Annotated in this window: 40 protein-coding genes; 22 read left to right on the plus strand and 18 right to left on the minus strand. The window is 70.7% G+C overall.

Annotated elements, in window-relative coordinates; all coding sequences use genetic code 11:
- The first annotated feature begins 244 nt into the window (after positions 1-244).
- Together CW359_RS39820 and CW359_RS39825 are read left to right on the plus strand one after the other, a co-directional pair.
- Positions 245-436 carry a hypothetical protein gene (locus tag CW359_RS39820; RefSeq protein WP_105975128.1) on the plus strand — a complete coding sequence of 64 codons (192 nt, stop codon included), beginning with the start codon at positions 245-247 and terminating at the stop codon, positions 434-436.
- Positions 437-605: 169 nt separating this feature from the next.
- Positions 606-3,056 (plus strand): cutinase family protein, encoded by a 2,451-nt coding sequence (locus CW359_RS39825; RefSeq protein WP_105975129.1) that lies wholly within the window; start codon positions 606-608, stop codon positions 3,054-3,056.
- 77 nt (positions 3,057-3,133) lie between these two features.
- Here CW359_RS39825 and CW359_RS39830 read toward each other — a convergent pair whose 3' ends face one another.
- Both CW359_RS39830 and CW359_RS39835 read right to left on the minus strand, forming a co-directional pair.
- Positions 3,134-4,279 carry a helix-turn-helix domain-containing protein gene (locus CW359_RS39830; protein WP_105975130.1) on the minus strand — a complete coding sequence of 382 codons (1,146 nt, stop codon included), beginning with the start codon at positions 4,277-4,279 and terminating at the stop codon, positions 3,134-3,136.
- Positions 4,280-4,392: 113 nt separating this feature from the next.
- Positions 4,393-6,036, minus strand: coding sequence for a DNA repair helicase XPB (locus CW359_RS39835; RefSeq protein ID WP_105975162.1), 1,644 nt, complete (start codon positions 6,034-6,036; stop codon positions 4,393-4,395).
- 206 nt (positions 6,037-6,242) lie between these two features.
- Between CW359_RS39835 and fxsA the strand changes: the two genes are divergently transcribed.
- The 6 genes from fxsA (at position 6,243) to CW359_RS39865 (ending at position 15,043) form a co-directional block, all read left to right on the plus strand.
- Positions 6,243-6,428 (plus strand): FxSxx-COOH cyclophane-containing RiPP peptide, encoded by a 186-nt coding sequence (gene fxsA, locus CW359_RS39840; RefSeq protein WP_157968731.1) that lies wholly within the window; start codon positions 6,243-6,245, stop codon positions 6,426-6,428.
- Between the two features lie 127 nt (positions 6,429-6,555).
- A complete protein-coding gene (gene fsxC, locus CW359_RS39845; RefSeq protein WP_105975132.1) occupies positions 6,556-7,890 on the plus strand; it encodes an FxsC protein in 1,335 nt (444 codons plus the stop codon).
- Between the two features lie 12 nt (positions 7,891-7,902).
- The gene (gene fxsT, locus CW359_RS39850) at positions 7,903-11,955 is read left to right on the plus strand and encodes an FxSxx-COOH system tetratricopeptide repeat protein (protein ID WP_105975133.1); all 4,053 of its coding nucleotides are present in this window, start codon (positions 7,903-7,905) and stop codon (positions 11,953-11,955) included.
- A 91-nt stretch (positions 11,956-12,046) separates the two neighbouring features.
- Complete coding sequence (locus CW359_RS39855; protein WP_105975134.1) at positions 12,047-13,261, plus strand: FxsB family cyclophane-forming radical SAM/SPASM peptide maturase; 1,215 nt, start codon at positions 12,047-12,049, stop codon at positions 13,259-13,261.
- A gap of 114 nt (positions 13,262-13,375) precedes the next feature.
- Positions 13,376-14,428 (plus strand): aKG-HExxH-type peptide beta-hydroxylase, encoded by a 1,053-nt coding sequence (locus CW359_RS39860; protein ID WP_157968732.1) that lies wholly within the window; start codon positions 13,376-13,378, stop codon positions 14,426-14,428.
- A 63-nt stretch (positions 14,429-14,491) separates the two neighbouring features.
- On the plus strand, positions 14,492-15,043 hold the full coding sequence (locus CW359_RS39865) for a hypothetical protein (RefSeq protein WP_232838808.1): 552 nt from the start codon (positions 14,492-14,494) through the stop codon (positions 15,041-15,043).
- 15 nt (positions 15,044-15,058) lie between these two features.
- On the opposite strand, the gene CW359_RS39870 is transcribed toward CW359_RS39865, so the two are convergent.
- The 3 genes from CW359_RS39870 to CW359_RS39875 form a co-directional block, all read right to left on the minus strand.
- A complete protein-coding gene (locus CW359_RS39870; protein WP_105975136.1) occupies positions 15,059-15,292 on the minus strand; it encodes a hypothetical protein in 234 nt (77 codons plus the stop codon).
- Positions 15,293-15,432: 140 nt separating this feature from the next.
- The gene (locus tag CW359_RS47235) at positions 15,433-15,561 is read right to left on the minus strand and encodes a hypothetical protein (protein WP_269805623.1); all 129 of its coding nucleotides are present in this window, start codon (positions 15,559-15,561) and stop codon (positions 15,433-15,435) included.
- Between the two features lie 161 nt (positions 15,562-15,722).
- Complete coding sequence (locus CW359_RS39875; protein WP_105975137.1) at positions 15,723-18,272, minus strand: helicase-associated domain-containing protein; 2,550 nt, start codon at positions 18,270-18,272, stop codon at positions 15,723-15,725.
- Positions 18,273-18,535: 263 nt separating this feature from the next.
- Here CW359_RS39875 and CW359_RS39880 point away from each other — a divergent pair, with 263 nt between their 5' ends.
- Both CW359_RS39880 and CW359_RS39885 read left to right on the plus strand, forming a co-directional pair.
- The gene (locus CW359_RS39880; protein WP_105975138.1) at positions 18,536-19,558 is read left to right on the plus strand and encodes a hypothetical protein; all 1,023 of its coding nucleotides are present in this window, start codon (positions 18,536-18,538) and stop codon (positions 19,556-19,558) included.
- Positions 19,559-19,584: 26 nt separating this feature from the next.
- Positions 19,585-20,217 carry an HAD family hydrolase gene (locus CW359_RS39885; RefSeq protein ID WP_408647573.1) on the plus strand — a complete coding sequence of 211 codons (633 nt, stop codon included), beginning with the start codon at positions 19,585-19,587 and terminating at the stop codon, positions 20,215-20,217.
- 9 nt (positions 20,218-20,226) lie between these two features.
- Here the strand turns inward: CW359_RS39885 and CW359_RS39890 are convergent, their stop codons facing one another.
- Positions 20,227-20,484 carry a hypothetical protein gene (locus tag CW359_RS39890; protein WP_105975140.1) on the minus strand — a complete coding sequence of 86 codons (258 nt, stop codon included), beginning with the start codon at positions 20,482-20,484 and terminating at the stop codon, positions 20,227-20,229.
- Positions 20,485-20,661: 177 nt separating this feature from the next.
- On the opposite strand from CW359_RS39890, the gene CW359_RS47240 reads away from it, so the two are divergent.
- On the plus strand, positions 20,662-21,045 hold the full coding sequence (locus CW359_RS47240) for a cold-shock protein (RefSeq protein ID WP_006380984.1): 384 nt from the start codon (positions 20,662-20,664) through the stop codon (positions 21,043-21,045).
- A 34-nt stretch (positions 21,046-21,079) separates the two neighbouring features.
- Here CW359_RS47240 and CW359_RS39900 read toward each other — a convergent pair whose 3' ends face one another.
- The 4 genes from CW359_RS39900 to CW359_RS39915 form a co-directional block, all read right to left on the minus strand.
- Entirely contained in the window at positions 21,080-21,940 is an 861-nt protein-coding gene (locus CW359_RS39900) for a 1,4-dihydroxy-6-naphtoate synthase (protein ID WP_105975141.1), read from the minus strand.
- The gene (locus CW359_RS39905; RefSeq protein WP_105975142.1) at positions 21,921-22,634 is read right to left on the minus strand and encodes a futalosine hydrolase; all 714 of its coding nucleotides are present in this window, start codon (positions 22,632-22,634) and stop codon (positions 21,921-21,923) included. Before CW359_RS39905 ends, CW359_RS39900 begins: the two co-directional genes overlap by 20 nt.
- Positions 22,604-23,083 (minus strand): DUF2771 domain-containing protein, encoded by a 480-nt coding sequence (locus tag CW359_RS39910; RefSeq protein ID WP_105975143.1) that lies wholly within the window; start codon positions 23,081-23,083, stop codon positions 22,604-22,606. The genes CW359_RS39905 and CW359_RS39910 overlap by 31 nt, the downstream gene beginning before the upstream one ends.
- A gap of 95 nt (positions 23,084-23,178) precedes the next feature.
- Positions 23,179-24,603 carry an MFS transporter gene (locus CW359_RS39915; protein ID WP_198655560.1) on the minus strand — a complete coding sequence of 475 codons (1,425 nt, stop codon included), beginning with the start codon at positions 24,601-24,603 and terminating at the stop codon, positions 23,179-23,181.
- Between the two features lie 450 nt (positions 24,604-25,053).
- Here CW359_RS39915 and CW359_RS39920 point away from each other — a divergent pair, with 450 nt between their 5' ends.
- Entirely contained in the window at positions 25,054-26,013 is a 960-nt protein-coding gene (locus CW359_RS39920) for a DUF3027 domain-containing protein (RefSeq protein WP_105975145.1), read from the plus strand.
- A gap of 26 nt (positions 26,014-26,039) precedes the next feature.
- Here the strand turns inward: CW359_RS39920 and CW359_RS39925 are convergent, their stop codons facing one another.
- Positions 26,040-26,456, minus strand: coding sequence for a hypothetical protein (locus tag CW359_RS39925; RefSeq protein ID WP_105975146.1), 417 nt, complete (start codon positions 26,454-26,456; stop codon positions 26,040-26,042).
- 126 nt (positions 26,457-26,582) lie between these two features.
- Positions 26,583-27,470 (minus strand): prohibitin family protein, encoded by an 888-nt coding sequence (locus CW359_RS39930; protein WP_105975147.1) that lies wholly within the window; start codon positions 27,468-27,470, stop codon positions 26,583-26,585.
- 232 nt (positions 27,471-27,702) lie between these two features.
- On the opposite strand from CW359_RS39930, the gene CW359_RS39935 reads away from it, so the two are divergent.
- Positions 27,703-30,876: a sacsin N-terminal ATP-binding-like domain-containing protein gene (locus CW359_RS39935; protein WP_105975148.1), complete on the plus strand. Its 3,174-nt coding sequence runs from the start codon at positions 27,703-27,705 to the stop codon at positions 30,874-30,876.
- A 215-nt stretch (positions 30,877-31,091) separates the two neighbouring features.
- A complete protein-coding gene (locus tag CW359_RS39940; RefSeq protein WP_105975149.1) occupies positions 31,092-31,886 on the plus strand; it encodes a hypothetical protein in 795 nt (264 codons plus the stop codon).
- Positions 31,887-31,977: 91 nt separating this feature from the next.
- On the opposite strand, the gene CW359_RS39945 is transcribed toward CW359_RS39940, so the two are convergent.
- The 3 genes from CW359_RS39945 to CW359_RS39955 all read right to left on the minus strand — a co-directional run bounded on the left by CW359_RS39945 (position 31,978) and on the right by CW359_RS39955 (position 36,366).
- Complete coding sequence (locus CW359_RS39945; RefSeq protein ID WP_105975150.1) at positions 31,978-32,208, minus strand: DUF7683 domain-containing protein; 231 nt, start codon at positions 32,206-32,208, stop codon at positions 31,978-31,980.
- 280 nt (positions 32,209-32,488) lie between these two features.
- Entirely contained in the window at positions 32,489-32,851 is a 363-nt protein-coding gene (locus CW359_RS47725; protein ID WP_408647574.1) for a DUF6086 family protein, read from the minus strand.
- Positions 32,848-36,366: an ALF repeat-containing protein gene (locus CW359_RS39955; protein WP_105975152.1), complete on the minus strand. Its 3,519-nt coding sequence runs from the start codon at positions 36,364-36,366 to the stop codon at positions 32,848-32,850. Before CW359_RS39955 ends, CW359_RS47725 begins: the two co-directional genes overlap by 4 nt.
- Before the next feature lie 661 nt (positions 36,367-37,027).
- On the opposite strand from CW359_RS39955, the gene CW359_RS46950 reads away from it, so the two are divergent.
- The 4 genes from CW359_RS46950 to CW359_RS39975 all read left to right on the plus strand — a co-directional run bounded on the left by CW359_RS46950 (position 37,028) and on the right by CW359_RS39975 (position 41,172).
- Positions 37,028-37,495 carry a hypothetical protein gene (locus CW359_RS46950; RefSeq protein ID WP_232838809.1) on the plus strand — a complete coding sequence of 156 codons (468 nt, stop codon included), beginning with the start codon at positions 37,028-37,030 and terminating at the stop codon, positions 37,493-37,495.
- A 69-nt stretch (positions 37,496-37,564) separates the two neighbouring features.
- Positions 37,565-39,139: an FG-GAP-like repeat-containing protein gene (locus tag CW359_RS39965; RefSeq protein ID WP_105975153.1), complete on the plus strand. Its 1,575-nt coding sequence runs from the start codon at positions 37,565-37,567 to the stop codon at positions 39,137-39,139.
- A 143-nt stretch (positions 39,140-39,282) separates the two neighbouring features.
- Complete coding sequence (locus CW359_RS39970; RefSeq protein ID WP_105975154.1) at positions 39,283-40,134, plus strand: hypothetical protein; 852 nt, start codon at positions 39,283-39,285, stop codon at positions 40,132-40,134.
- 117 nt (positions 40,135-40,251) lie between these two features.
- The gene (locus CW359_RS39975; RefSeq protein ID WP_105975155.1) at positions 40,252-41,172 is read left to right on the plus strand and encodes a hypothetical protein; all 921 of its coding nucleotides are present in this window, start codon (positions 40,252-40,254) and stop codon (positions 41,170-41,172) included.
- 19 nt (positions 41,173-41,191) lie between these two features.
- Here the strand turns inward: CW359_RS39975 and CW359_RS39980 are convergent, their stop codons facing one another.
- Positions 41,192-43,615: an HAD-IC family P-type ATPase gene (locus CW359_RS39980; protein WP_105975156.1), complete on the minus strand. Its 2,424-nt coding sequence runs from the start codon at positions 43,613-43,615 to the stop codon at positions 41,192-41,194.
- Between the two features lie 238 nt (positions 43,616-43,853).
- Positions 43,854-44,114, minus strand: coding sequence for a DUF2530 domain-containing protein (locus CW359_RS39985; protein WP_105975157.1), 261 nt, complete (start codon positions 44,112-44,114; stop codon positions 43,854-43,856).
- 171 nt (positions 44,115-44,285) lie between these two features.
- On the opposite strand from CW359_RS39985, the gene CW359_RS39990 reads away from it, so the two are divergent.
- Positions 44,286-45,698 (plus strand): NCS2 family permease, encoded by a 1,413-nt coding sequence (locus tag CW359_RS39990; protein ID WP_105975158.1) that lies wholly within the window; start codon positions 44,286-44,288, stop codon positions 45,696-45,698.
- 7 nt (positions 45,699-45,705) lie between these two features.
- Here CW359_RS39990 and CW359_RS39995 read toward each other — a convergent pair whose 3' ends face one another.
- The gene (locus tag CW359_RS39995; RefSeq protein ID WP_105975159.1) at positions 45,706-45,888 is read right to left on the minus strand and encodes a ribbon-helix-helix protein, CopG family; all 183 of its coding nucleotides are present in this window, start codon (positions 45,886-45,888) and stop codon (positions 45,706-45,708) included.
- A gap of 154 nt (positions 45,889-46,042) precedes the next feature.
- On the opposite strand from CW359_RS39995, the gene CW359_RS40000 reads away from it, so the two are divergent.
- The 3 genes from CW359_RS40000 (at position 46,043) to thpR (ending at position 48,675) form a co-directional block, all read left to right on the plus strand.
- Positions 46,043-46,480: a MarR family winged helix-turn-helix transcriptional regulator gene (locus CW359_RS40000; protein ID WP_105975160.1), complete on the plus strand. Its 438-nt coding sequence runs from the start codon at positions 46,043-46,045 to the stop codon at positions 46,478-46,480.
- A gap of 120 nt (positions 46,481-46,600) precedes the next feature.
- On the plus strand, positions 46,601-48,025 hold the full coding sequence (locus tag CW359_RS40005) for an MFS transporter (RefSeq protein ID WP_105975161.1): 1,425 nt from the start codon (positions 46,601-46,603) through the stop codon (positions 48,023-48,025).
- Positions 48,026-48,063: 38 nt separating this feature from the next.
- A complete protein-coding gene (thpR, locus tag CW359_RS40010; RefSeq protein ID WP_198655561.1) occupies positions 48,064-48,675 on the plus strand; it encodes an RNA 2',3'-cyclic phosphodiesterase in 612 nt (203 codons plus the stop codon).
- Positions 48,676-48,820 lie beyond the last annotated feature (145 nt).

Genomic DNA, 48,820 nt, shown 5'->3' on the forward strand with positions numbered 1-48,820 from the left:
CCGCACCGGCCGTCCCATCCGAGGCGGAACCAGCAGCGGCTCGATCACTGCCCATGCCTGATCAGTCAGCTCATGACGACGCACCACGAACAGACCAACGCGCCAACCACTTTGCGGACACGACCTAGGGGGTGGGCTCCACCTCCCTGTGGGGGAGACGTCCCCCCGGAGTCGTACGGGGTGATGACCCCGGTTCGCCCCGCAGGGTGATGGAAACGCGGGCCCCGGGCGCCACCCTGGATACATGAGCGCAGCAACCCTCACCCCCGCGTCCCTGTCCGCCCGCCGCCCCGGCGCCACCGCCGTGCAAGCCGGCCACAGCCACCGCCTCGGCGACGCCCTCCGCGCCGTCCGGGTGTTCACCGGCGCCGCCCTGAGCGTCGTACTCCTCGGCGAGTACGGAGAGGAGGCGGGCGTGCGCCGCAGCCGCAGGTGAGCTTCCGTCCTGCCTGCTTCCCTTCCGGTCGTCTCGTTGTCGACGGATTGTCCGCGGATTCTCTATCCCCTGTGGAGAAGGGCCCGACGGGACGTTGCATGGACTGCGGCGCCGCTGCCCCGCGCGTCGTACGACTGCGACTCCCGTACCGAAGGGACCCCTCCTCACCATGTCTGTCAGACGGGTCGTGCGGCTGCTGACCGCCGCGCTGGCCCTCACCCTGCTGCCGCTCGTCGCGGCCTCCCCGGCCCAGGCGGCCAGTTTCAGTCCCGTGGATGCCCAGCCGTGGGACCAGGGACTCCCCCTTTTCTGCTCGGACAACCTGGTCATCGGGGCCCGAGGATCGGGTGAGAACTCCCCCGAGAACCCGCCGCTGCCCGGCCTCGAACACATGGGCGACCGTGTGGGTGCCTACCTCCGCGAGGCCCAGATCGCCGGCCTCAGCGGATCGTCGACCGAGTACTACCCGCTGCCCTACCCTGCCGCGGACGTCAGCTTCGACAACATGGTGACGAGTTCGACCTGGGTCGACTCGCGCAACACCGGGACCAGGCAGATGGTCCAGGTCGTACGCAAGTGGGCGAGCATGTGCCCCTCCTCGCGCATCGGTCTCGTCGGCTACTCCCAGGGCGCCAACGTGGTGCACGACGCGATCGACAACCTCTCCGCCGACGAGCGAAGCCACATCGGCGCCGTACTGATGCTGGCCGACCCGCACAGCCCCGCGGGCCGGGCCTCCTACGCGCTGCACGTGGACTACCGCACCGGCGAGGCCGGCAAGAACACCGAGGGCGGCCTCCTCGAACCACGCCTCCTGCCGTCCGACATCGCCGGGCGCAGCCTCGACTTCTGCGTCGTCGGGGACATGGTCTGCGACCCGCGGCAGAGCGAGAGCGACGCACTGGGCGCCGAGATCCACACCAGCTACCAGTCCTGCTGCGGCAACATCGACTACCGCCGGAGCCTCGGTACCTGGTTCGCCAAGCAGATGGAGGGCATCAGCGGCCCGCCGCCCACTCCCACCTGGAACCCCGGCCGCGACTGCGGAATGACGGTGGTCGCGCCCAACGACGCCGCCGCCCGGGCCGTCGACTGGGCGTGCCGCGAGGTCAGTATCGGTACCTGGTACAGCTGGGGCGGGGGACACGGCCCGGCGCCGGGAGCGTCCTACGGATTCGTGGACACCGGCGATCCCGAACGCAGCAAGAACGATCCGTACCGGAAGGGGTTCGACTGCTCGGGCTTCGTCCGCTACGCCTGGGCGAAGGCCGTCGGGTACGACGTCATGGGGCAGCGCACCGCCGCCCAGGAGTTCCAGCTGCCGGCCACCAACCGCTTCTCCGCCGCCCAGGGCATCGCGCCGCTGCAAGCCGGCGACCTGGTCTTCTTCGGCTCGCCCATCCACCACGTGGCCATGTACCTGGGCGACGGGAAGATCGTCGAGGCGCGTGAGTCGGACACCCACATCATGGTGTCGCAGTTCTCCAGCCACAATGGTTACACCGGCGCCATCCGCCTCGCCGCCTCCGGCGGGACCGGCGCGGGCGGCGACCACAGCACCTGGGGCGACCATGTGAACGTACGCGCCTCCGCCGGGCAGTCCGCCCCCGTCGTGGTGACCCTCGACGGCCCCACGGCCATCAAGGTCCAGTGCCAGCAGCACGGCGAGTCGGTGACCGCCGAGGGCTACACCAACGACGCCTGGTCGTATCTGCCCGACTACGGCGGCTGGGTCAGCAACATCTACGTCCAGGGCGCGGCCTGGCTCGACGGCGTACCCGCCTGCGACGGCTCGGGGGGCGGCGGGTCCGGACGGTTCCAGACCTGGGCCACCGGAGTCAACGTACGTCCCCTGCCCTCCCGTACGGGGACACCCGTGGCCACCTTCTCGGCACCCATGTCGGTGGCGATCCAGTGCCAGAAGCGGGCCGAGTCCGTGACCGCCGAGGGCTACACCAACGACGTCTGGTCGTATCTGCCCGACTACGGCGGCTGGGTCAGCAACATCTACGTCCAGGGCGCCGACTGGCTCGTGGGCGTGCCCGCGTGCGACGGGAACACGGGCGCGGGCAGCGGCGGGTTCTCCACCTGGGGCACGGACGTCAACACCCGTCAGCGGCCCTCCGTCTCGGCGCCGCTGGGGCCGGTCTTCGCCACCCCCACCAGGGTGACGGTCTCCTGCCAGCAGCACGCCGAGTCCGTGACCGCTGAGGGCGTCACCAACGACGCCTGGTCGTACCTGCCCGACCAGAAAGCCTGGATCAGCAACATCTTCCTCCAGGGTCCCGCCTGGCTCGACGGCGTTCCGCCGTGCGGCCCCGGCAGCGCCCCGGTCGCCGATCCCGGCTTCAGCACGTGGGGTTCCGGTGTCCAGGTGCACGCCGACTCCTCGACGTCCACCGCGACGGTGCACACCTTCAGCGGGCCGACCAACGTGCGTATCCGCTGCCAGACACGCGGTGAGTCGGTGACGGCCGAGGGACTCACGAACAGCGCGTGGTCCTACCTGCCGGACTTCGGCGGCTGGGTCAACAACATCTACCTCCAGGGCCCCGCCTGGCTCGACGGCGTACCGTCCTGCGGCACCAGCAGCCCCGGCAACCCGCCCAACCTCGACTGAGGCCGTCGGGTCGGTCGAGGTGATGAGTCACCGGGCGCGCCCCGCCTGTACGGGGCGCGCCGTTCGGTGGCGGAGTCTCAGCGCTGTGCCCGTGCCCCGGCGTCCGCGCAGGGCGCCGGATACGAACTCCGCTCGACCTCGTAGGGCAGACACGTCCCGGGCGTGGGCGCGTAGTCCAGCAGATGACCGCGCACGCGGCGGATGTACGGCAGCAGGCGGGCCGGTACGCCGTTCTCCTGCTGTACGACGAACGTGGCCGTGCGGTAGGAGGCGGCCAGGTTCATCACCGGGTCACCGGCGACGCCCTCCAGCTGCGGAGCCAGCGAACACAGCATCCGGCCGAGGGCCAGGATCGACTCCTCGGGGTCGAACGGCGGCACCGGGACCCGGCCCTGCTGGTCCGGGGGCAGGTAGTACCGCAGGACCCGTGGCGTCCACCGCGCGATCCCGTACTCCTGCGCGGCCGGATCGGCCAGATCGGGGTCGAAGCCGCTCTCGGCGGCGAGGATGGCCGCGACCAGGGCGGGCGTGATCTGCGGCACCGGGCACATCGTGCCCGCGCGGACGATGGCGGGCCGGAAGCGGTCCGGTATCCCGGCGCGGGGATTCAGCCACCTCGCCTCGTCGGCCCGGTCCGAGAGGGGCGTCGCGGCGGTCGAGGAGGACCGGGAGGACGGGGAGGTGTCGTGTGACGCGTTCACCTCCGAGGCGCAACAGCCGAACAGGATCAGCCCCAGGACCGTGACACGCCACCACCACGCACCCCCGCGCCGCGCCGGCCGCCGCACGGCCTCGGGCAACGGGAACAGGGGCGGCGCGGGTACGGACGGAACCACAGGCGCGTCCGGCACGGCTGACACAACCGGCCCGGCTTCCCGGGAGACGGGCTCGGCGCTCGCCGCGATCGGCCCTGGGCGCTCCCCGACCGGAGTGCCCTCGCCCTCACCCTCGCCCGTGTCCAGCCGGATCCTCGTACGGACGCGGCGGGCCTCCCACTCCGTGACGTCGCCCCCGCAGGCCCGCACGTACGCCTCCAGCACGGCGGCGCTGGGCAGCCGCTTGCCGGACGCGCAGGCGGCGAGCGTGGAGGAGGCGAAATGGGTGTGCGCGGCCAACTGCTGGTAGGAGGGGGACCCCGCCTGCCGCCGCAACAGACGGAGGTCGTGGGCGAACCGCTCCAGGACCCCTCTCGTCGGATCGATGCTGCTCTCGCGCCGTCCCACGTCTCCCCCATGACACCGTGCGGGTACTCCGTCACCTGGTCACGGCGACGCCAGCCGATTGTGCATGTACGTGCGAATTCGCGCCACTGTCGACGTCGACAGTGGCAGTGGCCTCAGCCCCCGGCCAGCAGCTCGTCCGCGTCCATGATCCGGTAGGCGTACCCCTGCTCCGCCAGGAACCGCTGCCGATGGGCCGCGAAGTCCTGGTCGATGGTGTCGCGCGCGACGACCGAGTAGAAGTGCGCCTTGTGGCCGTCGGCCTTGGGGCGCAGGACCCGGCCCAGCCGCTGGGCCTCCTCCTGCCGTGACCCGAAGGTGCCCGAGACCTGGATGGCGACCGTCGCCTCCGGCAGGTCGATCGAGAAGTTCGCGACCTTGGACACCACCAGCACGCTGATCTCGCCCTGCCTGAACGCCTCGAAGAGCTTCTCGCGCTGCGAGTTCGGGGTCTCGCCCTTGATGACGGGCGCGTTCAAGTGCTCGCCCAGTTCGTCCAGTTGGTCGATGTACTGGCCGATGACGAGGATCTGCTGCCCGGCGAATCGGCGCACGATCGCCTCCGTGACCTTGCGCTTGGTCGCGGTGGTCGCACAGAAGCGGTACTTCTCCTCCGTCTCGGCGGTGGCGTACGCGAGCCGCTCCGATTCGGTCAGGTTCACCCGCACCTCGACGCAGTCCGCGGGCGCGATGTAGCCCTGCGCCTCGATCTCCTTCCAGGGCGCGTCGAAACGCTTCGGCCCGATGAGGGAGAAGACGTCCGACTCGCGCCCGTCCTCCCGGACCAGGGTCGCGGTGAGGCCGAGCCGCCGCCGGGCCTGCAGGTCGGCCGTGAACTTGAAGACGGGCGCGGGCAGCAGGTGCACCTCGTCGTACACGATGAGCCCCCAGTCGCGGGAGTCGAACAGCTCCAGGTGCGGGTAGACGCCCTTCCGCCTGGTCGTGAGCACCTGGTACGTCGCGATGGTGACCGGGCGGATCTCCTTGCGCGTACCGCTGTACTCCCCGATCTCCTCCTCGGTCAGCGACGTCCGCTTCACCAGCTCGTGCTTCCACTGCCGGGCCGAGACCGTGTTCGTGACGAGGATCAGCGTCGTGGCCTTCGCCTGGGCCATCGCCCCGGCTCCGACCAGCGTCTTCCCCGCACCGCAGGGCAGGACCACCACGCCACTCCCGCCGTGCCAGAAGCCCTCCACGGCCTGCTGCTGGTACGGGCGCAGCGCCCAGCCGTCCTCCGCCAGCTCGATCGGATGCGCCTCGCCGTCCACGTACCCGGCGAGGTCCTCGGCCGGCCAGCCCAGCTTGAGCAGCACCTGCTTGATCTGGCCGCGTTCGGAGGGGTGCACGGCGACCGTGTCGGGGTCCAGACGGGCGCCGACGAGCGGGGTGACCCGCTTCGAGCGGAGGATCTCTTCGAGGATCGGGCGGTCGGTGGTCGTCAGGACCAGACCGTGGGCCGGGTGCTTGGAGAGGGTGAGGCGGCCGTAGCGGTCCATCGTCTCGGCGATGTCGACGAGCAGCGCGTGCGGCACGGGATAGCGGCTGTACTTCACGAGCGCGTCGACGACCTGCTCGGCGTCGTGCCCCGCCGCCCGCGCGTTCCACAGCCCCAGCGGGGTCACCCGGTAGGTGTGGATGTGCTCCGGCGCCCGCTCCAGCTCCGCGAACGGCGCGATGGCCCGACGGCACTCGCCCGCCTGCTCGTGGTCGACCTCCAGGAGCAGGGTCTTGTCCGACTGGACGATGAGTGGACCATTCACGTACGTACACATCCCTTCCGTACGGTCAAACGTCCAGTGTGCCCCATCGTGCGGGTGACCCCCGAGCCCCCGCCGGTTACGAAAGGCTGTGCGGGGGTCACGGAGTGGGTTGTTGTTCTGGATCAGGCGTCCGAGTCCCTATACGCTGCGACAGGTTTCGCGTGCCACGGACCTCGACAGCGCACGCGTATGTGTGAAGGATGCCGATGGATGCCAGCGCCGCCCGTATCGACTCGTGTCTGCTCGATGTCACGGAGCTGAGCATGGAGGCGCTGGACGAACTGGTCGAGAAGCTGCCCGGTAACGCGCTCGGTGCGTTGCTGCGGCGGGTGGTCGACGAGGCGGTCAATCCGGTCGGGGTGCCGTATGCGGCGTTCGACTCCTCGATCTGATATTCGAGATCGGGTTGGGCAGCTTGGGGCGGCATCCCTCTGGGTATGACCCGGACGTGTTCCGGCGTCAGGCGGCATGCCGCCAGGTCAGCCCGTCGGGTCAGCCCGGGAGGTATCGGGGGGCGCTTTGGTTCAGGAGCCGTACTTCTTCCTCAGCTATGCGCGGAAGGACGATCGCGACGAGTTCGTGAAGCGGTTCTACGACGACCTCGCGCTGGAGTTACGCGACATAGGCGCCGATCCGGCCGCGCAGCCGCCGTTCCGGGACGTCGAGCGGCTGGGCCTCGGCTCGGACTGGGCCCGGGTCCTCGGCGGCGCCGTCGGGCACTGCCGGGCGTTCGTCGCGCTGTACTCCCCCTCCTATCTGAGCAGCGAGTACTGCGGCAAGGAGTGGACGGCGTTCCGCGAGCGGCTGGACAAGTACCGGCAGGAGACCGAGATCGACGTCCCCGCCCTCGTGCCGGTGCTGTGGGTGCCCATGGAGGGCGAGCTGCCCGACGGGATCGGCCGGTACCAGTACAACGAGGCCGGGATGGGGCAGGAGTACGCCACCCACGGGCTGATGCACATCCTGCGTACCGATCCGACCGGGCCCGTGTACCGCAGGGTCGTCGAGCGGGTGGCCGCGCGGGTCCGGGTGGCCGCCGACCGGTTTCGGCTGCCGCTCACGCCCGGCCTCGACCTCACCGAGGTGCGCGGGCTGTTCCCGGCGGCCGAGCAGCCCCGTACCGCCGAACCCGGCACCGGACACGTCCAGGTCTTCCTCGCCGCCGGGGTCGCCGACCCGCTGCCGGAGGGGCGGCGGCGTACGGAGTACTACGGGCGCTCGCCGCGCGAGTGGACGCCGTACCACCCGCCGAAGTACCCCACGGTCGCCCACCGGGCGCAGAAGGTGATCGTGGAGGAGGGGTACACCAGCAACATCGAGGTCGTCGACGCCGGGCTCAGCGGGCGGCTCGACGAGACGATGGGCAACAACCAGACGAGCATCCTGCTGGTCGACCCCTGGGCCGTGCGCTCCGAGGCCTACCGGGACGCGCTCGCCGAGTACGACGGCGAGTACCGCCCGGCCACCGGTGTTCTGGTGCCCTGTCACGACGCCGACGAGGAGTCGGGCGACGACGCGATCTGGCAGGACCTCAGCCAGGTGCTGTGGCGCAACTGGCGGCGGCGCAACGACCCGCACGACGAACTGTTCCGGGTGCGGGTGGACGCGGAGGACTTCGACGACCGGCTCGCCGTGATGCTGGCGGTCGCGCAGAACCGGCTGATGGAGATGGAGACCACCACCCCCTTCCGGCTCCCGGAGGGCCCGCCCCCGCCGCCGCTGCACGGCCTCACCGTCCCGGGCCCGGGCCCCTCCGCCCCGCAGGAACCGCCCCCGGAGCGGCTCCGGGACTTCGACAGACACGACCCCGACGACCCCGAGGAGCCCGGCGGACCGCCCGCGCCTCGCTACTAAGGACATACGACGATGACCAGTAGGCCTACCGGACCGGCTGCCGGACCGGGCAAGATCGTCACGTTCTACTCGTACAAGGGCGGCACCGGACGCACCATGGCGCTGGCCAACGTCGGCTGGATCCTCGCCGCCGCCGGCCACCGCGTCCTGCTGGTCGACTGGGACCTGGAGGCGCCCGGCCTGCACCGCTATCTGCACCCGCTGCTGGTCGACCCCGAGCTGCGCTCCTCCAACGGTCTGATCAACATGGTGCAGTCGTACGTGCGTACGGTGCTGAGTCCGCAGGAGCCGGCCGTCCGCGCCACGCCCCCCGGCGGCGTCCCGCAGCAGCCCCGCCCGGACGGCACCGCCGCCGCCTCGGCGACCGCCACCGCCGACGACTGGCTGCGCGCCTCCGCCGACCTGGGCCCGTACACCATCGGGCTGCTCCTCGAACTGCCCTCCGGCGGGCGGCTCGACTTCGTGCCCGCCGGACGGCAGTCGGCCGCCTACTCCGCCGCCGTCACCAGCTTCAACTGGCACACCTTCTACGACCAGCGCGGCGGCGGCCACTTCCTCCAGGCGCTGCGCGAGGAGATGATCTCCTCCTACGACTACGTCCTGATCGACAGCCGGACCGGCGTCAGCGACACCTCGGGGATCTGTACGATCCTGCTGCCCGACATCCTCGTCGACTGCTTCACCATGAGCGTCCAGAGCATCCGCGGCGGGGTCGACGCGGCAGCCGCCGTACAGCGCTCCGCGCCCCGCCCCATCAAGGTGCTGCCCGTCCCCATGCGGGTCGAGGAGGCCGAGACCGAACGCCTCGAAGCCGGACGGGACTTCAGCCGCACCGAGTTCGGGCCCTTCCTGTCCTGGCTCGGCGAGGAGGAGCACGCCCGCTACTGGGGCGAGATCGAGATCCCGTACAAGGCGTTCTACGCCTACGAGGAGATCCCCGCCACCATCGCCGACCGGCCCCGCCAGGAACGCTCGCTGCTCACCGCCTTCGAACGCCTCACCGAGTGGATCTCGGACGGGCAGGTGCGCCGGCTCGCCCCGCTGCCTCCCGAGCGCCGCGCCGAGCTGCGCACCGCCTACCTCCGCGTCCCGCGCACCCTGCCCACGCAGATCTACGTCAGCTACGCGCCCCTCGGCCGCATGTGGGCCGAGTGGGCCGCCGAGGCCCTGGAGTCGGTCGGCTACCAGGTCTCCCTGCACAGCACCGTCGGCCCGGTCGGCGGCACGCTGCCCGAGGTGGCCGGCACGCTGAGCGGCCAGGGCCGGGTACTGGCCCTGCTGTCCCCGGAGTACGCGGCGCAGCAACGGGCCGCCGCGGTCCGCTTCCAGCTCGCCGGGCACGAGACCACCGGCGGCCCCGGCCTGGTCGCCGTCCGCCTCCAGGACCTCGACCCGGCCGCCGCCGAGCCCTACCTCGACAGCACCGCCGCCGACCTCGGCCGCTCCGGCCCCGCCGAGGCCTTCGACCAGCTCGTCGCCGCCCTCGGCCTGCCCCCGGGCCGCCGCCCCGCCGACGGCACCACCCCGGCCCCCGGCGCCCCGCTGGCCGGCTTCCCCGGCTCGATACCGGGCGCCCAGCGCCTGCCCTCCCGCAACCTCACCTTCACCGGCCGCGGCCCCCTCCTGGAGCGGCTGCGCGACCACTTCACCGCCGGACCGGCCGCCGCCGTGCCCAGCCAGGTGCTGTACGGCCTCGGCGGCATGGGCAAGACCCAGACCGCCCTGGAGTACGCCCACCGCTACAAGTCCGCCTACGACGTGGTCTGGTGGATGAACGCCGCCCAGCCCGGCTACATCCGCTCCGCCCTCGCCGACCTCGCCCCCTACCTCGACCTGGAGGCCGGCGAGGACGTGCGCGGCACCGCCGAGGCCGTGCTGCGCGCGCTCGGGCAGGGACGGCCGTACAAGCGCTGGCTGCTGGTGTACGACAACGCGGGCAGCCCCACCGAGCTGGAGGGCCTGCTGCCCGAGGGGCCGCCCGGCGGGCATGTGCTCGTCACCTCCCGCGACCGGGCCTGGGTCAACAGCGTGGGGCGGGCCGAGGTGGAGGTGTTCACCCGGGCGGAGAGCGTCGAACTCCTCAACAGGTTCAGCCCGTTGCTCGCCACCGAGGACGCCGAACAGGTCGCGCACGAACTCGGCGACCTGCCGCTCGCGGTCGGCCAGGCGGCGGTCTGGCTCAGCCAGAGCAGCATGCCCGTCGACATGTACCTCGCCCGGCTGCGCGACCGGCCCACCGACATCCTCGACGACACCTCGCTGCCGCCCCGCGAGTACCCCACCTCCGCCGCCATGACCTGGAAACTGGCGGTGGCCGAGCTGCGCGAGCGCAACCCCGCGGCCGTCGAGATGCTGGAGATCTGCTCCTTCTTCGGCCCCGACCCGATCCCCATGCGGCTGCTCTACAGCCGGGCCGTCACCCGCGCCCTCACCCTCGCCGACGACGAACCCCGCGACGACATGGCCGTCGCCAAACTCCTGCGCGCCCTCAGCCGGTTCGGGCTGGCCCGCAGCGACCAGGGCAGCGAGACCCTCACCGTGCACCGGCTGGTCCAGGCGGTCATCCGGGACGACATCGGCGCCGCGCGCTGGAGCGGACTGCGCGGGGTCGTCCACGCGGCGCTCGCCGACGCCAACCCCGGCAACCCGGAGTCCACCGCCGACTGGGACGAGTACGACGAACTCCTCCCGCACCTGGAACCGTGCCGCGCACCGGCCAACCCCAGCCCCGACGTCCGCAGACTGATCACCGACTCGGTGCGCTACCTGTGGCGGCGCAGCAACTACGGCCCCGCCCACGGCCTCGCCGTCCGCACCCTGGAGCACTGGGAGCGCCCCGGCTTCCCCGGCGGCGGCCCCGACGACCCGCACACCCTGATGCTCCGCACCCAGCTGGGCAACGTCCTGCGCTCGCAGGGCAAGTTGACCGAGGCGTACGAACTCGACTCCGACGTGCTGCGGAGGTTCACCGAGTCCAAGGGACCCGAGTACCCCGCCACCCTCGCCGCGGCCGGGAACGTCGCCGCCGACCTGCGCAACCTCGGCCGCTACCGCGAGGCCCGCGAACTCGACCGGCAGACCTGCGAGGTGGCGCTGCGCGAGTTCGGCGAGGACCACCAGCGGACCCTGATGTACCTCAACAACCTTGGGATGTCGGAGTACTTGGCGGGCGACCGCCGGGCCGCCCTCGACCTGCACCGCGCCGCCTACGAACGGCAGCGGCAGAACCAGGGCAGCATGAAGCCGCGCACCCTGAACCTCGCCAACAACTACGCCCGCGACCTGCGCGAGGCGGGCGAACTGGCCGAGGCACTACGCCTGTTGGAGACGACCACCCGCCTCTACCAGCAGGTGCTCGGCGACGGCCACAGCGACACCCTGCGGGCCCGCAAGAACCTGGCCGTCGCCCTGCGCCGGGACGGCCGCTACGGCGAGGCCCACGACATCGACCAGGACATCTACAACCGCCTCCTCCTGGTGCACGGCCCCGACCACTACGACACCCTCGCCGCCGCCTGCAACCTGGCCAGCGACTTCGCCGCGCTCGGCGAGACCGCGCAGGCGCTGGAGCTGGCCGAGCGGGCGCTGGGCCGCTACAAGGACTACCTCGGGGAGGAGCACCCGGTCACCCTGGTCTGCGCCAACAACATGGCGGTGTACCTCAGGCTGCTCGGCCGGGTGGAGGAGGCGCTCGCCTTCTCGGGCCGCACCACGGAGCAACTGCGCGCCGTGCTCGGGGAGTCACACCTGTACACGTACAGCTGCATGCTCAACCACGCCAACGACCTGGTGACGGCCGGCCGCACCGGCGAGGCCGTCGCCCTGGAGACCGCCGTACGGGACGGCCTGCTGCCCGTCCTCGGGCCCGACCACTACGACGTCATCGGCTGTACGTCCAACCTGTCGCTCACCCTGCGCGCCCTGGCCCGCACGACGGAGGCGGACGACCTGCGCGACGACGCCCTGGAACGGGCCAGGCGCACACTGGGCCCGGAGCATCCGACGACCAGGGCGATCGCGGCCGGGGTGCGCCTGGACTCGGACATCGAGCCGCCGACGACCTGAGCGGGCGTCAAGGGACGCAACCCGGGCGGCAGTCGACAGCCTGTAGGCTGCCGCAGATCCGCGACCACCCCTGATCCAGCGAGGCCGGACCATGGTTCCCTTCCGGCAGTTCCTGCTGAAGATCCACAGCCGTTGCAATCTCGCGTGCGACTACTGCTACGTCTACGAGTCCGCCGACCAGAGCTGGCGCGACCGCCCCCGCACCATGGACCCGGAGACCGTACGCCGGACCGCCGACCTCATCGCCGGGCACGCCCGCGCGCACGGCCTCGCCGAGGTGCACGTCATCCTGCACGGCGGCGAACCGCTGCTGGTGGGCGCGGCCCGGCTGGAGGCCATGCTGCGGGTGCTGGTCGACGCCCTCGACGGGGTGGCGGCCCTGCGGCTCACCCTCCAGACGAACGGCCTGCGGCTGACGGAGGACCCCGCGCTGTTACCCGTCCTGGCCCGGTACGGCGTACGGATCGGCGTCAGCCTGGACGGCACCCCCGCCGCCCACGACCGCCACCGCCGCCGCCCGGACGGCAGAGGCAGCCACGCGGACGTGGCAAAGGCACTGCGCCTCCTCGCCGACGGCCCGTACCGCCCCCTGTACGCGGGCGTCCTGTGCGCGATCGACCTGACGGCGGACCCGGTGGAGACGTACGAGGCCCTCCTGGAGTTCGCCCCGCCCCGCCTGGACCTCCTCCTCCCGCACGCCACCTGGCACACCCCACCCCCGGGCCTGCCGGACCGCCGAACCCCGCCCCGCGAAGCACCCGGAGCGGAACCGGAGAAGGAGCCGGTGCCGGTGCCGTACGCACGCTGGCTCTGCACGGTGTTCGACCACTGGTACGGAGCCCCGACCCGGCGGACCGGCATCCGCCTCTTCGAGGAGATCGCCGTCCTGCTGCTCGGCGGCACGGCCAGCAGCGAGTCGGTCGGCCTCGCCCCGGTGGACCTGGTCGTGGTGGAGACGGACGGCACGATCGAACAGGCCGACTCCCTCAAGGTCACCTACCCCGGCGCCCCCGCCACCGGCCTGGACGTCTTCACCCACACCTTCGCGGACGCGGCCCGCCACGAGGCGTTCCGCGCCCGCCAGCGAGGCAGAGCGGGCCTGGCCCCACCGTGCACGACCTGCCCCCGCGCCACGATCTGCGGCGGCGGCCTGTACGCCCACCGCTACCACCCCGGCACCACCACCCCCTTCGCCGCCCCCTCCGTCTACTGCGCGGACCTGGCCACCCTCATCGACCACATCGCGACCCGCCTCAACGAGGACGTCCCCGAGCTTGTGGCGGCGGTGCGGACGGGGGCGGGATGAGGGTGAGTTCGCTGGGGGGCCTGGGTGACTGCGGTGGGGCCGCCGTCCGTACGGCCGGTCCCGAGCTGGCGGTGCTGACCCGTGTTCGCCTCGAACCGCGAGGAGCAAGACCCCGTGTCCGACCCAGCCTCCCTCCCGCCGTCCGGTCCGACCCCTGACACCCCCTCCGCCATCGACCCCGGTCTGTTCGACGCCGTCGCCCGGGCCCGGGGCGGGGCCGGGGCCGTCGCCGTGCTGGGGCGTGGGCAGGTCGGCAAGCGCATGCTGCTGGCGGTGGCCGTGCGGCGGGGGCTGGCTGGCGGTGGGTTCGAGGGGGACTTCCTGCGGCTGTCCGAGCTGCGCCGCGAGGACCCGGAGCGCTGGCTGTCGACGATGCTCCACCCCTACCTCGACGAGGGGCTCGCCCGCGCGCTGGCCGAGGTCGCCCAGGGCGGGCGGCCCGATCTCGGCTGGTTCGGGGAGCTGGTCCGGGGCGGGCCCGCCGCGCTGTCCGGGCCGTTGGTGCTGTCCAGTCGGTGCGACGGCCTCGTGCTGCGCCTCCGGCTCGACGACCGCGGTCCCTTCCGTGCCGTTCACGGGCATCCGCCGGCCGGGGCGCAGACCCCCGACGAGGTCCAGCACTGGCAGCGGCTGCTCGACGGGGCCTGGGAGGTTCTCGTACGGCGTCATCCCTGGCACGCCCGAGCCGTCGCCGCCTGTCTGACCACCCTCGTGCCGCTGCGCCCCGGCCCCGGCGGGACCTCCGTGAGTTCCGCCGCCCGCCGGGCCTACGGCGCCGTCGCGCTCTCCCCGCCCGGCGACCCGGTGCTCCTCGCGCTCACCCTCGTCCACGAGTTCCTGCACGTCCAGCTCGGCGCCCTGCTCGACCTCGTCCCGCTGCACGGCCCGCCCACCCCGGCCCGCTACGACGCCCCCTGGCGCCCCGACCCCCGCCCCCTCGACGCCCTCCTCCAGGGCACCTACGCCCACCTCGGCGTCTGCGACTTCTGGCACACCGAACTGGCCGCCGCCGAGCCCGACCCCCGGGCCGAGCAGGAGCACACCACCTGGTACGGCCACACCCGCACCGCCGTCGACACCCTCCTCCGCAGCGGCGAACTCCTGCCCCCCGGCCGCCGTTTCGCCGAGCGGATGCGCCACGCCCTCCGGCAACCACGGCAACCATGAGCGCCCCGCGGCTGTCTGAACAGGCGGACCCGCGCGGTGCGCACGGGCCGGGAGGAGTTCGCGGTGACGTCGGTACGCGTACGCGTGTGGGCCCCCGGTGGCGCGGCCCTGGCCGTACTGGTGGCCATGGGCGCGTGGGTGCTGTGGCCGCCGGGCATCGACTCCCGCCTGTGGGGCGAGGTACGGCCGGTGATCGAGGCCCGCCTCGTGGCCGACTCCCGGGGCGACGGCTACGGCGAGACCGTCCCGGCGCTGAGGGCGCGCTGGTTCTGCCGGGCGGAGGCACTGGACCTCCGGACGGACCCCGACGGCGTCGTACGGGCCGGCGTCAACACCCTGTGCGTGGAGTACGGGGTCCGCGCGGGCGCCCTCCTGGAGTGCGGTGGCGCCGCCTACCCGCAGGTCGTGCGGCTGGCCCGGGAGGCGGACGGCCACTACCGCGTCGTGTCGCGTCAGGAGCCGCCGGACGGCGAGGGCTACTCGGCGTGGACGCGGGCCCACTTCAGCCACTTCGCCGAGTCCGCCGCCGGCGACCCCCTCTCCGCCACCCCCCTGGAGACCGCCGCCCGGGCCCACTTCGGCCTCCCCCCGGACGCCCCCGTCACGGACTGCTGACCGGCCCCGGCCCGGCTACCTCCCCAGCGGCAGGGTCAGGTTGTTGACCAGCGGCCCCTCGATGGTGACGCCCTCGGTGACCAGCGACTCCACCCCCGCGACCGGCAACGGCAGCGGCAGCGACAGCGCGGCCGGGGCCGCCGAGGAGTCGGGCGCGAGGACGACGACCAGCGCGGCTGCGGAGAGCAGCACGGCGGTCGTGGCCATGACGACGACGGAACGGGTGCGGGCGGGGGGTTTCGCAGGCATGGGGAGGTCAGGGGCCTTTCCGAGGGTGGTTGCCAAGGGGGAGGGTGAGGAGGGGGGAGGAGGGGGTTCGTACACGCGGGCCGGGCCCGGGGATGCCGGGCCCGGTCCGCGCACCGGCCGTGCTTCGCGCGTGGTCGGGATCAGATCGGCGGTGTCTCGATGACCAGTCCGGCGATGTCGATGCCGATGGCCGCGGCCTGGGTGGTGAGGGCGCCCAGGAGCAGGGCGGTGGCGGCCAGCAGGGTGGCGACTCGACGGGCAGCACGCATGGGACGGAACTTCCTTTCACTGCGCTTGACCAGGACGTTCCGTGGCTGCCCAGCGGTCCGCGCGGGGATGCCGGAAGGGCCCCAACCTCCCTCGTGCGTAGGAAGTTCCCGGCGTGGCGCGCATGGATCAGGGACGCCACCCGTACGAGTGAGCGGCGCCGTTACGACTGCTCGTCCGCCAGCTCCGCCACGCCCGTGACCCGGTGCAGCGGATACGTCCGCACCTCGTCCGCGGTGTGGTCGTACGCCGTCACGAAGCCGCCCTCCACCCGGATCGGCGCGATGACGCGCTGACTGGCGGCGCCCTCCGCGTTGACGTACCCGATCCACACCGCCTCGCCCGTCATCACGGCCGCCTGCATGGTGGCGAGGGTCTCGGCGGAGCTGGTGCGCGGGAGGTCGCCGTTCGCGGCCGGGGTGTCCGTCGGTTTGCGCGGGGTCGTCGAGGCCAGGTCGCCCGCCCTGATCGCCCGGATCGCCGCCGAGAGCAGCGTGCCGTCGGGCGCGGGCGGACCGTCCGGCACCGGGTCGGGGGCCGTGCGCGGCGGTGTGCGGTGGGCGTGCGCCCGGGTGATCAGTACGTCGCCCTCGGCGGACTCGGCGGCCGGCGCGAACCCCATCGCGCGCAGCCCGTCGAGCAGCGAGGCGGGGTCGGTCTGCGCGGCCAGCACCGTCGGCGCCAGCCGCCGCAGCCGCAGATTCGCGGACCGCTTGTCGGCGAGGATCTCGCTGAGCACCGAGTCGTCGTCGCAGCGCACGTACGCCGAGGCCGCGCCGATCCGCAGATGCCCGTGCCTGCGGGCCACGTCGTCGATCAGGTAGGCGAGGGGCTGCGGCACCGGCGTACGGGAATGGGCGGTCAGGAAGTCGTGCAGGTCGGAGGCGGAACGGCCCGCGTCCAGGGCACGGCGTACGGAGCCCGGTGTGAAGCGGTAGACCGTCGCCCCGCCCTTCGACTCGACGTCCGCGAGCACGTCCAGCACATCGGCCAGCGCGCGCTTGAGCGGGCCGGGGGCCACCGCCGTCAGGTCGGCCTGGAGGAGGACGTGGTCGAGCGGCTCGGGGAGGAGCGGGGTGAGCAGCCGGGCGGCGGTCGCGGAGGCGGCGGCCTGCTCGGGGCCGGTGAGCGGCTCCGGGGCGGGATGCCGGTGATGGTGCACCGGGAGTTTGTCGCCGGGGCCCGACGGGTTGTCCTGCTTCTGCGGCGCGGCGGCCGGGGCGCCGATCAGGGCCCGCCCCTGCGCGGAGAGGGCCCCACGCCCCGTGACACCCAGCGACTCGGCCTCGGAGAGGGTCCAGCGGGCGAGCCGCGTACGCAGATCCTCCTCGCCGTCCCGCTCCCGGTCCTGCTGCGGGCCGCGCGTCGGACGCTCCCAGTGCAGCCGCGCCAGCACCGAGTCGACGGTCGGCGAGGAGCCCTCCGGGAGCGCGGCCAGCAGGGCCAGCACCCGGTGCCGTACCTCCGGCGCCGCCGAGCGGTCCAGACCCGGGCCGAGGGCGGACAGCGTACGGTCCTTGGTGTCCCGGCCGCCGATCACCCCGGCCGTCCGGGTCGCCGTCAGCCACGCCTGCGCGAGCCGCGCCCAGCGCGTCGCGGCGGGCTGCTCCAGCCACTCGTCGTACGCCGGGGTCGCCGCGTACCGCTCGTCGGCCTCCCCGTCGGATGCCAACAGGCCCGCCGCGTAGGCGAGTTCGACCCAGAAGGCGGCCACAGGCTCGGCGAGGTCGAGCGCGACGGCCGTCCGCTTCAGGTCCCGGACACTGAGCCCACCGGCCCGCAGCACGGCAGGCCCGCCCTCGTCCCACTCCTTCAGCAGCTCCTCGACGGTCGCGAGAGCGGTGTACGCCTGCCCGGCCGCCGCGTTGTCCACAACCTGTGGACGATGGACCGCGGCCGGCTCGACCCCCGGCGGCAACGGCTCGGTCGTGCGATGCGCCAGACCGCCGCGCAGATGCAGGGCCACCTCGCGGGGGAGTACGACGGTGCCGGGCGCGGTCGGCAGCAGGAGCCCCCGGTCCAGCAACCGCCGCAGATGCGCGGCCGGTTCGGCGGTGACCTGCCCGTACGGCGGCCCCCAGACCAGCCGCCGCAGCACGTCGACGGACTCCTCCGAGACGCTGTCGAGCAGCGCGCCCATCCTCTTCCGGTCGGTGAACAGCGAGGTCAGCGAGGCCACCGCGCTCACCGCGTCGTGCGTCGAGGTGAGCCCCGCCGCCGCCACGATCTCCTGGATCCGCCCCGGCGACATCCCCGCCGTGGCCTCCGCGACCGTCGGCCCGAGCCCCGTCGGCGACGGATGCTGCGGCGAGGGCGCGAGCAGCTCACGCGCGGTACGCACGAGCCGCAGCCGGTCGGTCCCGCCCCACACCAGGGCCTGCTCGCGCAGCACGGTCAGGGCCCGGGGCAGCGCGGCGGCGACCGCGGGATCGGCCGCGTCACCGGCCAGCAGCGCCAGCAGATCCTCGTACGCCGCCGGTTCCGGGGCCACGGCCAGCGCCTGGGCCGTCTGCAGCGCGAACCTGTCCAGCCGCTCCAGTGCCCGCACGACCGACGCGCGCGTGCCCGCCCGGGTGGCCAGCTGGGTGAGGTCGGTCGGGACGGGCGTGATGAGGTCGGGACGGCTGCGCAGCAGCGCGGCCAGCGACGCGTCGTCCCGCGCGCGAAGCGCTTCCGCGAGAGAACGCGGCGCCGGTGTCTCCTCGGTGCTCATCCCGCCCACGGTAGCGGGTGGGTACGTCGGCGTGTCTTTCGTAGGTGCGGGGAGTAGGTGCGGGCGTCGCTGGGGGCTGCGCCCCCAGACCCCCGCCTGTCGCGCTGAACGCGCTCGTCCTCAAACGCCGGACGGGCTGGAGATGCCGGCCGGCGCTGAAAACTCAAGCCACGGCCGGCAGCCCCCAGGGATGGGAACGGGTAGGGGCGGCGGGGGCGAGAAAAACGCGGTCTGGGCTGGAGATGCCGGTAACGTCTCGCTTCGTGGGTATCGAGAGCGACCAGGTCGTCTACGAGTATCTGAGCAAGGTCGGAGACCTGGCCCAACAGCGCCAGTTGCCCTCCGGCGACCGCATGCGCCTCGTCTCGGAGCTGCGCGACGAGATCGACCGCCGCCGCGCCAAGGCCCCGGTCGACAGCCCGGCCTCCGTCCGCCGCATCCTCGACCGCATCGGCACCCCCGACGAGATCGTGGCCGGCGCGGGCGGCTCCGGTCCCGCCGAGGCGCCGCGGGCCGCAGTGCCCGTACAACGTGACCGTGACGAACCGCCGCGCAGGGGCAAGGGGCTAGGGCGTCTCGTACCCCGTCCGCGCCCTGCTGAGCGCGGCGCGGGCAAGGACGCGGAGCCGTTCGCCCCGTTCCCCGCCGACGGCGACCCCGCCCCGCCCCAGCTCGCGGACGGCGGCGAACCCGGCGGCGGGGACTGGTGGTTGTCGGGGCGCCGGGTCCCGCTCACGGATTCGGACTCGGACAGCCTGCCCGCCGGGTTCGTCGGTGGGGTCGAGATCCCCGATCTGCTCAGGCGGCCCTCCGCACCGCCGCAGAGGGCCCGGCCCGCCGACGAGGCCGTCGAGCCCGACGAGCCCGTCGAGCAGGCGCCCGCGTCCGAGGAAGCCGGACAGGGCACCCCCCGCCGACGGCTCCGACTGCGCGTACCCCTGCCCTCCGGGAAGTGGAGCAACCCGCTCCTCCTCCTCGCCGCCGGACTCCTCGTCGCGGGCGCGGTCCTCGGCAACCTCTTCGCCCTGCTCCTCGGCTGGGCCATCGCCTACGCCTCCCGCCGCCTCTCCCAGGCCGAGACGAAATGGGCGGTCGTCTACCTCCCGGGCGCGGCGCTCGCGGCCGGTGCCGGGTGGCTGTGGGGACGTACGCAGGGCCGCTGGGGCGATCCCATCGTCGAGGGGCACATGAACGAGGCCATCGGCCAGACCTGGCCCTGGGTCGTCCGGGGCGCCGCCATCGCCTCCGCCCTCTTCCTGGTCTGGCGGTCGCAACGGCCACGCTGAGGGCCGGGATCCGCCCCTCCCGCACAATGGTGCATATGGCATCCACACCCCCTGGCCCGTTCACCGTCGGGTTCGACCTCGACATGACCCTCATCGACTCCCGCCCCGGCATCCACGCCTGCTACGTGGCGCTCGCCGAGCGCACGGGCACGTACATCGACGCCGATCTGGCGATCACCCGGCTCGGGCCGCCGCTCGCGGACGAACTGGTGCACTGGTTTCCGGCCGATCGCATCGCGGAGACGGCCGATCTCTACCGTGCGATGTATCCGGCCATCGCCATCACCGCGACGCCCGCGATGAGCGGCGCCCGCGAGGCGATAGCGGCCGTACGGGAGTCGGGCGGGCGGGCGATCGTCGTCACCGCGAAGTACGAGCCGAACGCCAAGCTCCATCTCGCGCACCTCGGCATCGAGCCCGACGCGGTCATCGGGAACCTCTGGGCCGAGCAGAAGGCGGTCGCGCTGCGCGAGCACGGGGCGAGCGTGTACGTCGGCGACCACGTCGGGGACGTACGCGGTGCCCGCACCGCCGGTGCCCTGTCCGTGGCCGTGCCCACCGGGCCCTGCGACGCCGCTGAGCTGCGCGAGGCCGGCGCGGACGTCGTCCTCGACGACCTCACGCACTTCCCGGCCTGGCTGGCCGCCCACCCCGGCTAGCGGAACCCGCTACTCGGGCACGACCACGGCGCGCGCCTGCCGCCGCCCCTCGGCCACCGACCGCAGGACACCCGCGCCCGCGACGAGGAAGCCGACGCCCATCAGCATGCTCAAGCCGAACATGAACGTCGGGAATGGCGTCGTACCGAGGAGGAATGGGGCCACGGTGACCAAAGTGGCCACCGCACCGACGAAGAAGACGATGGCACCGACACGGATCAGCCGATCTCCGGCCGCGGCGGAATTCGTTTGGGTTTTGTCACGCACTGGACCAGGGTAGTTCCCTGCCCGAAGGAACAAGTCGGCGACGTCTTGTCACCTGCCTGCCGCCCACTAGCCTTGGTACCGGCGGGTCAGCGACCCGCCCGAGTGCTATCAAGACCCGTTTTCCCGAAGCGTTTTCCCGAAGCAGTTTCCCGACGAGTACGAGGACGAGGAACAGACGTGCCCACCGGCAAGGTCAAGTGGTTCAACAGTGAGAAGGGCTTCGGCTTTCTCTCCCGCGACGACGGCGGTGACGTCTTCGTCCATTCCTCGGTCCTGCCCGCCGGAGTCGATTCCCTCAAGCCGGGCCAGCGCGTGGAGTTCGGAGTGGTCGCCGGGCAACGCGGTGACCAGGCACTCTCGGTCGTGATCCTGGACCCGACCCCGTCGGTCGCGGCGGCGCAGCGCAAGAAGCCGGACGAACTGGCCTCGATCGTCCAGGATTTGACGACCGTTCTGGAGAACATCACCCCGATGCTGGAAAGGGGCCGCTACCCCGAGAAGACCTCGGGCGCGAAGATCGCGGGCCTGCTGCGCGCGGTCGCCGACCAGTTGGACGTGTGACGGGCAGGGGATTCCCGGAGTTTCCCGGGGTTTCCTAGGGGAAGTCGAGCGCGTCCGGCCGGAGGGGCGGCACCAGCCCCTCCGCCGCCGCGCGGGTCAGCAGACCCCGTACCGCCGCGTAGCCGTCCTCGCCGAGGTCGGCGGTGAACTCGTTGACGTACAGGCCGATGTGCTGGTCGGCGACCTTCGGGTCCATCTCCTGGGCGTGTTCCAGGACGTAGGGCCTGGAGGCCTCCGGGTCGTCCCAGGCGGCCTGTACGGAGGTGCGGGCTGCCTGGGCCAGCTGCTCCAGTTTCGCGGCGCCCAGCGAGCGCTTGGCGATGATCGCGCCCAGCGGGATCGGGAGGCCGGTCGTCGACTCCCAGTGCTCGCCCATGTCCGCGAGCTTGTGCAGGCCGTAGTTCTGGTACGTGAAGCGGGCCTCGTGGATGACCAGGCCTGCGTCGACCCGGCCGTCCCGCACGGCCGGCATGATCTCGTGGAACGGCATCACGACCACCCGTCCGACTCCGCCGGGGATCGTGTCCGCCGCCCACAGGCGGAACAGCAGGTACGCCGTCGACCGCTCGCTCGGGACCGCGACCGTGCGGCCCGTCAGGTCGACGTCCGGCTCCCGCGTCAGTACCAGCGGGCCGCAGCCCCGGCCCAGCGCGCCTCCGCAGGGCAGCAGCGCGTACTCGTCGAGGACGTACGGCAGGACGGCGTACGACACCTTCAGTACGTCGAACTCGCCGCGCTCGGCCATGCCGTTGGTGATGTCGATGTCCGCGAAGGTCACGTCCAGCGCGGGCGCGTCCGGTACGCGGCCGTGAGCCCAGGCGTCGAAGACGAAGGTGTCGTTCGGGCAGGGGGAGTACGCGATTCGCAGTCGGCGTTCAGTTTCCGGGGTGCTCATGTCGGTTCCAACTCTCCAGTACCGGGGTCAGCTTCCCGAACGCCGCAGTCAGGGCCTGTAGTGCCTCGCCGATGCGCCAGGCCGCCCGGTCCCGGGGGCCCACCGGGTTCGACACCGCCCTGATCTCCAGTACCGGCACTCCGTGCGCCGCGGCGGCCTCCGCGACGCCGAAGCCCTCCATCGCCTCGGCCAGGGCGCGGGGGTGGCGGGTGCGGAGGTCGGCGGCGCGTTCGGTGCTGCCGGTGACCGTGGAGACGGTCAGGATCGTGCCGGTGCGGGCGCCCGTCGCGGTCGTGACATCTCGTACGAGTGATTTCGGCGGGGTGTGGGTGACGGTGCCGAAGCCGAGCGCGGTGACCGGGGCGAAGCCCTCCGGGGTCTCCGCGCCCAGGTCCGCGACGGTGATCTCGTCGGCGACGACCAGCGAGCCGACCGGGGCCTCCGGCTGGAAACCGCCCGCGATGCCCGCCGAGACGACCAGGTCGTACGGGGTGCCGCCGAGGGCGGCCGTGGTGAGGGCGGTCGCGGTGGCGGCGGCGGAGGCCGCAGGGCCCACTCCCACGGCGAGGACCTCGATGCCCGCCGAGCCCTCGAATGCCTGTGCCACCGCGTCCCGTTCGACGGATACCGCGGTGGCGATCAGGACTCGTACGCCCGACGTGGTCAGGAGTCCTTCTTCAGGCGGAACGACCACAGGCCGTTGACCTCGTTCTCGCCCTCCTTGATGGAGACGAGCGTCGAGTTTCCCTGGGCGCCGTACTGGGCGTTGAAGAAGACGCTGCCCGGGATCGTGCGGTACGTCTTGGTGCTGGAGTCGGTCAGCGGCTGGCCGTTCAGCAGGATCGTCCAGCCCTTGTCGGCGATCTCCGGGTCGACGCCGAAGCGAACCGTCTCGTCCGGGTCCACCTTGATGCTCTTGATGTCCGTGTCCTTGAGGCACGCGGCCACGTCGGCGGTCTTCAGCTCCTTGCCGTCGTCGTAGCAGGAGGCCTCCGAGTTCACCGAGGCACGGCCGACGGTGACCGTGGAGATCGGCGTCGGCTTGTCGCAGGCGGACAGGACGAGCAGTCCGGCACCAACGGCGCCGACGGCGGCAACAGCGCGGCGACGGCGCGCAGTGGAAGCGGAACGCAACGAGGTCATGGCCGAAGGCTATCGGGCACCCGGGGCGCGGCTGTCACGTGGGTCGTGGGTACGGCGTGCCGTACCCGGGCGGGTGGACCGGCCCCTCCTCACGGTCAGGCGACGCGGGGGTGGGCCCGGCCGCCGTGGCGGGCCGAGCCGATCAGGCCCTTGGCCGTGGTCAGCCAGCCCGTGGCGACGATCGCGGCGGCCACCCCGAGCCCCAGCTCGCCGACCAGCGGCAGCGCGATGCCGACCGCGCCGCCGAGCACCCAGGCCATCTGGAGCATCGTCTCCGAGCGGGCGAACGCGGAGGAGCGGACCAGCTCGGGCACGTCCCGCTGGATCAGCGCGTCCAGGGACAGCTTGGCGAGGGCCTGGCAGAACCCGGCGACCGCGGCGAGGCAGGCCACCAGGGCGGCGCCGAAGAAGATCGCGGCGACGATCGAAGCGCCGAGGACCACGGCGACGACCGTCACCACGATCAGCTCGGGCGCGCGTTGCTTCACGGCCGCTCCGACCGCCGTACCGAGCGCGTTGCCGACGCCCGCCGCGACGGCGACCATGCCGAGCGACCAGGCGGCGCTCTCGCCGGTCAGCGGATGCTCGCGCAGCAGGAAGGCGAGGAAGAAGGTGAGGAAGCCGGAGAGGCAGCGCAGGGCGGCGTTGGCGGCGAGGGCGTGCGTGACGGCCGTACCGACCGTGCGCAGGCCCGGGCGTTTTACGGGGTGCAGGTGCGGGCCGTGCAGATGGTCCGGGTCGGCGGCCAGCAGGGCCGTGTCCTCGCCCTTCGCCGAGTCCACCTTGGACGGGAGCGTGAAGGACAGGAACGTACCGGCGATGAAGATCACGAAGGCGCCGTAGAGCGGCCAGCGTGGGCCGAGGGCCTGGAGGCCGGCGCCGATGGGCGCGGCGATGCCGGTGGCCAGCAGGCCGCTTAGCGTGACCCGGGAATTGGCCTTGACCAGGGAGAAGCGGGGTGGGAGGAGGCGCGGGACGACCGCGCTGCGGACGACGCCGTACGCCTTCGAGGCGACCAGGACGCCCAGTGCGGCCGGGTACAGCTCGATGCTGCCGGTGGCGACCGCGCCCGCCAGGAGCAGGGCGAGGAGGGCGCGGGCGAGCATCGCGCCGGCCATCGCGGCGCGGCGGCCGTGCGGGAGGCGGTCGAGGAGGGGGCCGATCACGGGGGCGAGGAGGGTGAAGGGCGCCATCGTGATGCCGAGATAGATGGCCACGCGCCCGCGTGCCTCGTCGGTCGGGACGGAGAAGAAGACGGTGGAGGCGAGGGCGATGGTGATCATGACGTCGCCCGCGCCGTTCACCGCGTGCAGTTCGATGAGCTTGCCGAGGCCCGACTCGCCCGCCCCGTGCGCGTGCGTCGCCTTGCGGATACCGCGCGCGGTGCCGGTCACCGGGAAGTGCAGGGCGCGGCCGACCGAGCGCACGGACCCGTTCACCCGGTCCCGTACGCCACGCCGGTTGCTCCCCTGGACCCCACCGATCCCGGTGGCGCCGTGGGGCGACCTCTCGCTCGCCACCCCGCAATAGTGCCCCGAGAAGGCCGTACCTAGTGCCGTTACCGCGCGTATACCGTACGTATGGGGCCGAGTGGGGTGGGGGAGGGGAGGGGGAAGGGGCGTCGGGCGGGGTGTTTTCCGGCCATCGGGGGCTGGGAAGAGTGGCGGGAGAGGCGCGTCGGAACGGGGCCGTAGAGGGGGCGGAGTTGGCACAGTTGGATGTCGGTCGTCGCGAACCGTCCCGTCGGTGTGGGCCCCGGGCGCTGGAGAAGGTAGCGTGCGTAGCGCGCAGTGGCGGTTGTTCTCGGCCGCGCGCCTCTCGGCCATCCCGCAGAATGGATGACGTAGGTGCGCCCGAGCGCGATCGGGCGCGAACGTCGACGCGGTCCTCCGGTCCGCTCCGTTCGCAACCGTTCGCACCCCGTCGGGACGGGCGCACTCGTGAGACGGCGTAGGAGAGAAGCGATACCTGTGAGCGCAGCGACAACGCGAAGCCGCACCCCCGACCGCCTGTGCGCCGAGGCTGTCGACCTCGCCCTTTCAGCGGCGGAGGAGGCGGCGGCACCAGGCGTGGTGGGCGAACACTCCGGCCTGGTCTCCGAAGGGGACCGTGTCGTCACGCACTTCTTCGAGTGCAAGGAGTTCGGCTACCGGGGCTGGCGCTGGGCGGTGACGGTCGCCCGGGCGTCCCGGGCCAAGCTGGTCACGCTGGACGAGGTGGTCCTGCTCCCCGGCCCCGACGCCCTCCAGGCCCCGGAGTGGGTGCCGTGGAGCGAGCGCCTGCGCCCCGGCGACATGGGCCCCGGGGACCTGCTGCCGACGGACGCGGAGGATCTGCGCCTGGAGCCGGGCTACTCGGGCGAGGACGAGCCCCTGCCGAACTCCGTGCTGGGCTCGGGGTCCGGGTCGGATTCGGTGGCGCTGGCCGCGGATCTGGCGGACGCCGAGGACGCGGACATCACGGCGGGCTCACCGGCCGACTTCACGGTCGTACCGGCGCGCGGTTCGATCGCGGCGGTGGCGGAGGAGCTGGGCATGCGCCGGGCGCGTGTCCTGTCCCGCTACGGCCTCCACAGCGCCGCCGACCGCTGGGAGGACGCCTACGGCCCCGCGACCCCGATGGCCCAGGCCGCGCCCGCGACCTGTGTGAGCTGCGGGTTCCTGGTGGCGATCGGCGGTTCGCTCGGACAGGCGTTCGGCGTGTGCACGAACGAGTTCGCTCCGGCGGACGGGCGTGTGGTGTCCCTGGCGTACGGCTGCGGGGGCCACTCGGAGGCGGCGATCATGCCGAAGCCGCCGGTCCCGCCGCCGCACGTGATCGACGAGACGATCGTGGACCCGTTCCCGCTGCGGCCCGCCGCCGACTCCGGCTCGGTGTCGGTGGGCGGGGCGGACGCGGACGCGGCAGTGGCGGAGCTGGGGCACTCCTAGGGGCCTGCGCCCCTAGGGGCAGGGGCCTACACCCCTAGGGGCGCGGTCGCCGGGGGCGGCGGTCGGTGGCCCTGCTTCAGGGCGGTGATCACGGCGGCGACGGCGGTGATCGCCGCCAGGCTGCCCAGCATGATCATTCCCACGCCGATCACGTAGAGGCCGCTGCTGTCGTCCGACCAGTCGTAGAAGGCGGCGGCGGTCAGACCGGCCGTGACGCCGGGCAGGGCGGCGAAGTGGCGGCGGGACGCGGCCCAGTACACCGGCGCCAGCAGGGTCAGCACCAGGCCGATCACCTGCCAGGCCGCGTACGGTCCGGTCGTCGAACCGTCGGCGTGCACATCACGTTGCTGGTCCCAGCCCAGCCAGGCGGCCCACATCGCCGATGAGACCAGGGCCAGCAGGAGGGCGGCGGACAGCCGGCGGAGGACTTCTCGTTGTCGCATGCCCCAAGAATCCCGGCCCGCGCGGGGACCGGACAGAGCGCAAGTACTCAGCTGGGCCTGGGTACTTCTCTCGTACGGCTCGGCACTCGTACGGCTCTGCCGGTGCCCGCGTGCGACGGGTACGGGCTATTTCTTGGTGCTGTCCACGATGACCGGCGTCCCGTTCGCGTCCGTGCCGCACGGCACCGCGTACACCGCGTTGTACTTGGCGGCTTCCTTGTAGGCCTCCAGGCACTGGTTGTACAGCACCTTGTCGCTCAGCGACTTCGCGAGGATCTCGTTGGCGCGGGCGATGCCCTCCGCCTCGATCCGCTTGCGCTCGGCCTCCGCCTTGGCCGTACGCGCCGCCTCGACGGCCCGCTCGGTGTCCTGCTCCTGCTGGATCTTCTTGTCGATCTGCTCCTGCAGCTTGTCCGACGGCTTCACATTGCGCAGATTGACGATCGTGATGTCGATCCCGCGCGGTGCCAGTCGCTCCTTGACGAGGGCGGCGACCTCGGAGCCGATCTGCTCGCGGGCGGAGGCGTAGCCCTCCTCGCTGGTGTGCTTCGCGAAGACGTTACGGATGATCTCGCGGCTGTCCGGTACCACCAGCCGCTCCTCGACGGCCTCCTCACTGCCCGCGAGCCGGTACAGCTCGACCGCCTTGGCGGGTACGACGGACCACTTGATGGTGAATTCCGCGTACAGCACTCCGCCCTGCGAGGAGCGGACCTCGACCACGTCCTTGCCATAGAAGTTGAGGTCCACGGGACGCGTCGAGAAGGAGGTGACGTCGGTGAACGGGGACTTGAACTGGATGCCGGAGTTCAGCGGCTTCCCGATCTTCCCGAAGGTCACGGGTACCCCGACCTCGTAGGCGCGCACGACATGGACGCACGCGAAGATCCCGGCCAGCACGGCGGCGACGGCGCTGAGCGCCGCCCCGATCTTCCAGCCCCCGGCGTCCTGGCTGCGGCCGACGAAGAAGAGCACGACTGCCGCTATGAGCAGCAGGATGGACAGCACGAACACGAAAACCCCCCTGAGTGACAGCTACCTGACAACTGGTACCTGGTATCTGGTACGTGACGTCGGGTGCCCGGTGTCCGGTTGCGGGTACAGGCACCGGATTCATGGATCCGCGCCGCCCCGGGCGTGATCCGGAGGGAATGGCAAGGGGCGCCTGTTTCGGGCTCGGGTGGGCGGGGGCCCTGTCCGGCGCGCGGTACCTTCTTGCTCACGCCGATGAGGAGAGTGAACGTACGTGAGCAAGTTCGTGCGACCGGCAGCTGAGGGCGCGGACCCTTTCGGTACGGCCCGCCTGCGGCGGGGGGTTCTGGACGCGTGGGCCACCAGCCCCGCCAGGTTCCGTGAGGACGCCAACGCCGAGGAGGATCTCGTCCTCGGCGGGTACCGGGACCGGCTCGTCGTCGAGCTGGCCCAGAACGCCGCCGACGCCGCGGCCAGGGCAGGCGTGCCGGGCAGGCTCCGGCTGACTCTCCGCGAGGGCGTCCTCGTCGCCGCCAACACCGGGGCCCCGCTGGACGCCACCGGTGTGGAGTCCCTCTCCACGTTGCGCGCCTCCGCCAAGCGCGAGGCCCAGGACGGCAAGGAGAGCACTGGCGCCGTCGGGCGGTTCGGCGTCGGGTTCGCCGCCGTGCTCGCCGTGAGCGACGAGCCCGCCGTCGTCGGGCGGCACGGGGGTGTGCGGTGGGCGCTCGCCGAGGCCCGCGAACTGGCCGCCGAGACCGCCAGGCACAGCCCCGGTCTCGGTGACGAGATCCGCCGCCGCGACGGCCATGTGCCCCTGCTCCGGCTGCCGTTCGCCGCCGAGGGCACCGCCCCGGACCCGTACGACACCGCCGTCATCCTCCCGCTGCGCGACACCGCCGCCGAGGCTCTCGCCGAGCGGCTGCTGAGCGGTGTGGACGATGCGCTGCTCCTGACGCTGCCTGGGCTCGAAGAGGTCGTCATCGAGGTGGGGGAGCAGGCTCCGCGTACCTTGCGGCGGCTGCTCGACGGTGCCCTCACCCTCGTCGAGGACTCCCGGGACGGTACGAGCCGCTGGCGTACCGTCTCCGCCCACGGGCCCCTGGAAGCCGCCCTGTTGGCCGGGCGGCCGGTCGAGGAGCGGCTGCGTCCGCACTGGTCGGTCACCTGGGCCGTGCCCGTCGACGCCGACGGGGCTCCCGTGCCGCCCCGGACCAGCCCCGTCGTGCACGCGCCCACACCGAGCGACGAACCGCTGGGCGTACCGGCGCTGCTCATCGCCTCGCTGCCGCTGGACACCGCCCGCCGGCATGCCGCGCCGGGCCCGCTCACCGACTTCCTGGTCCAGCGTGCCGCCGACGCGTACGCCGAACTCCTCGCCGACTGGCGCCCGGTGAGCGAGGGCGTCATCGCGCTCGTGCCCGGTTCGCTCGGCAAGGGCGAGCTGGACGGGCAGCTGCGGCACGCGATCCTCGAAAGGCTGCCGCGAACCGCCTTCCTGCCGCCCGCACTTGACCCGGGCGACGACGAGGAGCTGCCCTCCGCACTCCGCCCCCGCGACGCCGAGGTCGTCGAGGGCGCCGGGGCGGAGACGGTCCGCGTCCTCGCCGAGGTGCTGCCGACGCTGCTGCCCGGCGGGCTCGAACGCCGGGTGGAGCTGCGGACGTTGGGCGTGGCCCGGGTCCCGCTGACCGACGCCGTGGACCGGCTCGCGGGCCTGGAGAAGGCACCCGAGTGGTGGCACCGGCTGTACGACAGCCTGGCGGGCGTCGACCCCGACCGGCTGACCGGGCTGCCGGTACCGCTGGCCGACGGGCGTACGACGATCGGCCCCCGGCAGGTCCTGCTGCCCATCGGCGGGGAGACGCACGGGGCTGCTGGTGGTGAGGGGCAGGGGGCCGCCGCCCCCGAGACGCTCGCCCGGCTCGGTCTCAAGGTCGCCCACCCGGACGCCGCGCACCCCCTGCTGGAGAAGCTGGGCGCCCTCCCGGCCACCCCGCGAGCCGTCCTCACGACTCCGCAGGTACGGGCCGCCGTCGCCGCCTCCCTCGACGAGGACGCCGCCGCGATGGCGTGGGACGACGAAGACGCCCCGGACGCCGAGGAGTTGGCCGACACGGTCCTGGCCCTCGTCCGGGACGCGGGCCTCGAACCCGGCGACGAGCCCTGGCTGGGCGCCCTCGCCCTCCCCGACGAGGACGGCGAACTGGCCCCCGCCGGTGAACTGGTGCTGCCCGGCAGCCCGTTCGCCGAGGTGATCAGGGAGGGCGAACTGGCGTCGGTGGACGGAGAGTTGGCGGACCGATGGGGCGAGCAGCCGCTGGCCGCCTGCGGTGTCCTGGCGAACTTCGCGTTGGTCCGCGCCACCGACGTGGTCCTCGACCCGGACGAACTGGAACCCAGGGACAGCGACTTCGCCGAACCCGACGACGCCGGTCTGCTGGACGCCGTGGACGTCTGGAGCGAGGACATCCTCGACCGCTTCCCGGACTCCCCGGTGCCGCCGGTCGCCACGGAACTGGTCGCAGTACGGGACCTGGACCTGGTGGACGAGGACCGCTGGCCCCAGGCCCTGGCCCTGCTGGCCCGGCCGCCGCTGCGGGACGCGATCGTCCAGCCGGTCCGCGTCCTGCTGCCCGACGGCACGCACGAACTCGTACGCCCGTACACGGCTTGGTGGTTGCGCGGAAACCCGGTGCTGGACGGGAGGCGTCCCGCCGGTCTCCTGGCAGCCGGCGGCGACCCGCTCCTCCGGGGCCTGTACGAGGAGGCCGACGCCACCGGCTTCGACGACGAGCAGGTGCTGCGGGCGCTGGGCGTACGGACGTCGGTGGCAGCCCTCCTCGACGAGCCGGGCGGCGCGGCCGAGCTGCTGGACCGCCTCGCGGACCCCGACCGTGAGGTGAGCGGGGTCCAACTGCACGCCCTCTACGGGGCGTTGGCCGACCTCGACCCCGAACAGGTCACGCTGCCGGACGACTTGCGGGCGGTGGTCGACGGTCACGTGGAGGTGGTGGACGCGGCCGACGCGGTCGTCGTCGACTCACCCGACCTGCTGCCCTTCACAGCGGGCGTCCCGCTGCTCCCCGTACGCCCGGCGCGGGCGGCCGAACTGGCGGAACTGTTCCAGGTACGGCGGCTCAGCGAGTCGGTGACGGGCGAGGTGACGTCGGAGGGCGCGGAGCACGACGTACCGGAGTCGGTACGGGTCCTGCTGGGCCCGGGGACACCGGCGACGTACGTCGAGCACGAGGAGCTTGTCGTGGACGGGGTCGAACTGGACTGGCGCCGGACCCGGGACGGGCTGGTGCACGCCTCGACGGTGGAGGGCGTCGCGGCGGGGCTCGCCTGGGCGGCGGGGCAGTGGCCGCGGCGGTTCGAGGTGGCGGCGCTGCTGGAGGATCCTTCGCGGACTACGGAGCTGGCGCGGGATCGGTGGTTCGACTGAGGTGAGGAGGGACGGGAGGGCAAAGCGGGCTCAAAATTTGCATGCTCTCCGCAAACTTCCGCAACTTCCGTACAACCATTCCCATCCGTCACGGATCTGAGCGGGCGAGTCAACAGACTCCAAGATCATTGGGTCCGGGTGCGACCACGATCCGTGACGGATGGATTCCGTACGGACGGCCACCGCCGGACCCCTTTCTCCACTTGGGGAAACGCATGCGCATACGTGCCACCGTGGCCGCCGTCTCCGGCGCCCTGGCCCTTTCCGCCCTTGCCGTGCCCGCCGCGCACGCCGCCGCGGCGCCCGACGTCACCTTCACCAAGGTGACGATCAACAACGGCAAGCCGATCGTCGCCCGCGCGGCGGCCACGACCTCCGTGCCGGTGACGTACACCTTCAAGCACGCCGCCGGGCTGGACATCAGCTCGGACAAGCTCCTCACCGGTCCGGCCCTCTACGTCGGCGCCGGCCTCAACGTGGACAGCGTCCGCCTGATCGGCGACGAGCCGGGCACCTGCACGGCCACCTCGTCCACCACCGCCAGCTGCAAGGGCTTCATCGACCTGCACGCGGGTGGCGACGAGGCCAACCTCCGCAACACCGACGCCCGTACGTGGAAGGTGGGCGCCATCGCCATCACGGACGCCGACGACGTCAAGATCCAGAACGGCCTCGGCACCACCCAGGTCAAGTTCCACTCGAAGCTCAACACGGACGCCACCCCGGAGCCGGTCAGCAAGGGCGCGACCATCACGGTCAAGGGCACGCTGACCCGCGCCAACTGGGACACCGGCAAGTACACGGGCTACGTCAACGCCCCGGTGACCCTCCAGTTCAAGAAGAAGGGCGCCACCGCCTTCACCACCGTCAAGACGGTCAAGGCGGGCGCGGCCGGTGCCCTCAAGACGACGGTCAAGGCGACGGTCGACGGTACCTACCGGTTCGCGTTCGCGGGGTCGGCTACGACTGCGCCTATCAATGCGGTCGGGGATGTCATCGACGTGAAGTAGGCCGGGCGGCCGGTACGGCCCGCAAGGTTCGACGGCGAAGGCCGGTGCCGCCCAGCCAGGGCGGCACCGGCCTTCGTACTTCGCATTCTGGTCAGTCGGCCTCGGCCTCGATGAAATATTCGTAGTGGTCCAGGTCAAGGCCGATGCCTATCAGCCGCCGGAGCGCGTCCGCGTGTGAACCCTTCAGCGGATACACATCGGTGAATCGGGCCGGCGGGATGCCCAGCAGTTCGGACACGTCGTCCAAACTCATGGCGACGACGTCCACGACCGAATCCGGGGTGTCGGCGCCCTTCTCATAGCGGGTGATGAGGAACCTCACTTCTGAACCTTTCGACGGAAGGTGACGGACGCAATGTGCAAGGCGACTGCTGGATTTTCGCCCGCAGTGCACTATTCTCGGCCGTCGCGGATTCGAGCGTCAGGGGCAACTGATTCGACGATCGCTTGGGTCCCCAGGTATGCGACAAGCTGCGAGAACGATCACCATCGCCTCCTTCCTCACTTGGGGAAGGAGGCGGAGCCGGGCCGGGCAGCATAGGCGGTACGACGTTGGCCCCGACGGAAGGTATTCCGTCGGGGCCAACGTCTGTTGCCGAGTTCTACAACGTAGCCATCGAACGCGCGAGAGTCGCCTTTTCCCTTGCGAAGGCGTCCTTGTGCTCTGGCATGAGAGGAATTGATCCCCCTGCTCGATCCAGCAGGACGAGCGACGTCAGCAGTAACCCGTGTGCCAGCCCGTGCAGTAGCTCGCTCTGGGTCGAGGAGTAGGTGCGGTAAAGGCTCTCGACGAAGGCTTGGAAGGCATTCGGGTCCACGTCACAGCCACCTTGCGCGTTTGGTGTCAGCCCAGATGGCAGTTCCAGGAACTCGGCTGTGCCTCCAGCTAGGGAGGCATACAATTTTCCGCTGTAGTAGCCCGCGTCCCAGAGTGTCTCGGCGCCGTACTCGAAGGGATAACTCAATCTGCAATCTCCAGTCGGAGGTCCAGCCCTGGGTATTCCTGTCTTAGCTTCTTAAATCGGGCTTCCAGGGAAGTTCTGAAGCGAGCATCCATGCCGGATGTCGTGAACCGGAACCCGATCGTCGCGTTCTCGTAGCCGGGAAGGAGCTCTCGGCACCTCAGGTAGTTGGCGAGCTTCTTATCAATGTGCTTGTCGAGCCAATCAGTTCCAGCATAGATGGCGGACTTCAGCTCCCACATCTGATCGTTCTCGAAGAGATCAATGTCGGTGATGATGTCCCCGGTGTCGGGGTCGTAGACGTTATGGTCCTTCTTACCTTCGAGGCATCCGAAGTTTCCGCTCGCCTGCACCGCCGATGCTGGGAGCACCGCGGATGGCCCATTTGTCGTGAACGATGCGCGTGACACGGCGGCCAAGGGCGCCTTGCCAACGATCTTGCAGGCGCGCTTCAGCAGTTCCAGACCCTCGAAGGCCCTCGCCAGCGCCCGGAGCTTAGCGCCGATGAGGACGTCCACCGCGAGACCGCTGCAGTGTTCGAAGTCCTTCTTCTGCATGCAGGCTTCGAGTTCACCCAGGCCGAGGATTTCCTTCTCGATGTTCCAGAGGGTCTCCATCGCGGCGCTGAACTCGTCGCTGTAGGCCAGGATGTCGCAGTAGGTCTCGTTGTGCTGGCACCAGCGGGCAGCGCCCGCGGGGTCGCACGGAATGTAGCCCTGCTGGCAGCGGTACATCTCGCGGGCGCGGGCCCCCGGGTCGTTCTTCGCCTTCTCCTTGGCCGCTACGGCGGCCTTGCGCCGGGCTTCGGCCTCTTCCCGCTCCTTCTGGACCGCGATGGTGAACGCCTCGGTGGCGGCCTTGCGCGCGGCCTCGGCATCCTTGCCGGCGTCGATGGCTGACTGCTTCGCCTCGTCGGCGTAGTGCCATGCCGTGGACGCGCTGGCCTGGGCCATCTCCGAGGAGAGCGTGGCATCGGCCGCAGACCTGGCTGCGTCGGAAGCTGCCACGTCCGCGCTGTTGGCCGCGTCCCGAGCTGTCTTCGCGGATGCGGCGGCGCTTGCCGCGGAAGCCTCGGCGGCCTTGGCGTGCTTGGCGGCCTCGTCGGCGTACGTCTTGGCCTTGGCCGAGGAGTCGCTCGCCTTCTTCGCCCACTCGGTGGCCTCGGCGGCTGCCTTGCGTGCGGTCGCGGCCACCTTCTGGGCGGTTGCGGCGTTCTGCTGCGCGGTTGCCGCGACCTTCGCCGCGTCCGCGATCATCTTCTGGATCTGGGCCACGTGGGTGGCGGCCAAGTAGTCCTTGCGCTGGGCCTTGTACTGGCCGGAGACGATGAAAGTGTGCAGCGACTGAGGGGAGCCCTCCAGCGCGATCCGGGCCGCCGACCTCACCTCCGGGCTGCCGGTGTCGAACAACTGCGCCGCACGGACCCGCTCGTCCTGCGTGCGCGCGGTGAACTGAGTCTTCGTCAGGAACTTGCTGAACTTCTTGGGGTCGTCCGAGTTGAGGGCGGCGAGGCCGGACTCCTTGAGGACGGGACCGGCATCACCGATCACCTGGGCGATGGCGACGCGCATGCTCTGTGCGGCGACCTTGTACTGCCCGTTGTCGATGAACTCGGTGACGGTGGCGGCGTTGCCGTCGAGGGTGGCCTCGGCGGCGTTCCGTACCTCCTCGGTCTCGCTCTCCTCTGCCAGACGCTCGACGTAGGAGCGGTCGTCGCCCTCCTCGGTGGTCGTCCAGCCGTCGCGCAGATAGCCGATCACGTCGTCGTCGGTGCCGCCGAGGACGTCCTCGGCGGCGGCCCGTCCCCAGGCGGTGCCGTTCTGCATCACGAGGACGGCCAGCTTTCGGCCCGAGGCGGCGATGGCGGAGAGGTCGGCTCCGGGCTTCGCCGCCTCGGTGACCAGGCGGTTGCGTTCGGTCTCCCGGTCCTTGGCCGACTGCTCCAGCGCGGCCTGTTCAGCCGTACGGGCGTTGGCTGTCGCCTGGTCGTCCCGGGCGCGCTCGATGCCCGCGTTGGTACGGCCGAGCAGTTCCTCGGCCTCCACCTCTCGGGCGATCTTGTAGATGTCCTGGGCCTTGGCCACGGCGGCGGTGGCCACGTTCGCGGCGTCGGTGGCCGCTTTCGCGTGGTTGGTCGACCTGCCTGCGGCCTTCGCGGCGTTGCCGGCGTCCTTGGCCGCCTCCTCCGCGAAGTCGGCCGCGTTGTTCGCGTGGGCAGCCGCCGATCTGGCGGCTACGCCTGCCTCGCGGGCCGCTTTGGCGGCCTTGGCGGCCAGGGCTTCGGCGGCGGCAGCCGCGCGGTTGGCCTCGGCGGCATGGCGCCGGGCGGTCGCGGCGGCGGCGCGCGCCTGTGCGGCTGCGGCACTGGACTGGCCCGCGTAGCCGCTGGCCTCGACCGCGGCGTCGGCGGCGAGTTGGGCGTTGGCGCCCGCGCTCGCGGCGGAGTGGGCGGCCTTGCCCGCCTCGTCGGCCGCGACGGCCGCCTGCTCGGCGGCGGTGGCGGCGAGAGTGGCACCGTCGGCTGCGGTACGTGCGACCTGGGCGGCCAGGTTCGCGGCATGCGCGCTACCCGCGTCCACCGCCGCGTCGGCGGCTGCGTTACGGGCCCTGGACGCGGCCTGCGAGGCACCGGCTGCGGCGGCAGCGGCCTGGGAGGCGGCGTTCGCGGCTACCCGCGCCGAGCTGTTCGCGGCGCGGGATGCCTCGATCGCGGTCTGTGCGGAGGCGGCGGCCTGAGTCGCCGCGTCGGCGGCCTGCCCCGCGGCTCTCGCCGCCTTGGCGGTGTCGCCCTTGGCCGCCTCGGCCTCGGTGGCGGCCTTCAGCGCGGCTTCCTTGGCGAGCTGCGAGGCCTGCACGGCCTTGGCGGACTCGGCCTTGGCAGCCGCGGTCTCCTTGGCGGCCAGCTTGCCGGCTTCCTTCGCCTGCTGGGCGAGTTGGGCGACGGTGGCGTGCTCCTGGTCCTTGGCGAGCGCGACGTACTGGCCGACCTCCAGGAACTCCCGGATGTCGGCGGCGCTGCCGCTCAGCGCGAGGCGCGCGGCGAGCTGCGTGTTCGTGCCGCCGGTGCCCATGATCTGGGCGACCTGGACCCGCTCGTCCTGCTCGCGCTGCTTGTACTGGCCCTCGCGGAGGAACTTGAGGACGTCTTCGGGCGTGCCGTTGAGGGCGGCGCGTGCCGCGTCCTGGACGTTGGGGCCGCTCACGCCCATGATCTGGGCGGCTCGGACGCGGTTGTCCTGCTCCATCGGAGCTTCCCAGCCGTCGTCCAGGAAATCGTCCAGTTCGGCGGCGGTGCCGAACAGAGCTGTGCGAGCCGCGGTCAGCAGCTCAGGCCCGCCCGCCGAAGCGATCCGGGCGGCGGCCACCCGCTGGTCCTGAAAGGACAAGCCGTCCGCGACCGTGAGGAAGGCTGCTACATCGGCGTTGCTACCGCTCAGAGCGGCCTGAGCCGCCTCCTTGACGATGGGCCCGCCGTCTCGCCAGTAGTCGACCACCATGATGCGGTCGGCTGAGATCACCTCCGATTCCGAGACTGATTCCGCCGCCCCCGCACGCAGTTCTGCGGCTGCAGTGGGTGTGGAGCTCAGCAGTCCAGCACTGAGCGCCAAAGGCAACAAACCCAAGGCTGTTCTGCGTATCAGATGTGCTGCTTTCCCGGCAGCCTCGAACTGGTCAGTTCTTCGATTCACTGGGTACCTGTCTCGGTCATTGGTGACGCCCCCGAGTGTGTGTCGCCGGGTATTGGAGGGGCGAGCATAGCTCTCGAAAACCGGGTGATCGAGTCAGATATATGAACCCCGAATGAGCGGACGGGCAGATTGGTCGAGATGGCCGTATTGGGTGCTTTTGTGTTTACGTCAGAGTGCGGGCTCGATCTGATGATGGATCGTCAGTCGCGATGTGAAGGAAAGTTGTTGACGGCTGTTGAATCTATGGTTATGGTATGCACTGACTTTGCTTCCACTTTGCCCTGCTGGGTGTGGCATTCGCCGGAGTAGTGCTCTGACCTGGCACTTCTTCCCTGGGGATCGTTGTGGTGACGGCAAAGGGTGGGCCTCCGTGCCCGCTTGGGGAGTTCGTTGTTCTATTGCATCTTGGCGAGGATCCCGTCTGGGATGCCTGCGTCCGAGGGGGTTTTCGTTGTCTTTCCGTGCCCGGAGTTTCGCTATTTCCGGAGCCTTGGGATTCCTTGTCGTTCTGGCTGGCATCTCTATTGCTTCTGCTGATGATCCACCGCAGCCTTCTGCTTCCGAAGTCCCGCCTGCGGCGATCGAGAACTACGACTATCCCGGTGCCAGTCGAATCCTGACTGAAAAGGGAATCAAGTTGAAGAAGGGTGACGGCGGCATCCTGCTGGCCGAGTGCGACCAGGCGGCCCAGCAGATTCGGGTTCTGACCGTCGCGGACGATTCCGTCGGCCGCGAGGGAACCTACTGCTTCAAGGCCCTTGGTAAGACCGGCCACCTCACCCTGGAACTGCCCAGAGTCTTTGTGGTTCAGGCCGCGGACCACCCGATCAGCGCCGACCTCACCGCCAACGGCCGGACCACGACGGTCGACGTGGCCAAGGGCGAGACCGAGTCTGTCGGAGAAGCCACTTCCGGGGGTGCCCGGTCGGTGCTTGTCGAACTCCGGGTGACTGGCTGATCCGCCGCCCTGTGCCGGTGCGGCGCTGCTATGCGCCCAGAAGAAACTCTGTGATTCGAGGGGAACGTAATGAATACCCGCCCGCGCAGGACGCGCACGGTGTGGACCACTGGATTCCTGGTGGCCGGCCTCACGACCGGCCTGCTGGTCGCTCCGTCGGCGCAGTCCGTCACGGGTGACCAAGTCGGTGACACCGAGGACCGGTTCGCCGTCAAGCTCCACATTGGCACCGGTACAGACAGGGAGCGGAGTTGCTCAGGCGCGCTGGTCGACGAGCAGTGGGTGCTCACTGCTGCCAGTTGCTTCGCGACCGATCCCCAGCAAGGCTTCAAGATCAGCAAGGGAGCGCCGACAGAGACGACCGTGGTGACCCTTGGCGGCTACCGCCCGACAGCCGCGGAGAGCGCCAAGCAGAAAGTTCTGGAACTGGTTCCGCGCCCGGACCGAGACCTGGTCATGGCCCGCATCGGCGACGCGACCACGACTCAGGACCCGCTTGATGGGCCGTTCCCGGCAACCGAGTCGCCAGTAGGCGTCGGGACCGGCCAGATGGCCGAGGGCGACCAGTTGAGGGCGGTTGGTTTCGGGCGCACGAAGGACGAATGGGTCCCCGGCCGTGCGCACACTGGCGCCTTCGCCGCGGACACCGTGAACCCGTCCACGCTCGCCATCTCGCCCGCGTCCTCCGGAGGGGTCGCCCTCTGCAAAGGCGACGCCGGAGCTCCGGTGCTGCGCGACGGGGAGGTGGTCGGGGTGGTTACCGCTGCGTGGGACGGCGGTTGCTTCAACTCCGAAGAGACCCGCACCGGGGCACTCGCCACCCGCGTCGACGATGTCGAGGGTTGGGTGCAGCAGGTGCGCCTTACCTCTCGGAAGGCGCACGTTACCGATATAATGTCGGCGGCCGACTTCAACCGTGACGGTCGTACCGACATTGTGACCCTCTTCGCGAATGGCAGTGCGCAGGTCTTCTATAGTCGTCCGGACGGCACTCTCGAGTTCGGAAGAACGTTGTGGATCGTGAGTCGTTCCGCGCGGGCGCTCATCGCGGGCAACTTCCTGCAGGGGACAGACGCTGAAGTGATCACTGTTGAGCATGACGGCGATCTCTTCGTGGAGAAGTCGCCCTTCGTCGATATTTTCCAATCGGGGCGGGGCCGCGACAAGTTGTGGACGGACACTACTTGGAAGACTGATCTTCCCGTCGCCTCCCTTAAGTCCGGTGCCGCCGGACTCGACACGCTGCTGTTCCAGTGGCCCGATGGATCCCTGTACACGTACAAGAGGGATGCCAACGGAAACCTGGTCAACCAGAAGCAGTCGATGTGGCCCGACAAGACCTGGAAGAAGAAGCACATCGCCACGGCCGACTTCAACGGAGACGGCCGCGACGACATCGCCGCCGTCGCTGCCGATGGCGCACTGCATCTCTACCCGGGCAAGGCCGACGGCTCCTTCGACACGCCCCGCTCCATGTGGCCCGACAAGACCTGGACCAGCGAACGCCCCGTCCTGGGCGGCGACTTCAACGGTGACGGCAAGGCCGACATCGCCGCCATGCGTACCGCGGGCGACCTGCGGTTCTACGCCGGTGACGGCAAGGGTGGGCTGGCCGCGAGCCGAACCATGTGGCCCTCCGTCTAGGAACGCGGGCCGAGCGGTGCGGGTGACGGACGCCACGTGCGAGGAGGACCGAAATCCGTGCCGTTTGGACAACCATTCACATCTGTCACGCATCTGAGGGTGCGAGTCAACAGGGCTCAGTGATCACGATGTGGGGAACATCAATGCGTATACGTGCCACGGTGGTTGCCGTCTCCGGCGGCCTGGTCCTCTCCGCCGTCGCTGTTCCCGCCGCGCACGCCGACGACGCGGCCAAGCCGTACGCCCTGGACGTCTCCTTCTCCAACGTCAGGATCAACAACGGCAAGTCGATCGTCGCGGGCACCACCGGCACGCTGACCGTGCCGATCACCTACACGCTCACCCACGGCGCCGACGTCGACATCGCCGCCGAGGACTTCTTCACCGACGTCGAGCTGTACTACGTCGCTTCGCAGGACGTCCCGCAAGGCGACGCCGACTACACCCTGTTCGGCGACGACTGGGCCCACTGCACGGCCACCTCGGCGACCGTTGCCAAGTGCACGCAGTCCATCGTGATCCACCCGGCTCTCGACCTTTTCAACGCGACCGCCGGCAAGTGGAAGGCGTACGCCTACGCGAGAGCGCTGAACGGCCAGGACATGGGTAGTGACGACTATGACGTGACCAAGGTCGGAGTCGTAGAGAAGGAGAGCCTCCCCGGGCCCAACCTCCTGCGCCAATCCAAGCTCTCCGTCAACGCCACCCCGGAGCCGGTGAAGAAGGGCAAGACCATCACCGTCACCGGCAAGCTGACCCGGGCCAACTGGGACGGCGGCAACTACACCGGGTACGCCGGTCAGCCGGTGAAGCTGCAGTTCCGTAAGAACGGGACCAGCACCTACACCACCCTCAAGACCGTCAAGACGACCACCAAGGGTGATCTGAAGACCACCGTCAAGGCCAACGTCGACGGGTACTTCCGGTACGTCTTCGCGGGGACCGCGACCACCGCCGCACTCGGTGCCGTGCCCGACTTCGTCGATGTGAAGTAGCCGTTTGCAAGGGGTGCGCAAAATTACGGGCCCTTCGCACAACCAACCACCCCCGCAATGAATCTGATCATGGGGGCCAACAGGCTCCACGATCACTTCTCCTCTTGGGGAACACGCATGCGTATACGTGCCACCGTGGCCGCCGTCTCCGGCGCCCTGGCCCTCTCCGCCTTCGTCGTGCCGGCCGCGCAGGCCGATGTCCACGCCTCCGGCGCCGACTCCGCCTATCACACGGCCGCCGCGAAGATTCTGGGGAGCGGCAAGTCCGCGTTCATCACCTCGCCCGTCGCCGCGCCGGCCGAGCTGAACGTCAGCTTCTCCAACTTCAAGGTCGCCAAGTCGATCAACGCCGGAGCCGGCGGCCACCTCGTCGTGCCGGTCACCTACACGCTGACCCACGGCGTCGAGGTCGACATCAAGGCCGCCGACTTCGACAGCGGGCCCTACCTGTACCGGGGCACCTTCGCCGAGCCGGAGAACGTGATCTTCGGCGAGAAGGCCGGCACCTGCACGGCCACCTCGACGACGACCGCCAACTGCAAGGCCAACCTCGACATCTACCCGGGCGAGGGCGACCTGACCAACACGGACGCCGGGGCCACATGGACGGCCGGCGGTATCGCCATCGCCTTCAACGGGCAGGACCCCGAGAGCGACACCTTCGACCCGTCCAAGATCGGCGTAGCCCAGCAGGGCGACCTCGGCACCACCACCGTGCGGCGGCTCGCCAAGTTGACGGTCAATGCCACGCCGGAGCCGGTGAAGAAGGGCAAGACCATCACCGTCACCGGCAAGCTGACCCGCGCCAACTGGGACGGGCCCAACTACACCGGGTACGCGACCCAGCCGGTCCAGCTGCAGTTCCGTAAGAACGGCAGCAGCGTCTACACCGTCGTCAAGACCATCAAGACGACCACCAAGGGTGATCTGAAGACCACCGTCAAGGCCAACGTCGACGGGTTCTTCCGGTATGTCTTCGCCGGGACCAAGACGACCGTCGGGGCCAGTGCCGCCGCCGACTTCATCGACGTCAAGTAGGGGCACGCGCACAAACGCTTCACGCCGGGGAGCGGCGGTCCACCCATCTCCAAAGGAGTTCCAGGGTGGCCGCCGCCACCGCCGCTATACCCACCGCGATCCACGGCATCGTCGTCCCCACCAGCTTCAGTGCGAAGAACTCCTGGAGCGGCGGCACGACCAGTACGAGCAGGAAGCCCGCGCCCATCGACGCGACCAGGGCGATCCGCCACCAGGTGTACGGGCGGGCGATGATCGCCAGTACCCACATCGAGATCAGGAACAGGGTCAGCGTCGCCGCGCTCGTCTCCGCGTCCAACGAGCCTTCCCCTGTGTAGTGGTGACGGGCTATCAGGTATGTGGTGAACGTTGCCACGCCTGCCAGTACGCCGCCCGGGATCGAGTAGCGCATCACCCGGCGTACGAAGTGGGGTTTCGCGCGTTCCTTGTTGGGGGCCAGGGCGAGGAAGAAGGCCGGGACGCCGATCGTCAGGGTGGAGAGCAGCGTCAAGTGGCGGGGCAGGAAGGGGTATTCGACCTGCCAGCAGACCACCAGGACGGCCAGCAGGACCGAGTAGACCGTCTTCACCAGGAACAGCGTCGCCACTCGCGTGATGTTGCCGATGACCCTGCGGCCCTCCGCGACCACCGAAGGCAGCGTCGCGAAGCTGTTGTTGAGCAGGACGATCTGGGCCACCGCCCGGGTCGCCTCCGAGCCCGAACCCATCGCCACGCCGATGTCGGCGTCCTTCAGGGCCAGTACGTCGTTCACGCCGTCGCCCGTCATCGCCACCGTGTGGCCGCGTGACTGCAACGCGCCGACCATGTCCCGCTTCTGCTGCGGAGTCACCCGGCCGAAGACCGTTCCCTCGTCCAGGGCCGCTGCCATCTCGCCCTGAGTGGCGGGGAGTTGGCGGGCGTCCACCGTCGTGCCCGTCAGGCCCAGTTTGCTTGCCACCGCGCCCACCGACACCGCGTTGTCACCCGAGATGACCTTCGCGTCGACGTCCTGCTCGGCGAAGTAGCGGAGGGTGTCTGCCGCGTCGGGGCGCAGGCGTTGTTCCAGGACGACCAGGGCGGTGGGGGTGGTGGCGGTGGCGACCTCCGGGTGGTCGAGTTCGTGGGTGGTGCGGGTGAGGAGGAGGACGCGGAGGCCCGCCTGGTTCAGGCGGTCGGTTTCGGCCAGGGCCGGGTCCTCGGGGGTGAGCAGTACGTCCGGGGCGCCCAGGAGCCACGTACTCGTCTCGCCGTTGCCCTCGCTGAACGATGCCCCGCTGTACTTCCGCGCCGAGGAAAAGGGCAGGGACTCCGTGCAGCGCCAGTCCTCGTTGTCCGGGTAGGCGTCGATGATCGCCTGGAGGGAGGCGTTCGGGCGCGGGTCCGATTCGCCGAGGGCGCCCAGGACACGGCGTACGTACGTCTCGTCACTGCCGCCCAGGGGGCGCAGCTCGGTCACGTCCATGCCGCCCTCGGTGAGCGTGCCCGTCTTGTCCAGGCAGACCGTGTCGACGCGGGCCAGGCCCTCGATCGCGGGCAACTCCTGTACGAGGCACTGCTGTCGGCCGAGCCGGATGACGCCGATCGCGAAGGCGACGGAGGTGAGGAGGACCAGGCCCTCGGGGACCATCGGGACGATGCCGCCCACGGTGCGGGCGATCGAGTCCTTCAAGTCGTTGTCCTTGACGACCAGTTGAGTGATGACCAGGCCGATCGCGGCCGGCACCATCATCCAGGTCACGTACTTGAGGATCGTCGAGATACCGGTACGGAGTTCCGAGTGGACGAGGGTGAAGCGGGAGGCCTCTTCGGCGAGTTGGGCCGCGTACGCCTCGCGGCCGACCTTCGTGGCCGTGAAGGCGCCGCCGCCCGCTACCACGAAGCTGCCCGACATGACCTGGTCGCCGGGTTGTTTGACCACGGGGTCGGCCTCGCCGGTGAGCAGTGACTCGTCGATCTCCAGGCCGTCGGCCTCCACGCACTCGCCGTCCACGACGATCTTGTCGCCGGGGCCGATCTCGATCAGGTCCCCGAGGACGATCTCGGAGTTGCTGACCTCGGTGGCGACGCCGTCGCGGCGGACGGTGGGCTTGGCCTCGCCGATCACCGCGAGGGAGTCGAGGGTCTTCTTCGCCCGCCACTCCTGGATGATGCCGATGCCGGTGTTGGCGAGGATGACGTAGCCGAACAGGGTGTCCTGGAACGGGGCGACGAACATCATGATCAGCCAGAGGACGCCGATGATCGCGTTGAACCTGGTGAAGACGTTCGCGCGGACGATCTCGGCGATGCTGCGGCTGCTGCGGACGGGGACGTCGTTGACCTCGCCGCGGGCGACGCGCTCGGCGACTTCGGTGGCGGTGAGGCCGTGGGCGCGGGGTTCTTCGCTGCCGCGGGGGGCGCTGGGCAGGGGTAGTGGTACGGGGTGCACAGGATCGAGTTCGGCGCCGGCGTCGATGTGCGTCATGTGTTCGACGGTACGTGCGGATTTATGGCTTCACCCGCTGAGTGCGGCAAAGATCCGACCTGGGGAGGAGGGGTGGGGTGGGAAATGGTGCGGTGGTTGTAGTCGGGGGTGCGGGTAGGGGTGGTGCGGGTAGGAGGGGGTGCGGGTAGGAAGGGTTCGCCCCCGCCGCCCTTACCCGTTCCCATCCCTGGGGGCTGCCGCCCCCAGACCCCCGCTGTCGCGCTGAACGCGCTCGTCCTCAAACGCCGGACGGGCTGGAATGTGCCCGCCTGATCGCCGCGTCCCGCTTCCTGACGTACCAGATTCCGATCAGGCCCAAGCCCGTCCCCGCCAGGCACGTCCACACCCACCACTCGTGGTTGTGGTCCTCGTACCAGCCGTAGAAGGGGAGCTGGGCCAGGAAGAGGACGAACCAGAGGATCGTGCCGCCCGTGATGGTGGCGACGACGGGGCCCTCCAGGGGCGCCGGCGCCTCGTGCTTCGGTGTCCACTTCGCCATGGGCACAGCTTACGAGGCCCGATTCGTCAATCCGGCCTCATATGTTCATACTGAAACGACTTGAGATCGGCCTGTTTCAGTCGTATGAAGATCCAAAGGGACCCCAAGAGATCCCAAGAGATCCCAAGAGATCCCAAGAGTCAAACCTCCCCAACAGAAACACGAGCGCGCATGTCCACCTCGGCCCCCGCCACGGCCGCCCTCGACCGCTACTTCAAGATCTCGGAGCGGGGCAGCACCCTGTCCCGCGAGGTCCGCGGCGGTTTTGCCACCTTCTTCGCGATGGCCTACATCATCGTGCTGAACCCGATCATCCTCGGCAGCGCCAAGGACATGTACGGCCATCAGCTGGACAACGGCCAGCTCGTCACCGCCACCGCCGTGACCGCCGCCTTCACCACCCTGCTCATGGGCGTCGTCGGCAACGTCCCCATCGCGCTCGCGGCCGGGCTCGGGGTCAACACCGTCGTCGCGCTCCAGCTCGCGCCCCGTATGTCCTGGCCGGACGCCATGGGCATGGTCGTGCTGGCCGGGTTCATCGTCATGCTGCTTGTCGCCACGGGGCTGCGGGAGCGGGTCATGAGCGCCGTGCCGCTCGGGCTGCGCAAGGGCATCTCCATCGGTATCGGGCTGTTCATCATGCTCATCGGGCTCGTCGACTCCGGGTTCGTCACCCGGATCCCGGACGCCGCCCAGACCACCGTCCCGCTCCAGCTCGGCGGCGACGGGCATCTCAACGGCTGGCCGGTGCTCGTCTTCGTGCTGGGCGCGCTGCTCACCCTCGCGCTCATTACCCGCAAGGTGCCCGGCGCGATCCTCATCTCCATCGTCGCCATGACTGTGCTCGCCGTCGTCGTCAACGCCGTCGCCTCCGTGTCCTCCTGGGGGCTCACCACCCCCAAGTGGCCGGGGAATCCTGTGGCCAGCCCGGACTTCGGGCTCATCGGCAAGGTCAGTCTCTTCGGTGGGTTCGACAAGGTCGGCGTGCTGACCGGCACCCTCTTCGTCTTCACCGTGCTGCTCTCGTGCTTCTTCGACGCGATGGGCACGATCATGGGCGTCGGGGACGAGGCCAAGCTGACCGACGCCCGGGGCAATCTGCCCGGCATCAACAAGGTGCTCTTCGTGGACGGCATCGCCGTCGCCGCCGGTGGGGCCAGTTCCTCCTCCGCCACCACCTGCTTCGTCGAGTCCACCGCCGGGGTCGGCGAGGGCGCCCGGACGGGGTTCGCGAACGTCGTCACGGGCGCGCTCTTCGCCGTCGCGCTGTTCCTCACCCCCGTGGCGACCATGGTTCCGTCCCAGGCCGCCACCCCGGCCCTGCTCGCCGTCGGCTTCCTGATCCTGGCCGGCTCGGTCAAGGAGATCGACTGGGCCGATCACACGATCGCGATCCCGGCCTTCGTGACGATGGTGATGATGCCCTTCACCTACTCGATCACCAACGGCATCGGCATGGGCTTCATCACCTTCGTGGTGCTGCGACTGGCGGTCGGGCGGGGGCGTGACGTCCCGGTGGCCATGTACGTCGTCGCCGCCGTCTTCGGGTTCTACTACCTGATGCCGGCGCTGGGGCTGACGTGATCACCGGTCACGGCACCCCGTAGAACTTCTCCGTCTCCTCGACCGCGGTCTGGAACCGCTCGTCGAAGTCGTCGCGGATGAGCGTCCCGACCACGTAGTCCTGGACGCTCATTCCCCTTTTCGCCGCATGGTCCCGGAGCCGGTCGAGCAGCTCCCCGTCTATCCGCAGGCTGAGCACACTGGTCCCCATGGGACGAGGGTCGCGGGCCGGTGCGGGGCGATGGGGGGCTTTTTGCGTTCGACTCACTCGTATGGGTGACGTGGCGGTTCAGTGGCCCTTCTCACGGGCATTTCGGCGCGTCGCGGGTGGTCTTTAGTCAGAGTAATGAGTTACGCTAAAGAACATGCCGGATCTGACCCATGGCGACGACGCTGCCGCCGTGAACTCACTGCGCTCCGCCGTGATGCGCCTCTCGCGCCGACTCAAGCACCAGCGGGTCGACGAGTCGCTGAGCCCCACCGAGATGTCGGTGCTGGGCACCCTCGCCCGCTGTGGCTCGGCCACCCCGGGTGAGCTGGCCCGCAAGGAGCATGTGCAGCCGCCCTCGATGACCCGTATCGTCGCGTTGCTTGAGGGCAAGGGGCTGGTCAGTCTGGAGCCGCATCCCGAGGACCGGCGCCAGAAGGTCGTCACCCAGACCGAGACCGCCGAGGCGATGCTCGAAGAGAGCCGCCGCAAGCGGAACGCCTGGCTGGCCGGTCTCGTCGAGGACCTCGACGAGGACGAGTGGGCCAAACTGCGCGCCGCCGCCCCCGTGTTGGAGAAGCTCGCGCATCTGTAGCCATAGCCCAGCAGCAGCATTCAGCAACATCAAGCAGTGCTCAGCAACATCTCAAGCAGTGCTCAGCAGTACCCAGCAGTGCTCGGTACCCAGCAGGACCTAGCAAGGAGGCGAACCGTTTTGAGTTCGGGACCCGGAGCAGATTCCGCCCCCGCACCAGCCGCCCACGACTCCCCGCCCACCCCTGTCCCCGCACCCGAGGGACGCGCCCGTAAGTCCGAGATGTTCAGCTCGCTCAAGGTCCGGAACTACCGGCTCTTCTTCCTCGGCCAGGTCGTCTCCAACACCGGTACCTGGATGCAGCGCATCGCCCAGGACTGGCTGGTCCTCAGCCTCACCGGCTCCTCGACCGCCGTCGGGATCACGACAGCGCTCCAGTTCCTGCCGATGCTCCTCTTCGGGCTGTACGGCGGTGTCCTCGTCGACCGGCTGCCCAAGCGCCCCACGCTGCTCGTCACCCAGACGCTGATGGCCCTCACCGGCCTCGCGCTCGCCGTGCTCACGCTCTCCGGCGACGTCGAGGTCTGGCACGTGTACCTCGCCGCCTTCGCCGTCGGTCTCGCCACGGTCGTCGACAACCCGGCCCGGCAGTCCTTCGTACCCGACATGGTCGGGCCCGAGCTGCTCCAGAACGCCGTCAGTCTCAACTCCGCGAACTTCCAGTCCGCCCGCCTCGTCGGACCCGCCGTCGCCGGTCTGATGATCACCGGCGTCGGCACGGGCTGGGCCTTCCTCGCCAACGGGCTGTCCTTCGTCGCCCCCATCGCCGCCCTGCTGCTCATGCGCACCCGCGAACTGAACGCCGTGGAGCGGGCGCCGCGTGCCAAGGGGCAGTTGCGCGAGGGGCTGCACTATGTCGCCGGGCGGCCCGAGCTGATCTGGCCGATCGTCCTCATCGGGTTCATCGGCACCTTCGGCTTCAACTTCCCGGTGTTCCTGTCGGCGTACGCGGACGACGTCTTCCACGCCGGCGCCGGCGCCTACAGCCTCTTCAACACCCTCATGGCGGTCGGCTCGCTGACCGGCGCCCTGCTCGCCGCCCGACGCGGTACGGCCAAGCTGCGCATCCTCGTCGCGGCGGCCGTCGCCTTCGGCGCGCTGGAGATCGTGGCCTCCATGGCACCCTCCCTGTGGCTGTTCGCGCTGCTGATGATCCCGATCGGGATCGCCGGCCTCACGGTCAACGTCACGGCGAACACCTCGGTCCAGATGGCCACCGACCCGGCCATGCGCGGGCGGGTCATGGCCCTGTTCATGATGGTCTTCATGGGCGGTTCGCCGCTGGGTGCGCCGATAGTCGGCTGGATCACGGACACGTACGGTCCCCGGGTGGGCCTTGCCTTCGGCGGCGTCGTCGCCACGACCGCCGCCCTGACGATCGGCCTGGTCCTGACCCGCGTCGGGGGCCTGAAGGTCTCCGTCGTCTGGAACTCCGGGCATCCGCGCGTTCTTCTTCTCAAGCAGGGGCAGGGAGAGCAGCAACAGGGGGAGCAGCAGCAGGAGGAGGGTGAAGGGCGGCGGGAGGCTGTTACCTCCGCCGCCTGAGCGGGGTGCGTCCGGGCGGGCTCGGTACGGTGAGCGCCATGAGTGCCTTGAGTGCCATGAACACCGTCAGACTGTTCGCCGCCGTGCTGCCGCCCGAGGACGTCTCCGGTCAACTCGCCGACGTGGTCGCCGGGTTGAGGAGCCTGCCGGGATCGGACGGGCTGCGCTGGACCGGCGTACCGGGCTGGCACTTCACCCTCGCCTTCTACGGCGAGGTCGCTGAGGACGTCGTACCGGAACTGTCGGAGCGGCTGGCGCGGGCCGCGCAGCGGACGGAGGGGTTTGCGCTGTCGGTGCGTGGGGGTGGGCAGTTCGGGCACGGGCGGGCCTTGTGGGCGGGGGCCGGTGGTGAGGTGGGTGTGCTGCGGGTGCTGGCCGGGTTGGCGGAGGAGGCGGGGCGCGGGGCGGGCGTCGAGATGGGGGAGCACCGGCACTACAAGGCTCACCTCACCGTGGCCCGCAGCCGGGAGGCCTTCGAGACGCGGCCTTACGTGGAGGTGCTGGACGGGTTCACGAGTCGTACGTGGACGGTGGGTGAGTTGGCGCTGGTGCGCAGCAATTTGCCCAGGGCGGGGGTGGTGGGGGAGCAGCCTCGGTATGAGGTGGTCGGGCGGTGGGTGCTGGGGTCTGGGCGGCGGGGTGGGGTGTAGGGGCGTTTTTTCGCCCCCGCCGCCCCTACCCGTCCCATCCCGTTCCTGGGGGCTGCGCCCCCAGACCCCCGCTAGTCGCGCTGAACGCGCTCGTCCTCAAACGCCGGACGGGCTGGGTGGGTGGTGGCGGCCAGGTGGGTGGGCG

This window comes from Streptomyces geranii, assembly GCF_002954775.1.
GTDB lineage: Bacteria > Actinomycetota > Actinomycetes > Streptomycetales > Streptomycetaceae > Streptomyces > Streptomyces geranii.

What these genes read in the sequence shown, in the direction of transcription:
- CW359_RS39980 (WP_105975156.1), bottom strand. Translation starts at nt 43,615, where the DNA reads ATGACGCACATCGACGCCGGCGCCGAACTCGATCCTGTGCACCCCGTA.
- CW359_RS39885 (WP_408647573.1), top strand. Translation starts at nt 19,585, where the DNA reads ATGGTGCATATGGCATCCACACCCCCTGGCCCGTTCACCGTCGGGTTC.
- CW359_RS39875 (WP_105975137.1), bottom strand. Translation starts at nt 18,272, where the DNA reads ATGAGCACCGAGGAGACACCGGCGCCGCGTTCTCTCGCGGAAGCGCTT.
- fxsT (WP_105975133.1), top strand. Translation starts at nt 7,903, where the DNA reads ATGACCAGTAGGCCTACCGGACCGGCTGCCGGACCGGGCAAGATCGTC.
- CW359_RS39925 (WP_105975146.1), bottom strand. Translation starts at nt 26,456, where the DNA reads ATGCGACAACGAGAAGTCCTCCGCCGGCTGTCCGCCGCCCTCCTGCTG.
- CW359_RS39855 (WP_105975134.1), top strand. Translation starts at nt 12,047, where the DNA reads ATGGTTCCCTTCCGGCAGTTCCTGCTGAAGATCCACAGCCGTTGCAAT.
- CW359_RS47235 (WP_269805623.1), bottom strand. Translation starts at nt 15,561, where the DNA reads ATGCGTGCTGCCCGTCGAGTCGCCACCCTGCTGGCCGCCACCGCCCTG.
- CW359_RS40000 (WP_105975160.1), top strand. Translation starts at nt 46,043, where the DNA reads ATGCCGGATCTGACCCATGGCGACGACGCTGCCGCCGTGAACTCACTG.
- CW359_RS39940 (WP_105975149.1), top strand. Translation starts at nt 31,092, where the DNA reads ATGCGCATACGTGCCACCGTGGCCGCCGTCTCCGGCGCCCTGGCCCTT.
- CW359_RS39825 (WP_105975129.1), top strand. Translation starts at nt 606, where the DNA reads ATGTCTGTCAGACGGGTCGTGCGGCTGCTGACCGCCGCGCTGGCCCTC.
- thpR (WP_198655561.1), top strand. Translation starts at nt 48,064, where the DNA reads ATGAGTGCCTTGAGTGCCATGAACACCGTCAGACTGTTCGCCGCCGTG.
- CW359_RS39990 (WP_105975158.1), top strand. Translation starts at nt 44,286, where the DNA reads ATGTCCACCTCGGCCCCCGCCACGGCCGCCCTCGACCGCTACTTCAAG.
- CW359_RS39870 (WP_105975136.1), bottom strand. Translation starts at nt 15,292, where the DNA reads ATGCCTGCGAAACCCCCCGCCCGCACCCGTTCCGTCGTCGTCATGGCC.
- CW359_RS39965 (WP_105975153.1), top strand. Translation starts at nt 37,565, where the DNA reads ATGAATACCCGCCCGCGCAGGACGCGCACGGTGTGGACCACTGGATTC.
- CW359_RS39910 (WP_105975143.1), bottom strand. Translation starts at nt 23,083, where the DNA reads ATGACCTCGTTGCGTTCCGCTTCCACTGCGCGCCGTCGCCGCGCTGTT.
- fxsA (WP_157968731.1), top strand. Translation starts at nt 6,243, where the DNA reads ATGGATGCCAGCGCCGCCCGTATCGACTCGTGTCTGCTCGATGTCACG.
- CW359_RS39820 (WP_105975128.1), top strand. Translation starts at nt 245, where the DNA reads ATGAGCGCAGCAACCCTCACCCCCGCGTCCCTGTCCGCCCGCCGCCCC.
- CW359_RS39900 (WP_105975141.1), bottom strand. Translation starts at nt 21,940, where the DNA reads ATGAGCACCCCGGAAACTGAACGCCGACTGCGAATCGCGTACTCCCCC.
- CW359_RS39985 (WP_105975157.1), bottom strand. Translation starts at nt 44,114, where the DNA reads ATGGCGAAGTGGACACCGAAGCACGAGGCGCCGGCGCCCCTGGAGGGC.
- CW359_RS39995 (WP_105975159.1), bottom strand. Translation starts at nt 45,888, where the DNA reads ATGGGGACCAGTGTGCTCAGCCTGCGGATAGACGGGGAGCTGCTCGAC.
- CW359_RS39975 (WP_105975155.1), top strand. Translation starts at nt 40,252, where the DNA reads ATGCGTATACGTGCCACCGTGGCCGCCGTCTCCGGCGCCCTGGCCCTC.
- CW359_RS39970 (WP_105975154.1), top strand. Translation starts at nt 39,283, where the DNA reads ATGCGTATACGTGCCACGGTGGTTGCCGTCTCCGGCGGCCTGGTCCTC.